At 64.1% G+C, this 56,732-nt stretch carries 53 protein-coding genes and 1 pseudogene (1 of these 54 running past the window's edge); 31 read left to right on the top strand and 23 right to left on the bottom strand.

Translation table 11 applies throughout. The features are described from left to right. The 4 genes in view from hpaH to GL300_RS19305 are tightly spaced (each overlapping or abutting the next) and all read right to left on the bottom strand, a layout consistent with a single transcriptional unit that may run on beyond the window. Positions 1-603 carry the 5' portion of a 2-oxo-hept-4-ene-1,7-dioate hydratase gene (gene hpaH, locus GL300_RS19320; RefSeq protein WP_155041332.1) on the bottom strand. The gene continues 204 nt to the left of window position 1, outside the view, so only the first 603 of its 807 coding nucleotides appear in the window; it begins with the start codon at positions 601-603; its stop codon lies beyond the left edge, outside the window. Continuing rightward, entirely contained in the window at positions 600-1,454 is an 855-nt protein-coding gene (locus tag GL300_RS19315; RefSeq protein WP_155041331.1) for a fumarylacetoacetate hydrolase family protein, read from the bottom strand. Before GL300_RS19315 ends, hpaH begins: the two co-directional genes overlap by 4 nt. Then, entirely contained in the window at positions 1,451-2,923 is a 1,473-nt protein-coding gene (locus tag GL300_RS19310) for an NAD-dependent succinate-semialdehyde dehydrogenase (RefSeq protein ID WP_211595220.1), read from the bottom strand. Before GL300_RS19310 ends, GL300_RS19315 begins: the two co-directional genes overlap by 4 nt. Next, complete coding sequence (locus tag GL300_RS19305; RefSeq protein WP_155041330.1) at positions 2,916-4,151, bottom strand: DUF3500 domain-containing protein; 1,236 nt, start codon at positions 4,149-4,151, stop codon at positions 2,916-2,918. Before GL300_RS19305 ends, GL300_RS19310 begins: the two co-directional genes overlap by 8 nt. A gap of 221 nt (positions 4,152-4,372) precedes the next feature. On the opposite strand from GL300_RS19305, the gene GL300_RS19300 reads away from it, so the two are divergent. From GL300_RS19300 to GL300_RS19290, 3 genes are all read left to right on the top strand, one after another. Then, complete coding sequence (locus tag GL300_RS19300) at positions 4,373-5,032, top strand: GntR family transcriptional regulator (RefSeq protein WP_155041329.1); 660 nt, start codon at positions 4,373-4,375, stop codon at positions 5,030-5,032. 22 nt (positions 5,033-5,054) lie between these two features. Next, positions 5,055-5,861 (top strand): IclR family transcriptional regulator, encoded by an 807-nt coding sequence (locus GL300_RS19295; RefSeq protein ID WP_155041328.1) that lies wholly within the window; start codon positions 5,055-5,057, stop codon positions 5,859-5,861. 103 nt (positions 5,862-5,964) lie between these two features. Then, the gene (locus GL300_RS19290; RefSeq protein WP_155041327.1) at positions 5,965-6,969 is read left to right on the top strand and encodes a VOC family protein; all 1,005 of its coding nucleotides are present in this window, start codon (positions 5,965-5,967) and stop codon (positions 6,967-6,969) included. 36 nt (positions 6,970-7,005) lie between these two features. On the opposite strand, the gene GL300_RS19285 is transcribed toward GL300_RS19290, so the two are convergent. Continuing rightward, the gene (locus GL300_RS19285; protein WP_170297729.1) at positions 7,006-7,395 is read right to left on the bottom strand and encodes a 5-carboxymethyl-2-hydroxymuconate isomerase; all 390 of its coding nucleotides are present in this window, start codon (positions 7,393-7,395) and stop codon (positions 7,006-7,008) included. Between the two features lie 191 nt (positions 7,396-7,586). Here GL300_RS19285 and GL300_RS19280 point away from each other — a divergent pair, with 191 nt between their 5' ends. From GL300_RS19280 to GL300_RS19205, 16 genes are all read left to right on the top strand, one after another. Next, complete coding sequence (locus GL300_RS19280) at positions 7,587-8,297, top strand: dienelactone hydrolase family protein (RefSeq protein WP_155041325.1); 711 nt, start codon at positions 7,587-7,589, stop codon at positions 8,295-8,297. Positions 8,298-8,305: 8 nt separating this feature from the next. Further along, positions 8,306-9,088 carry an SDR family oxidoreductase gene (locus GL300_RS19275; protein WP_155041324.1) on the top strand — a complete coding sequence of 261 codons (783 nt, stop codon included), beginning with the start codon at positions 8,306-8,308 and terminating at the stop codon, positions 9,086-9,088. Next, positions 9,088-9,483 (top strand): DUF4440 domain-containing protein, encoded by a 396-nt coding sequence (locus GL300_RS19270; protein WP_155041323.1) that lies wholly within the window; start codon positions 9,088-9,090, stop codon positions 9,481-9,483. Before GL300_RS19275 ends, GL300_RS19270 begins: the two co-directional genes overlap by 1 nt. Before the next feature lie 109 nt (positions 9,484-9,592). Next, on the top strand, positions 9,593-10,819 hold the full coding sequence (locus GL300_RS19265; RefSeq protein WP_155041322.1) for an MFS transporter: 1,227 nt from the start codon (positions 9,593-9,595) through the stop codon (positions 10,817-10,819). Positions 10,820-10,850: 31 nt separating this feature from the next. Continuing rightward, the gene (locus GL300_RS19260; RefSeq protein WP_155041321.1) at positions 10,851-12,149 is read left to right on the top strand and encodes an FAD-dependent monooxygenase; all 1,299 of its coding nucleotides are present in this window, start codon (positions 10,851-10,853) and stop codon (positions 12,147-12,149) included. Between the two features lie 28 nt (positions 12,150-12,177). Beyond that, positions 12,178-13,278: an amidohydrolase family protein gene (locus GL300_RS19255; RefSeq protein WP_211595217.1), complete on the top strand. Its 1,101-nt coding sequence runs from the start codon at positions 12,178-12,180 to the stop codon at positions 13,276-13,278. A 57-nt stretch (positions 13,279-13,335) separates the two neighbouring features. After that, positions 13,336-14,214 carry a fumarylacetoacetate hydrolase family protein gene (locus GL300_RS19250; protein ID WP_155041320.1) on the top strand — a complete coding sequence of 293 codons (879 nt, stop codon included), beginning with the start codon at positions 13,336-13,338 and terminating at the stop codon, positions 14,212-14,214. 118 nt (positions 14,215-14,332) lie between these two features. Next, positions 14,333-15,367 carry a TRAP transporter substrate-binding protein DctP gene (gene dctP / locus GL300_RS19245; protein WP_170297728.1) on the top strand — a complete coding sequence of 345 codons (1,035 nt, stop codon included), beginning with the start codon at positions 14,333-14,335 and terminating at the stop codon, positions 15,365-15,367. Between the two features lie 80 nt (positions 15,368-15,447). Further along, the gene (locus GL300_RS19240) at positions 15,448-15,957 is read left to right on the top strand and encodes a TRAP transporter small permease (RefSeq protein ID WP_170297727.1); all 510 of its coding nucleotides are present in this window, start codon (positions 15,448-15,450) and stop codon (positions 15,955-15,957) included. Continuing rightward, positions 15,957-17,252, top strand: a complete 1,296-nt coding sequence (locus GL300_RS19235; RefSeq protein WP_155041317.1) for a TRAP transporter large permease — start codon at positions 15,957-15,959, stop codon at positions 17,250-17,252. Before GL300_RS19240 ends, GL300_RS19235 begins: the two co-directional genes overlap by 1 nt. A 52-nt stretch (positions 17,253-17,304) precedes the next feature. Continuing rightward, entirely contained in the window at positions 17,305-18,600 is a 1,296-nt protein-coding gene (locus GL300_RS26425; RefSeq protein WP_155041316.1) for an SIP domain-containing protein, read from the top strand. A 337-nt stretch (positions 18,601-18,937) separates the two neighbouring features. Then, complete coding sequence (locus GL300_RS19225; protein WP_211595216.1) at positions 18,938-19,765, top strand: sugar phosphate isomerase/epimerase family protein; 828 nt, start codon at positions 18,938-18,940, stop codon at positions 19,763-19,765. 67 nt (positions 19,766-19,832) lie between these two features. Continuing rightward, on the top strand, positions 19,833-21,050 hold the full coding sequence (locus tag GL300_RS19220) for an ROK family protein (protein WP_211595214.1): 1,218 nt from the start codon (positions 19,833-19,835) through the stop codon (positions 21,048-21,050). Beyond that, complete coding sequence (locus GL300_RS19215; RefSeq protein WP_155041314.1) at positions 21,050-22,021, top strand: tagatose kinase; 972 nt, start codon at positions 21,050-21,052, stop codon at positions 22,019-22,021. The genes GL300_RS19220 and GL300_RS19215 overlap by 1 nt, the downstream gene beginning before the upstream one ends. Continuing rightward, positions 22,021-23,295 (top strand): class II D-tagatose-bisphosphate aldolase, non-catalytic subunit, encoded by a 1,275-nt coding sequence (locus GL300_RS19210; RefSeq protein ID WP_155041313.1) that lies wholly within the window; start codon positions 22,021-22,023, stop codon positions 23,293-23,295. The genes GL300_RS19215 and GL300_RS19210 overlap by 1 nt, the downstream gene beginning before the upstream one ends. A gap of 161 nt (positions 23,296-23,456) precedes the next feature. Next, positions 23,457-24,668: a CAP domain-containing protein gene (locus tag GL300_RS19205; RefSeq protein ID WP_155041312.1), complete on the top strand. Its 1,212-nt coding sequence runs from the start codon at positions 23,457-23,459 to the stop codon at positions 24,666-24,668. An 8-nt stretch (positions 24,669-24,676) separates the two neighbouring features. Here the strand turns inward: GL300_RS19205 and GL300_RS19200 are convergent, their stop codons facing one another. From GL300_RS19200 to GL300_RS19190, 3 genes are all read right to left on the bottom strand, one after another. Next, positions 24,677-26,314, bottom strand: a complete 1,638-nt coding sequence (locus tag GL300_RS19200) for an FAD-dependent oxidoreductase (protein WP_155041311.1) — start codon at positions 26,312-26,314, stop codon at positions 24,677-24,679. Between the two features lie 12 nt (positions 26,315-26,326). After that, complete coding sequence (locus GL300_RS19195) at positions 26,327-26,593, bottom strand: UBP-type zinc finger domain-containing protein (protein WP_155041310.1); 267 nt, start codon at positions 26,591-26,593, stop codon at positions 26,327-26,329. Positions 26,594-26,684: 91 nt separating this feature from the next. Further along, positions 26,685-27,725 (bottom strand): LacI family DNA-binding transcriptional regulator, encoded by a 1,041-nt coding sequence (locus GL300_RS19190; RefSeq protein WP_155041309.1) that lies wholly within the window; start codon positions 27,723-27,725, stop codon positions 26,685-26,687. Positions 27,726-27,884: 159 nt separating this feature from the next. On the opposite strand from GL300_RS19190, the gene GL300_RS19185 reads away from it, so the two are divergent. From GL300_RS19185 to GL300_RS19155, 7 genes are read left to right on the top strand one after another with little or no spacing between them, the layout of a single operon-like run. Next, complete coding sequence (locus GL300_RS19185) at positions 27,885-29,201, top strand: ABC transporter substrate-binding protein (protein ID WP_155041308.1); 1,317 nt, start codon at positions 27,885-27,887, stop codon at positions 29,199-29,201. 55 nt (positions 29,202-29,256) lie between these two features. Then, positions 29,257-30,204, top strand: coding sequence for a carbohydrate ABC transporter permease (locus GL300_RS19180; protein WP_155041307.1), 948 nt, complete (start codon positions 29,257-29,259; stop codon positions 30,202-30,204). After that, entirely contained in the window at positions 30,201-31,136 is a 936-nt protein-coding gene (locus GL300_RS19175; protein ID WP_155041306.1) for a carbohydrate ABC transporter permease, read from the top strand. Before GL300_RS19180 ends, GL300_RS19175 begins: the two co-directional genes overlap by 4 nt. Next, positions 31,133-31,321, top strand: a complete 189-nt coding sequence (locus GL300_RS19170; protein WP_155041305.1) for a hypothetical protein — start codon at positions 31,133-31,135, stop codon at positions 31,319-31,321. The genes GL300_RS19175 and GL300_RS19170 overlap by 4 nt, the downstream gene beginning before the upstream one ends. A gap of 3 nt (positions 31,322-31,324) precedes the next feature. Then, complete coding sequence (locus tag GL300_RS19165) at positions 31,325-32,422, top strand: ABC transporter ATP-binding protein (RefSeq protein ID WP_155041304.1); 1,098 nt, start codon at positions 31,325-31,327, stop codon at positions 32,420-32,422. Then, positions 32,415-33,416 (top strand): ABC transporter ATP-binding protein, encoded by a 1,002-nt coding sequence (locus GL300_RS19160; RefSeq protein ID WP_155041303.1) that lies wholly within the window; start codon positions 32,415-32,417, stop codon positions 33,414-33,416. Before GL300_RS19165 ends, GL300_RS19160 begins: the two co-directional genes overlap by 8 nt. Positions 33,417-33,419: 3 nt before the next feature. Further along, positions 33,420-35,045, top strand: coding sequence for a dihydroxyacetone kinase subunit DhaK (locus GL300_RS19155; protein WP_155041302.1), 1,626 nt, complete (start codon positions 33,420-33,422; stop codon positions 35,043-35,045). An 84-nt stretch (positions 35,046-35,129) separates the two neighbouring features. On the opposite strand, the gene GL300_RS19150 is transcribed toward GL300_RS19155, so the two are convergent. Then, positions 35,130-35,957, bottom strand: a complete 828-nt coding sequence (locus GL300_RS19150) for an aldo/keto reductase (RefSeq protein ID WP_155041301.1) — start codon at positions 35,955-35,957, stop codon at positions 35,130-35,132. Positions 35,958-36,094: 137 nt separating this feature from the next. Between GL300_RS19150 and GL300_RS19145 the strand changes: the two genes are divergently transcribed. Beyond that, positions 36,095-37,033, top strand: a complete 939-nt coding sequence (locus GL300_RS19145; RefSeq protein ID WP_155041300.1) for a LysR family transcriptional regulator — start codon at positions 36,095-36,097, stop codon at positions 37,031-37,033. Position 37,034: 1 nt separating this feature from the next. Here GL300_RS19145 and GL300_RS19140 read toward each other — a convergent pair whose 3' ends face one another. The 6 genes from GL300_RS19140 to GL300_RS19115 are packed head-to-tail and all read right to left on the bottom strand — an operon-like array spanning position 37,035 to position 43,857. Continuing rightward, positions 37,035-38,795, bottom strand: a complete 1,761-nt coding sequence (locus GL300_RS19140) for a chloride channel protein (protein WP_155041299.1) — start codon at positions 38,793-38,795, stop codon at positions 37,035-37,037. 21 nt (positions 38,796-38,816) lie between these two features. Continuing rightward, a complete protein-coding gene (locus GL300_RS19135) occupies positions 38,817-40,499 on the bottom strand; it encodes a sulfatase-like hydrolase/transferase (RefSeq protein WP_155041298.1) in 1,683 nt (560 codons plus the stop codon). Next, positions 40,496-41,263, bottom strand: coding sequence for an ABC transporter permease (locus tag GL300_RS19130; RefSeq protein WP_155041297.1), 768 nt, complete (start codon positions 41,261-41,263; stop codon positions 40,496-40,498). Before GL300_RS19130 ends, GL300_RS19135 begins: the two co-directional genes overlap by 4 nt. Next, a complete protein-coding gene (locus tag GL300_RS19125) occupies positions 41,260-42,033 on the bottom strand; it encodes an ABC transporter permease (RefSeq protein ID WP_155041296.1) in 774 nt (257 codons plus the stop codon). Before GL300_RS19125 ends, GL300_RS19130 begins: the two co-directional genes overlap by 4 nt. Before the next feature lie 3 nt (positions 42,034-42,036). Beyond that, positions 42,037-42,831 (bottom strand): ABC transporter ATP-binding protein, encoded by a 795-nt coding sequence (locus GL300_RS19120; RefSeq protein WP_155041295.1) that lies wholly within the window; start codon positions 42,829-42,831, stop codon positions 42,037-42,039. Positions 42,832-42,879: 48 nt separating this feature from the next. Further along, a complete protein-coding gene (locus GL300_RS19115; protein WP_155041294.1) occupies positions 42,880-43,857 on the bottom strand; it encodes an ABC transporter substrate-binding protein in 978 nt (325 codons plus the stop codon). 147 nt (positions 43,858-44,004) lie between these two features. Between GL300_RS19115 and GL300_RS19110 the strand changes: the two genes are divergently transcribed. Beyond that, entirely contained in the window at positions 44,005-44,448 is a 444-nt protein-coding gene (locus tag GL300_RS19110) for a MarR family winged helix-turn-helix transcriptional regulator (RefSeq protein ID WP_170297726.1), read from the top strand. 59 nt (positions 44,449-44,507) lie between these two features. On the opposite strand, the gene GL300_RS19105 is transcribed toward GL300_RS19110, so the two are convergent. Genes GL300_RS19105 through GL300_RS19090 form a run of 4 tightly spaced genes read right to left on the bottom strand, consistent with a single transcriptional unit; the run spans position 44,508 to position 48,319 of the window. Further along, positions 44,508-46,016, bottom strand: a complete 1,509-nt coding sequence (locus GL300_RS19105; protein ID WP_155041292.1) for an aldehyde dehydrogenase family protein — start codon at positions 46,014-46,016, stop codon at positions 44,508-44,510. After that, on the bottom strand, positions 46,013-46,915 hold the full coding sequence (locus tag GL300_RS19100; protein WP_155041291.1) for an intradiol ring-cleavage dioxygenase: 903 nt from the start codon (positions 46,913-46,915) through the stop codon (positions 46,013-46,015). Before GL300_RS19100 ends, GL300_RS19105 begins: the two co-directional genes overlap by 4 nt. Positions 46,916-46,925: 10 nt before the next feature. After that, the gene (locus tag GL300_RS19095; protein WP_155041290.1) at positions 46,926-47,993 is read right to left on the bottom strand and encodes a maleylacetate reductase; all 1,068 of its coding nucleotides are present in this window, start codon (positions 47,991-47,993) and stop codon (positions 46,926-46,928) included. Further along, entirely contained in the window at positions 47,990-48,319 is a 330-nt protein-coding gene (locus GL300_RS19090; RefSeq protein ID WP_155041289.1) for a Dabb family protein, read from the bottom strand. Before GL300_RS19090 ends, GL300_RS19095 begins: the two co-directional genes overlap by 4 nt. A gap of 165 nt (positions 48,320-48,484) precedes the next feature. Between GL300_RS19090 and GL300_RS19085 the strand changes: the two genes are divergently transcribed. Next, positions 48,485-49,405, top strand: coding sequence for a LysR family transcriptional regulator (locus GL300_RS19085; RefSeq protein ID WP_155041288.1), 921 nt, complete (start codon positions 48,485-48,487; stop codon positions 49,403-49,405). 38 nt (positions 49,406-49,443) lie between these two features. Here GL300_RS19085 and GL300_RS19080 read toward each other — a convergent pair whose 3' ends face one another. Then, positions 49,444-50,553 (bottom strand): class II histone deacetylase, encoded by a 1,110-nt coding sequence (locus tag GL300_RS19080; RefSeq protein WP_155041287.1) that lies wholly within the window; start codon positions 50,551-50,553, stop codon positions 49,444-49,446. 196 nt (positions 50,554-50,749) lie between these two features. Beyond that, on the bottom strand, positions 50,750-51,790 hold the full coding sequence (locus GL300_RS19075; protein ID WP_155041286.1) for an AraC family transcriptional regulator: 1,041 nt from the start codon (positions 51,788-51,790) through the stop codon (positions 50,750-50,752). 120 nt (positions 51,791-51,910) lie between these two features. Here GL300_RS19075 and GL300_RS19070 point away from each other — a divergent pair, with 120 nt between their 5' ends. After that, positions 51,911-53,359 (top strand): APC family permease, encoded by a 1,449-nt coding sequence (locus GL300_RS19070; RefSeq protein ID WP_155041285.1) that lies wholly within the window; start codon positions 51,911-51,913, stop codon positions 53,357-53,359. Positions 53,360-53,409: 50 nt separating this feature from the next. Next, positions 53,410-54,780: an aminotransferase class III-fold pyridoxal phosphate-dependent enzyme gene (locus GL300_RS19065; protein ID WP_155041284.1), complete on the top strand. Its 1,371-nt coding sequence runs from the start codon at positions 53,410-53,412 to the stop codon at positions 54,778-54,780. Between the two features lie 351 nt (positions 54,781-55,131). Here GL300_RS19065 and GL300_RS19060 read toward each other — a convergent pair whose 3' ends face one another. Then, entirely contained in the window at positions 55,132-56,502 is a 1,371-nt protein-coding gene (locus GL300_RS19060; RefSeq protein WP_155041283.1) for an ISNCY family transposase, read from the bottom strand. Positions 56,503-56,629: 127 nt separating this feature from the next. Then, a pseudogene (locus GL300_RS27480) lies at positions 56,630-56,732 on the bottom strand (IS30 family transposase); the annotation flags it as partial.

Genomic DNA, 56,732 nt, shown 5'->3' with positions numbered 1-56,732 from the left:
TTCCTCAACCACGCCACAGCGCCTGACGATCACGCCGACCCGGCGCAGGTCGAATGCGTCGGGGGCATGGCGCTGCACCCCCAGCACGATCCCGGCATTGGCGGCATTGTCGGCCACGGTGTCCTGAATCTTGCGCGTGGCCTTGGTCGCGGGATCGGCGCGCAGGATGCGGGTATCAAGGATCTCAAGCGAGGGCGTGACGAAATCGGTCGCGGCCAGAACCTGATCGCGGGTGACGGACTTTCCGGCAAGCGGAGCCTTCATCACAAAGGCGATCTCGGCCTCGATCCGTGGCTGGATGAAGCGGCCCTGCGGGACCACCGCGCCATCGGCAAACAGCATGTCCGACAGCAGGATCCCGGAATCGGGCGTGGTGATGTCCAGCGCCTGCTGCATTGCGCGACTGGTCAGGCCGATCTTCCAGCCGATCACGCCAAGGCCCGCCGCGCGCTTCCTGCGCACCAGTTCGGCCTGCACGGCATAGGCGTCGTCCAGCGTCATCTGCGGATGTTTCAGCGACAGCAGCCCGATCTGGCGGCATTCGGTTTCGGCACGGAACAGGTCCTCGGCGGCAGCGCGGATATCATGATCCGAGAGGGTCATTCGTCGGCCACCTCGTTCGTGAGCATCCCGATGCCCTCGGCGCTGATCTCGACCAGGTCGCCGGGCTTCAGCCAGATCGGCGGATCAAAGCGCGCGCCCGCGCCGGTCGGGGTGCCCGTGACGATGATGTCGCCCGGAACCAGCGTGGTGAAGGTCGAGATATAGGCGATCTGGCGCGCGACCGGGAACAGCATCCGCCCCGTGCGGTCGGACTGGCGCAGCTCTCCGTTCACCCGCGTCTCGATGGCGATATCAAGGATCTGCGCGGGGTCGGTGAAGGGCACGAGCCATGGCCCCATCGCGCCCGAGCGGTCCCAGTTCTTGCCCTGCGTCACGTTGAATTTCGCGTGGCGCACCCAGTCGCGGATCGTGCCCTCGTTGCACAGAGTCAGACCCGCGATATGGGACAGTGCCTCGCTTTCCGCGATGCGACGACCGGGCTTGCCGATGACCACGGCAATCTCGCCTTCATAATCCAGCTGCTCGCTTTCCGGGGGCCGGATCAGCGCCGCACCGTGGCCCGAGAAGCCACGCGCGAAACGCGGGAACAGGGACATGTTGGCGGGTGCGTCCTTGCCGTCCTTGTATTCGGCATTGCGCTCGGGGAAGTTCACACCGACGCAAATGATCTTTTCCGGGTTCGGGATGGGGATTTGCAGCGCGAAGCTGCCCGCTGCATGGCTGGCCGCGCGGCCCTGTGCTGCGCCCAGAACCTGCGGAATGGCCTGAGCCGCGATCACGTCGCGAAGGGTCGGGAATTCGGGAAACTCCGGGGACAGGGCAAGGACGCCATCGCCCGCCGTCACGCCCCATAGCGCCTTTTCCCCGGCAATGAAGGACACAAGGTTCATTGGATGCCTCCAAGGCAGATATATTTCAGCTCCATGAAGTCATCGAGCCCGTGGCGGCTGCCCTCGCGGCCCAGACCCGAGGCCTTGATGCCGCCGAACGGTGCCTCGGCGGTGCTGATCAGCCCGGTATTGACCCCGACCATGCCAGCCTCCAGCGCCTCGGCCACGCGCAGGGTCCGGGCGAGGTCGCGGCTATAGACATAGGAGGCGAGGCCGAATTCCGTCTCATTGGCGGCGGCGATCACCTCGGCCTCGGTTTCAAAGCGATAAATCGGCGCGACCGGGCCGAAGGTCTCCGCGCGGGTGATGGCCATATCAGCCGTCAGGCCGGTCAGCACGGTCGGCTGCCAGAAATGCCCGCCCAGCTCATGGGCCGCGCCGCCGGTCAGCACCTGCGCGCCCTTGGCCTTGGCGTCCTCGATATGCTCCTGCACCTTGGCCACGGCCTTGGCGTCGATCAGCGGGCCGAAGGTCACGCCGACATCAAACCCGTCGCCGGTCTTCAGACGCGCCACGCGGGCGGCAAGGCGGCGGGCGAATGCGTCATGGATGCCCGACTGGACATAGATGCGATTGGCACAGACGCAAGTTTGGCCATTGTTGCGGAACTTGGCGACCAGCGCGCCCTCGACCGCCTCATCCAGATCGGCATCGTCAAAGACGATGAAGGGCGCGTTGCCGCCCAGCTCAAGCCCCAGTTTCTTGATCGTCGGGGCGCATTGCGCGTAAAGCGCAGCGCCGACCTCGGTCGAACCGGTGAAGGTCAGCTTGCGCACCACGGGGCTTGCGGTAAGCACGGCCCCGATCACCGTCGAGCGCCCGGTCAGCACCGAGAACAGCCCCGCAGGCAGTCCCGCGCGTTCCGCCAGAACCGCCAGCGCGATGGCCGAGAAGGGCGTCTCGCTGGCCGGTTTCAGCACCATGGCGCAGCCTGCGGCGAAGGCCGGACCGGCCTTGCGGGTGATCATGGCATTGGGGAAATTCCAGGGCGTGATCGCCGCCACCACGCCGATGGGTTGTTTCGTCACAAGGATGCGTTTGTCGGGGGCGTGGCCGGGGACGATCTCGCCATAGGCGCGGCGGGCTTCCTCGGCGAACCATTCGATGAAGCTGGCACCATAGGCGATCTCGCCCTTGGCCTCGGGGAAGGGCTTGCCCTGTTCGGCGGTCAGGATGCGGGCAAGGTCGTCCTGACGGGTCATCATCAGGTCGAACCAGCGACGCAGGATCTGGCTGCGTTCCTTGGCGGTGCGGGCGGCCCATGCCTTTTGCGCGACTTCGGCGGCGCGGATCGCCTCGGTGACCTCGGCGGGGCCAAGGTCGGGGACATGGCCCAGAATGGCTCCGGTCGAGGGGTTGGTGACGGGGATGCCCGCGCCATTCGCCTCAATCCAGCGGGGGCCGACAAGCGCAGCCTCGCGCAGCAATCCGGGGTCGTCCAGCATGGCGGAAAGGGTGGTATCAAGCATGTCGGGCATCCTGATGCTGCGCGATCAGCGCCTTGCCGTAATCATTGCCGTTCGGGATGCGGCTGATGACGTGGATATGGAACTTGGCGGGCTGTTCGTTGCCCAGCCACATGCCGGAATGGTGGTCGAATTCCAGCATCAGGACCGGCGAATGGATGTGGTAATAGAAGGGGTCGTCATCGCCATGCCCGCCGATCCAGCTGAAAGTGGTGCGGTCCAGATGCTGCTTGATCTGGCGCATCCGGGCGTGGCGGGGGCCGTCGGGCCAATGGGCATGGAAGGTCTCGCACAGGTCCAGCAGCGCCTGACGCTGCGCCTGGGTGAATTCGGAAACCGGCACGCCTTCGATGGGGAGGATGCGGTTGTCCTGAAACGCCCCGCCCAGATGGCGCTGGTCGGCAAAGTTGAAGCGCCATGCCGGCATGGCCGGGTCTTCCATCTGCGCAAACAGCGTGGCGCGGTCCTGCAATTCGGGCGACAGCGACTGCATCAGGGCGAGGCCCTGCGCCTCTTCCTCTTTGAACATCGCAAAGGTTTCGCCGCTTTCCAGCGTGATTTCATTGGGTTCGGTGCCCATGAACAGCGGCGCGATCACCATCTGGCGACCAAGGATCAGCACGTTGAAGCCGACATGATGGCCATAGATGTGCCAGCCCCAAGGCTCGGTGGCCGAGGGCGTGCCGAAGATGTGGAAGTGATAGGACCATTCGTTCATGATCTGGCGCAGGTCATAGATCTCGCCCAGAAACAGGTTGGCCTTCATCAGCCGCCGGATCTTCTGGAAGCCCCGCGCCGAGGTGCAGGCCGCCAGCAGATCAAGGAAGCAGTCGCGCGAGGCGGGCGTCAGGTTTTCCAGCCGCACGCCTTCGGTGTTGAAGACCAGTTCGGGATTGTACCAGCCGCGCCATTGCCGGGCATCAATGGGCTTGCAGGATGCGGCCCGTTCGCCGGGCGTCAGCGTCGCCAGCAGGCTTTCGGCGGCGGATACCGCCAGTGCTGCGTCAAAGCCCTGATCCTCCAGCGGGAACAGCCCCGCTTCCGGCGTGCCGTCATGGGTGATGCCGACATAAGGCTCATCCTGCAGCCGGTCCCATTCCGCCTTCAGCGCGATGGCGCGCGGTGTTTCAAGGATGGGGCGGGAATAGGTCACCGGGTCCAGCCCGCGCGACTTGCCGACCCGGTCATTGCTTTCCGCCAGCACGAAGGCGCGAAAATCCGCAACAGTCATCGAATTCCTCCTGCCCGATAAGGCCGGGCTTTGGGCCATCAGCCCCAAGCCGCCGCCGCCGGACAAGCGGTGCGAAAAAAATCTTCCACATCGCGGAAAATCGCGTTTTTCAGGAAAATCTATTTTGACAGAAATATCTATTTAGGCTCTGCTGACCCCGAAGAATCTGTGTTGCGATTGCGCGGGGGAAACAGCGCCATCGCATCGGGGGGCAAGGGTTCATGGCAATCAGCAAGACTGCCGAAGTTTACGACGATCTGAAGGAAGAGTTGCTGAACGGTGCCTTCCGTCCGGGGGCGAAGCTGGCGATCGATGGGCTGGCCACGCGCTATACCGTTTCGGCCAGCGCCATCCGCGAGGCCTTGGCGCGGCTGACCTCGGACCGGCTGGTCGTCGCCATGCCGCAGCGCGGTTTCCACGTCGCCGCCATCTCGCGCGAGGATCTGTTGGATCTGACCGAGGTGCGGGTCGAAATCGAGGCGCGTTGCCTGCGCCGTTCGATCGCGCTTGGCGATGTCGACTGGGAGGCGCAGTTGCTTGCGACATGGCACAGGCTGTCGCGGGCCGGGACCTCGCCCGAGGGGCGCGGCCATCCCGACTGGGCGCATATCCATGCGCGCTTTCATGACGATCTGGTTGCCGCCTGCGACAGCAAGTGGTGGCTTTATCTGCGCGGCGAGCTTTACGTTCAGGCCGAGCGTTACCGCCGGATGCTGCTGCCGCAGGTCGAGGGCATCCGCAACATCGAGGCCGAACACCGCGAAATCCTTGATCTGGTGCTGGACCGCCAGACCGAACCCGCGGTCGAGGCGCTGACACGACATATGCAGAAGACCACCCGGAGGTTGCTGGAATCCGGGCTGGTCCGTGGTCACGATTGAATTTTCTGGGAGGAAGAAGAACATGGGCATGGAAACGTCGATCGAGGGGTCGCGCCGCGAAGCAACCGGCACCCAATGCATCCAGCGTTCGTTCGCCATTGTCAGGCTGCTGGCCGGGGGCGATTGCGACGGCGAGAAGCTGGTGGATATCGCCGGATCGCTGAAACTGTCGCATCCGACGGCGCATCGCATCCTCAAGGCGCTTGAGCAGGAAGGCATCGTCGAGCGTGCCTCGGGGACGCAGCGCTATCGCCTTGCTGCGGAAACCGCATGGCTGGGCGTCGCGCCCTTCAACCGCTGTCCGATCACCCGTCTTGCCGTTCCCACGCTTGAGGATTTGGCGCAGAAGACCGGGGATTCGATCTTTCTATCGGTGCCGTCGCATAATGACTCGGTCTATGCGGACCGGCGGTTTGGCAATTTCCCGTTGCAGGCGCAGCGCATCAAGGTCGGCGCGCGCAGGCCCTTGGGCGTCAGCATCGGCGGGCGTGTCATGCTGGGCTTCATGGGCGAGGAGCGTCTGGCCAACACGATGCGCCAGAATGCCGAGCGTTTCGCCGATTGGCACTGCTCTGATGCGACCGTTCTGGCCGGTGTCGAAGCCGCCCGCGCGCAAGGCTATCTCAGCGAGGACAGCCTGATCGATCCCGGCCGCCATGTGCTGGCCGTTCCGGTGCGCGACGTGGTTGGCCGTGCCGTCGGCGCGATCAGCATCATCGCCCCGACGGCACGGCTCAAGGGTGAGCGCGCCTCGCGCCTGCTGCCCTTGCTGCGTGCGGGTGCACGCGATGTCGCGCAGGCGCTGGGTCGCCAGCGCATGAGCGCGTAAGGCGTTCCGGCATGTGAACAGATCCCCCCGCCACGCTTGAGGCAGAAGCGGGCAGGGAGAAAATCCCTCTCATCTGGCCCAGCTTGCTGATGAGGAGAGAACCATGCACCTGCCCGATCCGGTCCTGAACCCGCCCTTCAACGTCACGCGCGCCAGCCATACCGTGCTGACCGTCCGCGACCTTGCCGCCAGCAAGGCGTTTTACACCGATCTGGTCGGGCTGGTGGTCAGCGACGAGGATGCAAACACCCTGTGGCTGCGCGGCCGCGAGGAAAACTGCCATCACAGTCTGGTGCTGGTCAAAGGCGAGGTTCCGGACTGTCCGCGCATCGGTTTCCGCGTGCTGACCGATGACGACATCCTGAAGGCCAAGGACCATTTCGACAGTATCGGCGTCGCCGCAAAGCTGGTCGACGTAGCCTATCAGGGCAAGACGCTGCAGGTCAGCGACGCGATTGGGATGCCGGTCGAGTTCACCTCGTCCATGCCGCTGCGTGAACGGATGTTCATGGCCTATGACCGCTACCACGGCGCAGCGGCGCAGCGGTTGGACCATTGGCAGATCCAGGCGCAGGACGTGTGGAAGGCGTTCCGCTTTTGGCAGCCTTTGGGTTTTCGCACCTCGGAATATACCTATTCCGAAAGCACCTCGGAACAGGTGAACCTGTGGGGCGTCTGGATGCAGCGCAAGGGCAACCCGCATGATCTCGTCTTTACCAACGGCCCCGGCCCGCGGCTGCACCATTTCGCCTATCTGCTGCGCGATGCCCATGATCTGGTCCATGCCTGCGACGTGGCGGGCAGCCTTGGCCTTGGTCGCAGGCTGGAACGCGGGCCGGGGCGGCATGGTATCTCGGGCGCGATGTTCTGCTATTTCCGCGATCCCGACGGCCACCGGATCGAGCTGTTCAACACCCATTACCAGCATATCGATCTTGAGCCCCCGGTCGCGTGGAGCCTGTCCGATCCCCGCCGCGCCGATCAATGGGGCCTGCCCGCGCAGGCGAAATGGTTCAACGAGGCGACCAGCTTTGCCGGAACCGATCCGGTGCAGCCCTTGCTTTCGATTGAGCCGCCGACGCTGGAACGCTTCCTCGAAAATGCCTGAACTATCGGGGCCAGATGCAATTCTGACCCCGATTTACTATGCCTTGGCCATATGGGCGTGGATCGAATTGGTCTTCCACGCGCCTTCGGGGTCGGCCTGGTCGACATAGAAGGTGATGCCCAGCCCGCGCCGCGCGCTTTCCTCACGGAAATGCGCGACGGTGATGTCCCATGCCGTGGTGAAAAAGGCCTTGCGGAACTCGGCCGGACGGCCCGCGCCGATCCGGCAGGTCACGTTGACATAGGCATGGTCGGGGTTTCCATCGGCTATGACGTAATGGCTGACCGGGATGGCGCGGACGCGCACGCCTCCGGTCGGAAAGACATCCGGCGCGGTTCGGAAATGCGCGGCTATCTTCTGAAGCAACTCGTCGATGCGCCCGGTCGGTTCAAGATTGGCGGAATATTCCACGATGCAATGCGGCATGAAGGCCCCTTTTCGCTGCTGAAACGGCAGGGATCGGACCTTGCCGCGCGGGTCCGTGCAACGAAAACCGCCCCGGATTTTCACCATGTGGAGTGCCGCATGACGCATTTCGCAATGTGAACAGAACCGACCCCCGCGATTGCCCGCAGACCGCTGCCGCCTATCAAGATCGGCAAAACAAGGGGGCTGCGATGATCGCCGAGGATATCAGTTACAGTCAGGACGGGCTGACCATGTCGGGCCGTTTTGTCGCCCCCGACGGTGCGCCCGGCCTGCCGGGCATCCTGCTGGTGCATGGCGCGCATGGGCTGAACGGCTTTATCCTTGGCATTGCCGAAAGGCTGGTGGGGCAGGGCTTTGCGACTCTCGCGCTGGATCTGTGGGGCGGGCGCGAGCAGATCGCCGACCCGGCCCGGATTGGTGAAAAGCTGGGGGCATGTGTGCGCAACCCTGCCGGCTGGATGGCCCGCGTTGAGGCTGCTCACGCCCAGCTTGCCGCCCGGCCCGAGGTCGACCGCACCCGCATTGGCGCGCTTGGCTACTGTTTCGGCGGCACAAGCGTGCTGGAATATGCCCGCATCGGCGGCGCGGTTGCGGGTGTCGTCAGCTTTCACGGCGGGCTGGATCTCGTCTCGGATGACTGGGGGGCGCAGTCGCGCGGCCCGGTACTGATCTGTTCGGGACATGCCGATCCGATGGCCAAGGCCGAGGATATCTCTCGCCTGACCGCCGCCATGTCTGCCGCAGGCGTGGCATGGGAACTGGACCTTTACGGCGGGGTCAAGCACGCCTTCACCGAACCCGACGCGCCGGGGCGTCCGCCCTTTGCGGCCTATGACGCCCGCGCAGATCGCCGCTCATGGGCCGCGATGAGCGCATTTTTCAACGACATCTTTTCCTGAGGAAGATCATGGATCTGGGAATTTCCGGCCGTCTGGCCTTTGTCTGCGCCTCGTCGCAGGGCTTGGGCCTTGCCTGCGCCACTGCCCTGGCACGAGAGGGGGCGCGGGTTGTCCTGAACGGCCGCGATGCGGAAAAGCTCGCCCGCGTGGCCGATGCCTTGCGCACCGACCTGCCCGGCGCGGATGTCGATTTCATCGCCGCCGACCTGACCAGACCCGAGGATCGCGCCGCGATTCTGCAGCGCTTCCCCAAGGTGGACATCCTTGTCACCAACAATGCAGGCCCGCCCCCCGGCGCGCTGGCCGATTGGGATGAGGCCGCACTGCTATCCGCGATGGGGGCCAATATGATCCCGGCGGTGCAGCTGATCCGGGCATGGGTGCCGGGGATGCAGACGCGCCGTTTTGGACGGGTGGTCAATATCACCTCGGCCATGGTGAAGGCGCCGCATTACATGATGGGGCTTTCGACCTCGGCCCGCGCGGGGCTGACCGCGATCTGCAAGGCGATCTCGCGCGAGGTGGTGGCGGACAACGTCACCATCAACAATATCCTGCCCGAGCGGATCGACACACCGCGGCAGGAATTCATGGCGCAGCGGCTGATGGCGCGCGAGGGGATCACCCGAGATGAGGCCCGCGCCCGTGCCAGCAGCACCATTGCCGCGAAACGCTTCGGCCTGCCCGCCGAATTCGGGGATGCCTGCGCGTTCCTCTGCTCGGCGCAGGCCGGGTTCATCTCGGGGCAGAACCTGCAACTGGATGGCGGCAGCTATGAGGGGCTGGTCTGATGGCGCTGATCGATCACGGCAGCGCGCTGGGGCAGGAGATCCTTGCCTTTGAGGCCGCGCGACAGGCGGCGCTGATCGCCGCCGATCCGGCAGCTTTGGCGCGCATCCTGCATGATGATCTGACCCATGTGCACAGCTCGGGGCAGGTCCATGGCAAGGGTGAATTCATCGCGCATGTCGGGCGGATGGGCGGTTTTGTCGCCATCACGCGCGGCGCGCTGGAACTGCGCAACCTGGGAGGCGGCGTGCTGATCACCGGCCCAAGCCTGAACCGCGTGCGCCGCATCGATACGGGCGAGCTGGTCGATCTGGACGGCTTCAGCGCCATCGCCGCGGTCCAGACCACTGCGGGCTGGCAGGTGCTGCTGTCGCAGATGACCCTGCTTCGGAAGTGAACCTGAGAGGCGGCCCATTCAGGACCGCTTCCGCAATATGAACATTCGCGGAGGTTCCGTTGGCCTGCATCGCCCTCATGGATCAGGCTGACGGCAAGGGAGGAAAATCATGTCGACCATCATCAAGGCACCGCTGGCGCGGGTTCTAATCATCTACGGTCTTGGCGTTGCCGCCGCCATGTGCGTCAGCGAGGCCGTGACCGAACTGGGCAAGATCGCCGCCGAGTTTCATCCGCCCTCGCGCTCGACCATCGGCTGGGTCATGTCGATGCCCTCGCTGATCGTGGCGCTTGGGGCGCTGATCTCGGGTTATTTCGTCGACCGGATCGGTGATCGCCGCGTGCTGTTCACCGGCGTTCTGGTCATGATCGCGGGCGATCTGCTGACTACGGCAGCGCCATCGCTGGGCTGGCTGCTGGCGGCGCGGGCGGTCACCGGGCTGGGCTATGTCCTTGCCGCGGTGGCGGCGGTGACGACGCTGATCCGCATGACCTCGGGGCAGCAGCGCAGCATGGCGCTGGCGCTGTGGTCGACCTTTGTCCCGATGAGCTTCCTGCTGCCCTTCCTTTCGGCCGGACTGGCCGACCGCTTCGGCACCTGGCGCGCGGCCTTTGGTTTTCACGTCGCGCTGCTGATCGTTCTGCTGGTGCTGGCGGTGCTGGCCATCCCGGCGCGTGATCCGGGCATCCGCTCGGACCGGGCGCGCGGGGCAGGGCGGGTGCTGCGGTCACCCATGGTCTACCTGCTGGGGATTTCCTTTGCCGGGGATTCCTTCCTGCAGACCGGGGTTCTGGCGACGCTGGGCCATTATCTGGGTGCGAAATACGGCATCGAGGAAGTCGCGGTGGCGCATTGGAGCGCGGTCTCGATGATCTCGAACGCGCTGGCTTGCTTGTCGGTCGGGCTGATGCTGCGCCGGGGCGTTTCCAGCCGCGCCATCACCACGCTGGGCATGGCAATCACCGGGATTGCGGGCGTGGCGCTTTACGGAACCGCGCCGGGCTTCATGGCCTCGATCGTGACCGTCTGGGTGCTGATGTTCGGCAGCGGGCTGCTGGTCGGGATGTGGACGCTGGTCCCCTTTACCGCGCCGTCGTCCGACAGCATCGGCGCGACCTCGGGGCTGGTGACGCAGATCACGCTGCTGGGCGTGCTGCTGGGGCCGCCCGCCTTCTTTGCCGCGCAGGCCGCCGTCACGGCTGCCCCGCAACTTCTGGTCTTCCTGTCGGCACTGGCGCTTTGCGCGCTGCGCTACCCGGTTTGCCGCCTTGCGGATCGGGCACCCGCCCGACACGCCACCGAAACCATCGGGTCGCTGGCTGAAAGCAGCCACTGACACGACCCCCTGATTATCCAAGGAGAAATCCATGCTCGACATCGCCATCATCGGTGCCGGCCCGGGCGGGCTTGCGACCGCGCTGCGCCTGCACCAGCAGGGCTTCAACCCGAAAATCTACGAGGCCGCCCCCGAACTGAAGCCCTTGGGCGTCGGTATCGACATCAAGGTCTATGGCACCAAGGAAGTGACCGAGATGGGCCTGCTGGAGGAGTTCCAGAAGATCTCGGTCGAGGCGCTGGACTCGGTCTTCTATACCGGCCACGGGCAAGAGATCTTCGCCGAAAACTGCGGCAAGCATATCGGCTACGACCACGAGCAACGCTTCGTTCATCGTGGCACCTTCCAGATGATGCTGCGCGATGCGGTGCTGGAACGGCTTGGCCCCGACGCGATCACCCTTGGCGCACGTCTGAAGGGTTTCGAGCAGGACGATAGCGGCGTCACCATGCAGTTCGAGGGAGGGCCGGGAACCGTCCGCGCCGATGTGATGATCGGGGTCGATGGCATCCATTCGGCGGTGCGCAAGCAGTTGGTGCCCGACAGCACCCGCACGCATTACTCGGGCGTCGCCATGTGGCGCGGCGTGACCGTGATGCCGCCCTTTGCCGGTGGCGGGCGCATCTTGCATATCGGCGACCCCATCCGTCAGGGCAGCCTGATCGTCTATCCGATCGCCAATGACGAAGACGGGCAGGGCAACCAGCTGGTCAACTGGGTCTGCGAGCAGCAGGGCAAGCCCAAGGGACTTGAGGACTGGAATGTCCGCGTCCAGCCCGATGAAATCGCCCATGTCTTTGACGAGGTGAAGCTGGACTTCCTGAACGTGGGCGAAATGATCCGCAACGCGCGCGAGGTCTATATATATCCGCTGATCGACAACGACCCGCTGGCGCGATGGTCCTTTGGCCGGGTCACGCTGCTGGGCGATGCGGCCCATGCCATGTATCCGCGCGGCGGCAATGGCGTCTGTCAGGCGCTGGTCGATGCCCGCGCCATCGCCGAGAAGCTGGCCGAAATCCCCGATCCCGTGGCCGCCCTGCAAGCCTATGAGACCGCGCGCCGCGAGATGGTGAACCGCCTTGTCATCGCCAATCGCGGCGAAGGGCCGGAAGTCATCCGCCGTCTGGTCGAGGAAAAGTCGAACGGCCAACCCTTCGACCATATCGACAATGTCATTCCCCGCGCCGAGGTCGAGGCGCTGTTCATGGAATACCACCGCATGGCCGGGATGAAGCGCCCCGACGATGCCCAGAAGGACGGCGCGTTCAAGCCCGTCTTCACCGAAGACACCATGCGCAAGACCGCCGCCGCCGCGGACATTCGCTGACCCTATAACCGATCCACAGGAAAGTATGATGATGGACGATATCACCAAGCCGCGCGCCGATCGCGCGAACCCCGCCGCAACCAAGCCGCGCGTCATCGACGCCAATATGCATTGGCTGCCCGACACGCTGTTCACCGATGAAAAGCTGCGCGAGGCGATGATGAACTGCATCCCGCGCCAGCACGGCGTCCATGTCCGCATGGAGCCGGTCCCGAACAAGGACATCCGCCAGATCATCATCGAGGAACCGAAAGGCGTGGTGAACATCAACTACGCCGAGGGCCAGTACAATATCGAAAGCCAGCTGGCCGACATGGACAAGGCCGGCATCGACCAGGCCGTGTTCCGCATCCCGGTCTGGCAGGAATGGCTGGATCTGGACTGCTCGAAGCGCCTGAATGACGGGTTGGCCGATTACGTCTCGCGCTCGAACGGGCGCTTCACCGCGCTGGCGGTCTGCCCGCCTTGGGGCAAGAAGGACATGATCGCCGAGGTGCAACGCTGCATCGACGATCTGGGCTTCAAGGGCGTCCAGATGGCCTGCAAATACGGCGACATCTATCTGGATGACGAGGCCTTCTACCCCTATTTCGAGTTCATCAACGACCGCAAAATCCCGGTCGTCGTCCACCACACGCCGCTGCCGGTGGATTACGGCTCGATCCTGTCGTTCAACAACCAGCGCCGCCAATATGGCCGCTGCATCGCCCAAGGCACCGCCGTGGGCCGTGAGCTGTTCTCGGGCCTTTTCGACCGTTTCCCGAACCTGCGGCTTTCGCATTCTATGCTGGGCGGCGGTTTCTTTGCCTTTGCCGACATGCTGGTGCCAAAACCGCGCCACAGCTACGGCGACGCGGTGGACCGTTTTGACACCGGCAATTCCAACCTGCGCGAGAAGCTGACGAACAACCTGTTCTTCGACATCTCGGGTCCGCCGCAATGGGGCAAGAAACAACTGGAATGTGCGGTCGAAGTGTTGGGCGAGGACAACATCCTTTACGGAGCTTCCTATCCCATCCGCAAGGACTGGTTCTTTGACGGCGTGCCGACGGTCGAGGCGCTGGATATCTCGGATGAGGCCAAGACCAAGATCTTTGCCCGCAATGCCGAGAAGTTCTTCGGCCTGTGATCCTGCCGGGCCGGGCCGCAGCGGCCCGGTCCTTTTCCCTGACGCAAGGTTAAAGACATGAAACTCGCCCGCTTCACCCAAGCCGGTCAGACCCGTATCGGCAAGGTCGAGGGTAACCGCATCATCGACCTGTCCCCGGTGCTGGGCGCGGATGCCCCCATGCGCGAGGTGCTGGCCGACCTGCCGCGCCTGCGCGCCAGCCTTGAGGCCGCGACCGGCCCGGCTTTCGCGCTGGACGCGGTGCGACTGGAGGTGTCGGTGCCGGACCCGCAGAAATTTCTGGCCATTGGCATGAACTACCAGAAACACGCTGATGAGGCCCGCGCCGCCGGCATCACCATCCCGACCAGCCAGATGTGGTTCAACAAGCAGGTCTCGTGCCTGAATGCGCCCTTCGATCCGGTGGTGAAACCCGAGGCCTCGGACAAGGTCGATTATGAAATCGAGCTGGGCGTGGTCATAGGTCGACGCTGCCGCCATGTCGCCCGCGAGGATGCGCGGTCGGTCATCGCGGGCTATGTCATAGTGAATGATGTCTCGGCGCGCGACTGGCTGCCGCGCTCGCCCACCTTCACCTTGGGCAAGTCCTTTGACACGCATGGTCCGGTCGGGCCCTGGATCACCACCGATGATGAGATCCGCGACCCGTTGGATCTGGGCATGAGGCTGTGGGTCAATGGCGAGCTGCGTCAGGACGGGCGCACCAGCGACATGATCTACGACATTTACGACCAGATCGAGTATCTCAGCACGGTGATGACGCTGGAGCCGGGCGACATTCTGGCCACCGGCACGCCCTCGGGGATCGGCGCACCGACCGGTCGTTTCCTGAAACCCGGAGACCGCATGCGTCTGGAAATCGAGGCGCTTGGCATGATCGAATCCGAGATCATCGCGGAAACGGTCCCGGCGCGGGTCGCAGAACCCGCCCAGTGACGCGGCTTTCCGCAATGTGAACACCCGGTCGCAGCGGGCTTTGTGCCTGCCGTGACGCAGGGAATGATCATCAAAAATCCGGCGAGGAGCGAGCGCCGGAAATCCAAGGGAGGAAATGATGAACCGACTGAAAGCGGCTTTGGCCGCCTCTGCCGTCATGCTTGCGCCGGTCTTTGCCGCGCCCGCGCTGGCGGAAACCGAGCTGATCTTCAACAGCTACCTGCCGCCGCATGATGAGCTTTACCAGATCGCCATCCGCGATTTCGCCGCCGCCATCGAGAAGGAATCCGCAGGCGGGATCAAGGTCACCATCCCCGACACCTCGCTGGCCCCCTCGGACCGGCAATATGAGATGGTGCGCGACGGCATTGCCGATATGGCCATCGTCTCGACCGGGGGCGTGCCGCAGCTGGTGACGTTGAACAAGATCGGCGATCTGCCGTTCAACTCGCCCTCGGCCCGTGCGGCATCGATCGCTTTGTGGGAGACCTACAACACCTATTTCCTGCCCTTTGACGAATTCAAGGGCGTCAAGGTCCTGTCCACCAATGTCCTGCCCGGTCGCCAGATCCTGTCGGTGGGCAAGTTGCAGGCGAAAACGGTGGCCGACCTCAAGGGCGCGAAACTGTGGTCGCCCCCCGGTGCCTTGTCCGAGGCGGTAAAGAAACTGGGCGCGGTCCCGGTCAATTCGGAATTCACCGACCTGCAGGAATACGTGACCAAGGGCACGGTCGATGCGATGGTCATGGCCCCGAATTCGGCCAAGGGTGCGCGGGTTCTGGAATATGTCACCGGCATGACCCAGATTCCCGGCGGCCTCGGCTCGCTGTCCTTCGCGGTCTTCATCTCGCAGGAGCGTTGGGACGCGCTTTCGCCCGAGGAACAGCAGGCGATCCAGCGCGCCGCCGATGGCTTGCCCGCCCGGACAGGTGCCGCCGCGGATGAGGTTCTGGCCAAGCTTGCCCCCGAGATGGCCAAGGTCCCGACCGAAAATCTGGAGGGCGCGCAGCTTGACGAGTTCACGACCCTGCTGCAGGCGCGGATCGACGAATGGAAAGAGCGCGCCGCCAAGAAGGGGCTTTCCGATCCCGATGAGGTCCTGACCTTCTACCGCGATGTCCTCGCGCGCGAGGCCAAGGCCAGCGGCAGCTGATCCCCCCGAAACCGCGTCTCTCTCGGGCCCGCATGTCACGCCTTGGCGTGCGGGTTCGCGCATTCGCAAGGAGCCCCCTCATGTTGCAGACCTTCAATCGCTGGCTTGGCTGGATCTGCGCCGCGATTTCCGGCCTATCGCTGATCCTGATGACGCTTGTGGCCTTCATCGACAGCATCGGCCGCCAGATCGGCAAGCCGCTGCCCGGCGCGGGCGAATATGTCACCTTCGCGCTGATGATCTTCTTTTTCGCCGCCATGCCGCTGGTCATGCGCGACGATGCCCATATCCGCGTGGGCCTGTTTTCGGACCTTTACAAGCCACGCCTGACCCGGATCGAGCGCCGCTTTACCGGCCTGTTCGAGGTCTTCGCCATGGCCGGTTTAGGTTGGATGATGTTCGATCAGGCGGGTCGGCTGGACCGTTTCGGCACGCTTTCGGTCTATTTCGAAATCCCGATGGCCCCTTGGACCTATGCCAGCGCGGGTTTCTGCGCCGTCGCGGTCTGGTTCGCCGTCCTTGGCCTGCGCCATGTCCTGACCGATCGCGGCCCCCATCCCCATGCCCTGCCTGACGAGGAAAATCCCTGATGCTGACCCTATTCGTTTTCAGCGCGCTGCTGGGGCTGATCGCCTTTACCCGCGTGCCACTGGGCTTCGCCATGATGCTGGTCGGCACCGGCGGCATCGCCGCGATCCATCCCAAGGGCATCGGCGCGGCTTTGGCCATCGCCGAGCAGCAGGTGGTCAAGAACGCCACCAATTACCAGTTCTCGGCCCTGCCGCTGTTCATCCTGATGGGCGTGTTCATCGTCAAGGCCAGCCTTGCCGAGGAATTGTTCGAGGCCGCGCGCCGCTGGTTCGGGCGTTTCCGGGGCGGGCTGGGCATGGCGACCATCGTCGCCTGCGGCGGGTTTTCGGCCATGTGCGCCTCGTCCTCGGCGGCGGCGGCGACCATGGCCAAGATCGCCATCCCGGAAATGGACCGCGCGGGTTATGATCCGGGCTTTTCGGCAGGCTCCATTGCGGCTGGCGGCACCATGGGCGTGCTGATCCCGCCTTCGGGGGCGCTGATCATCTATGCCCTGCTAACCCTGCAGAATGTCAGCGAACTTTTCGTCGCAGGCATCCTGCCGGGGCTGGCACAGGTGGTGATCTATGTCGGCGTCATGGCGGTGATCGCGATGCTGCGCCCGGAATGGGCCCCGCGCGACCGCCAGTTCAGCAAGCGCGAGAAATGGTCCGCACTTGGCAAGATCTGGGGGGTGGCCGTGCTGTTTTCGCTGATCATGGCGGGGCTGGTGAAGGGTTGGTTCACCGCGACCGAGGCCGGTGGCATCGGCGCGGGCGGGGCCTTTGTGCTGCTCGTCCTGCGCCGCAAGCTGACATGGGCGGTGCTGGTCGACAGCCTGCTCGAGGCCGCGCGCATCTCGACCATGATCTTCATCGTGGCGGCGGGGGCGCTGGTCCTGAACCAGTTCATCAACCTGTCCGGTGTCTCGGGGCAGGCGATCCGCTATATCCAGTCGCTTGACCTTAGCCCGGCGATGATCGTGGCCTGTCTGCTGGTCTTCTATCTGGTGCTGGGCTGCCTGATGGACGGCTTTGCCATGATCTTCCTGACCGTGCCCATCGTCGCCCCGATCATCGAGGGTCTGGGCTATGACCTTGTCTGGTGGGGGATCGTCACCGTGATCGTGGTCGAGATCAGCCTGATCACCCCTCCGGTCGGGCTGAATGTCTTCATCCTGAAAGCCATGCTGCCCAAGCTGCCGGTCATGCGGATCTTTCGCGGGATCGTCCCCTATGTCGCGGCGGATTTCCTGCGGCTGGCGCTGATCCTGATCTTCCCGGCCATGGCGCTGTGGCTGCCCGGAATGTTGTGACCGTTTTACGATATATCTTGAAACACGATATATCGCAAACTACATTCGCTGCATGAGACATCATCACCCCCATAACAAACACAAGGGCCACGGCGGACATCGCCGTGGTCGCGGTCCTTTGGATTACGGCGATCTGCGCCTGCTTTTGCTGGCGCTGATCGCGGATGGCCCCAGCCATGGCTATGAGCTGATCCGCCAGATCGAGGCACGCAGCGCGGGTCGCTATGTTCCCAGCCCCGGCGTGATCTATCCGACACTGGCCTGGCTTGAGGACATGGGCTTTGTCGCGGCCATGGCTGAATCCGGGCGCAAGTCCTTTGCTATCACCGATCCGGGCCGGGCTTTCCTGACCGCCAATCGCGCCACGACCGACACGCTTCTGGCCCGCGACTGGAGCAGGGACGACGACCGCGACCCCATCCGCGCCGGCATGCAGGCGATCAAGCAGGCCCTGACCGAGGTGCTGAAACCGGGCGATCCCGGCGAAGAACGCGTTGCCTCGATCGCCGCATTGCTGCAAAGCACGGCACAGACCATTCGCAGCCAGTCCGTCCCGGGCCAAGCCAATACCCAAAGCAGCCGCCACGGCGGCAGGACGACCCAGATGGAACCTATCATTACCCGCCACCGCTTCGACATCCGCCGCCGCACCCTGACCGTGCAGGAAAAGCTGTGGATCACGCCGAACATGATCCGCTTCGTGCTGTTCAGCGAGGAACTGGCCGATTTCGAAAGCCTCGGCCCCGACGATCACGTCAAACTGTTCTTCGACATCGGCGGCGAAGGCCCGGCGATGCGCGACTACACCCCGCGCGCCTTTGACCGTCAGGCCCGGACGCTGACCCTTGACTTCGCCGTGCATGAGGCCGGTCCGGCGACGCAATGGGCCGTTGACGCAAAGCTGGGCGATACGCTGAACATCGGCGGCCCGCGCGGCTCGGCGGTGGTGGCGCCGATCTTTGACTGGTGGCTGCTGATCGGCGACGAAACCGCGCTGCCCGCCATGGGCCGCTGGGTCGAGGAAATGCCCGAGGGTACGCAGGTCACGACGCTGGGTCTGGTCACCGAGGCGGCCGAGGAGCAGCTCTGGTCCACCCGCGCCACGCATGAGGCGGCATGGTCGCACCGTGCCGATCCCGCCGATCCCGCCCCCGTGCTGGAGGCCGCGGCGCAGCTGGACCTGCCCGAAGGCAAGGGCTTCATCTGGATCGCCGCCGAAGCCGGCGTCGCCCGCGCCCTGCGCGACCATTTCCAGAAGGAACGCGGCCATCCCCGCGAGTGGCTCAAGGCCGCCGGCTACTGGCTGAAGGGTCAGGCCGACGCGCAGGAAAAACTGCTCGAAGACTGACATAAAGCTGACCCCCGAACCGATCCATTCGAGGGCGGTTCGGGGCGCAAAACCGGGCGCAACTCCCGTTGCGCCCGGACTAAGCGGTTGCTGCTGGTATCTGTCCGATCATGCCATTCCCTGTAATATGCGTGATCTACATACAAATATGTCAGCTATCGTATCTGCGACATTGCGTGGCGGATATACGTGCCAAATTCCCTGTATAATTAATAGTTGCGCCTCCATCCAAAAATCCTGACCATGGCCCCAGACGCACAGCGAGTCGGAGGAGTTCGCTATGGGACGGTTGGGTATCCACTCATTTGTATGGACTGGCGGCCAAACCCAGGAGGGGTTGGAAACGGCGCTTCGCAAGACCGCAGAACATGGCTACCGAACCATCGAATTCGCCTATCTGCGGCCGGAAAAATTCGATCTGGACCGTCTGGCGCGGCTGGCGCAGTCGCTGGATGTTCAGATCGGCGTGACCATGGGCCTACCGCTGGACAAGGATGTTTCCAGCGAGGATGACGCGTCGGTTGCCGCAGGAGCGGCGCTGCTGGCCGATGCGGTGCGGGCGGTGCGGGACGTGGGCGGCAACAAGCTGGGCGGGATCCTTTATTCGGCCCATACGAAATACAACCGGCTGCCGACGCGGCGTGGTTGGGACAACAGCGTCGCGACCATCGCCCGGACCGCCGATATCGCCCGCGAAGCGGGCGTCGATCTGGTGCTTGAAGTCGTCAACCGGTTCGAGACAAATCTTCTGAACACCACGGCGCAGGGCCTGAAATTCATTGAAGAAACCGGCTCGGATCACGTGCGGCTGCATCTGGATACCTTTCACATGAACATCGAAGAGGCCAATCCGGCCGCGGCCATCCGGCTTGCCGGTGACAAGATCGGCTATTTCCATATCGGGGAAAGCAATCGCGGCTATCTGGGCGACGGGGTCATCGATTTCGACAAGACCTTCGATGCGCTGCTGGACATCGATTATCAGCGCGACATCGTCTTTGAAAGCTTCTCGACCGCCGTTGTCGATGAGGCGCTGTCGCTGACCTGCGCGATCTGGCGCGACACCTGGACCGAGAACGATCCCTTGGCAGCCCATGCCAAGCGCTTCATCGAGCAGAAGATGGACGAGGCCCGCCGCCGCCGCGCCACCAATGCGCGTCCCTGAATGGCATTGGTCGCCAGCGTCGCGGGCGCTATTCTGCGGTATTGACTGAAATTCTGGGAATGACCCCGTGCACGAAATCGTTTCGACTGGCAGTTCGCCGCGCCGCATCAGGATCAGCAATGCCGTGGCGGCATTGACGATCCTGCACAGTTCCGGCTGTATGAGCCGCGCCGATCTGGCCCGGCGGCTGGGACTGAACCGGTCGTCGTCGGGGCAGATCGTGGGCGAGCTGACCCAAGGCGGTCTCGTCCGCGAGGTCGAGGACCGCACCGTCCCGCCACCGACCGGACGAATGCGGGCAGGGCGGCCGGGCATCCTGCTGGAATTGGTCCCGGACGCCGCCTTCTTCGTCGGGATCGAGATCGGGGTCGAACATATCTCGGCCGTGGTGATGGATCTGAGCGGTCGCGTGGTTCTGACCCGCAAGCGCGCCTTTGATGCGCCCTCCGCCCCGGTCGAACAGGCGGTGGCCGAAGCCGTCGATCTGGTCTTCGCGGCCATGGACCCGGTCATGGTCGCACGCTGTCAGGGCATCGGGGTTTCGGCCCCGATGCATATCCGCCCCGATGGCCGGGTCCGGCTGGCCCCGCTGATCGGCTGGCGCGATGTGGCGCTGGTCGAAATGATCCGGGCAGCGCTGCCGGTGCCTCTGCCGATCATCATCGAGAACGACGCCAACGCCTTTGCCATCGGTGACAGCTACAAGCGCGGCCCCTCGGGCGTGATCCTGTTTCTGGTCATGGAGACGGGCATCGGCGGCGGTATCCTGATCGACGGCAAGCTGTTTCGTGGCGGGCATGGGTTGGCGGGAGAGATTGGCCACATGGTCCTGATGCAGGCCGGTGACAAAACGCTGGAACAGTTGATCGGACGCGAAACGCTGGTCGGTCGCTACCGGGCCGCGACCGGGCGCAGAGACGTCGACCTGCAGAATTTCCTGACCGGCGTGCGCGACCGCGAACCCGAGGCCGTGACCATCGCCGAGGACTGGTCGCGACATCTGGCGCTGGCGCTGGTGCAAGCCTGTCGGCTGATTGACCCCGAGCGGATCGTGCTGGGTGGTTCGATCTCGGCGCTTTATCCGCTGGTCTCGGCGCGGGTGGCTGCGCATATGCGGGCGATGCAATCGGTCGATTTTCCCGCTCCGCAGATCGCGGTGGACGAGGACGCCGAATTCGGCTCGGCCTTTGGCGCGGCCTGCCTGCTTCATCAACGCTTCCTGTCGCCCGAAAGCGACGTGCTGGGCGGCACCGAGCCCGCCGATCATGACAAGGAGATTGCCTGATGCCGCTTTCCGCCGCAACGCTGGGCCCGACCGTCACGGTCGGCGAGATTCTGGTCGAGATCATGGCCACGACCGTCGGCCCCGGCTTTCTGGCCGCGCAGCCGCTGACCGGCCCCTATCCCAGCGGCGCGCCGGCGATCTTCATCGATCAATGCGGACGGATGGGTTGCCCTTCAGCGATGATCGGGGCGGTCGGCAGCGATGATTTCGGGCGGGTCAATCTGAACCGGTTGCAGCGGGACGGGGTCGATATTTCGGCGGTGGCGATCGACCCGGCCTTTCCGACAGGCAGCGCCTTTGTCCGTTACCGCGACGATGGCACGCGTGATTTCGTGTTCAATATCGCCACATCGGCTGCTGCGCGTTTTGGCTGGACCGACAGGGTCCAGCACCTGATCGCCAGCGCGGGCCATCTGCATGTGATGGGCTCGGCGCTGACCATGCCAAGCGCCTGCGAGGTGATCGATCAGGCCGTTGGCATCGTCAAGGCGCGGGGCGGCTCGCTTTCGGTGGACCCGAACCTGCGCAAGGAATTGCAGCTTGCCCCTCAGATCGAGGCCCGCTTTGCCCGGCTTGTCGCGCAGGCGGATTTGCTGCTGCCCTCGGGCGATGAGCTTGAGCGCGCGGCGGGTATCGACGGCGAAGCGGCGGCGGTCGCGCGGCTGCTTGGCATGGGGGTGGAGGAAATCGTGCTGAAACGCGGTGCGCAAGGCGCCACCTGCTTTGGCCGCGACGGCAGCCGGGTCGATGCCGCGCCGTTCCGCGTCAGCGAAATCGACCCGACGGGGGCGGGCGACTGCTTTGGCGGGGCCTATGTGGCCAGTCGCCGGTTGGGGCTGCCGGTCGAACAGGCGCTGACCTATGCCTGCGCCGCCGGTGCGCGCAACGTCACCTTCCGCGGCCCGATGGAAGGGGCGGGAACGCGCGCCGAGCTGGACGGCTTCAATGCAAGCACGCCGAGGGGTTTCTGATGCCTTTGGATCTGCTGACCTTGGCCACCATGCGGCGGCAGGGTCATGTGCGGGGCATCACCTCGGTCTGTTCGGCCCATCCGGTGGTGCTGCGCGCGGCGCTGCGCTTTGCCCGCGACCATGGCAGCGCGGCGCTGATCGAGGCCACCTGCAATCAGGTCAATCATCGGGGCGGCTATACCGGCATGCAGCCCGCAGATTTCGCCGCGCTGGTCCATGACATCGCTGCATCCGAGGGCTGTCCACCCGAACTGATCCTTCTGGGCGGCGACCATCTGGGCCCGAACCCGTGGCGCGACCGCGCGGCCGGGGATGCGCTGGCCGAGGCGGAACGGATGGTCGAGGCCTATGTCGCCGCCGGGTTCCGCAAGATCCATCTGGATGCCTCGATGGGCTGCCGGGATGAGCCCGCAGCGCTTGACGATGAAACCACCGCCCGTCGCGCCGTGCGTCTGGCCGCCAAGGCCGAGGCCACCGCGAAACGGCTGAACCTGCCGCCGCCACTTTACGTCATCGGCACCGAGGTTCCCCCGCCCGGAGGCGCGGACCATGCCATTGACGGGCTTCTGCCGACCTCGGCCAAGGCGGCAGGGCAGACGATCGCCATTCATCGTCGGGTCTTTTCCGAGGCCGGGCAGAGCGACGCCTTTGCCCGCGCGATCGCTCTGGTGGTGCAGCCCGGCGTCGAATTCGGCAACCGCAATGTCATCGCCTATGATCCGGGCCTAAGCCGCGACCTGACCGCCCTGCTGACGGATGAGCCGCAATTCGTCTATGAGGCCCATTCCACCGACTATCAGGGGCCGACAGCGCTGGCTGCGCTGGTCGAAAACGGCTTTCCGATCCTCAAGGTCGGCCCTGAACTGACCTTTGTCCTGCGCGAGGCGCTTTACGCGCTGGACCTGATTGCCTCGGACCTGTTGCCGGATTACGGCGACCGGCCGCTGCGCAACACGATGGAGGCGCTGATGCTGGCCGAACCCGGCCATTGGGCGCAGCATTACGACGGCAATGCCGATGAGCAGCGGCTGATGCGGCACTATTCGCTGTCTGACCGCATCCGCTACTATTGGACCCATCCCAAGGCGGCTGCCGCCGTCGACCGGCTGATGACGGCACTGTCTGGTCAATCCGTACCCGCGCTGCTTTTTCACCAACATTTGCCAGCTGCCCGCCATTTCGCGGGCAACCCGCTTGACCCGCAAGAGGTCCTGATCTGGCGCATTGGGCAAATTCTTGGAGCCTATCACACCGCAGGCAAGCCCGAGCCTTAAGCAAGATCGCGCCCGCATTGCCCGACCGGGGCGGCGATTTTCCGCGCCGCGGCGCTGTCTGTTAAACTTGTCAGCATGCCCTGCCTTGGCGAGTGCGGCGAAAGCTGACAGGTTTCTGCCCTGCCCGACGCCATCCGGGCAAGATCGAGCAGGACGGACCCATGACTTTTGCAACATCCGATGAGCGTTACTTTGTCAGCCTCGTCAATCAGGCCCGGCGCGCCGAAGGGCTGCCAGCGCTAAGTATCGAAAAACGGCTGAACGATTCATCCGATCGGCACAGCACATGGATGCTGGATACCGACACTTTCTCGCATACCGGGGCGGGCGGATCATCCTCGCGCGAGCGGATGCAGGCGGCTGGATTCGATCTGTCGGGCGACTGGATGACGGCGGAAAACATCGCCTATGTCAGCATTCAGGGTGAATCCGACCTGCGCGACGAGATCCGGGAATTGCACCGGATGCTGATGGACAGCCCCGGCCACTACGCCAACATCATGGGCGACGCCGCCTATATCGGCATCGGGCTGAAGGTGGGTTACCTGCACAAGGACGGGCGCGACTACAAGGTGCTGATGGCGACGCAGAACTTCGCCGATACCGACGGTTCCGTCAGGGTCGATACGGGCACGTTCGTGAAGCTTGCCGACCCGGTGGCGCAGCTTTCCCTGCCGACCAAGTCCCAATGGGCGGCGCATGCCGACGGCCAGATCTATGCCACCCCCGGCCCCAGCGAAGCGACCGCCCGCAACGATGATTTCCGGCTGACGGCGCGGAACGATACCGCCTTTGGCGCGGGCGGCGATGACTGGATGAACGGGGCGGGCGGCAATGACACGCTGCGGGGCGGCGTGGGCAATGACCGGCTGATCGGAGGGAACGGGCTGGACCTGTTGCAGGGTGGCAGCGGCAATGACAGCCTGCAAGGCGGGGACGGGAATGACCGGCTGTTCGGTGAAGACGGCAATGACCAGCTGCGCGGAGAGTTGGGTGACGATTCCCTGAACGGTGGCACAGGTCAGGACCGGCTGCTGGGCCTGACGGGACGCGATACCCTGATCGGTGGCGCGGGGAATGACACGCTGGCAGGCGGGACTGGCAATGATGTGCTGAACGGAGGGACAGGGGCCGACAGCTTTGTCTTTCATGCCGGGGATGGCGCGGACACGATCAACGGCTATCAGCGCGGCACCGACCGGCTGCTGATCGACGATGAATTGCTGGACGCAAACCCGGCCAGTTTCATCCGCGATCACATGCGCCAGACCGCGAATGGCGTCATCATCGATTTCGGTGCGGATGGGCGGATCGTCCTGCCCGGCTCAAACCTGACGGTAGCGGGCGTCGCCGATGACATCTTTGCCATCTAGGAGGGGCCTCAGCCCGATGCGGCCAGCTTTCCGCATTCGGCCAGATAGCGCCAGACCTCGGAGATGACGACCGAGCCTTCGCCAACGGCCGAGGCGACGCGCTTGACCGAACCGGCCCGGATATCGCCCACGGCAAAGATGCCGGGCTGCGAGGTCTCGAACAGGGCGCTGCGACCGGCGGCCGCGCCGGTCAGGATGTAGCCTGCCTCGTCCAGCCGGACCAGACCCGACAGCCAGCCGCAATTCGGCGCGGCTCCGGCCATAATGAACACCCCGCAGCAATCAATGCGGTCGGACGCGCCATCTGTTTTGGCGATCTCGACGCCTTGCACGCAATCACCGCCCTGCAGCGACGCGATGCTGGTGTTGTAATGGATGGTGATGGCGGGGTCGGCGGCAAGCCGACTGGACAGGTAATCCGACATGGATGTCGCCAGCGTCCCGCCCCGGACCAGCAGATGCACATGGCTGGCGCTGCGTGACAGGAACATTGCCGCCTGTCCCGCGGAATTGCCGCCGCCGACCACGATGGCGGTGGCATTGCGGCAGCGCCGGGCCTCAAGCTCGGTCGCGGCGTGGTAGACGCCCTTGCCAAGGAAGTCCTCAAGGCCGGGGATCGCAAGCTGGCGGTATTGCACGCCAGTGGCCACGACCAGCGCGCGGGCGCAGATCTGGGTGGTGCAATCCAACGTGACGCAGAACAGCCCGTCCTCGGCCTGCGACAACTGGATCACCCGGCGCGGCATGGCAAAGCTGGTGCCGAATTTCATCGCCTGCACCTCGCCGCGCCAGACCAGATCGGCGCCCGAGATGCCGGTGGGAAAGCCCATGTAATTCTCGATCCGGCTGGAGGTTCCGGCCTGACCGCCGACCGCCATGTCCTCGATGACCAAGGCGCGCAGCCCCTCGGCCCCGGCATAGACGCCCGCCGCGACCCCGGCCGGGCCGCCGCCGACGATGATCACGTCGAAGACCTCGCCGGGTTCGGCGCGCAGGTCCAGACCCAGCCGCTGCGCGACCTTCAGCGGCGTCGGCGCGGCGATCACGCCGCCCTGCCCAAAGATCACCGCCGGTTCGCCCGGCGCGATGCCGCATTCAACGGCGATGGCGCGGGCCTCGGAGCAGTCCAGATCATAGGCGCGCACGGGAATGCGGTTGCGACCGGCGAATTCCTCGATGCGGCGGACATCGCTGTCCTGATCCGTGCCGATCAGGGTCAGCCCGGTGGCGCGCTGTTCCAGCTGCAGGCGGCGGCGCGCGGCATAGACGGTGATGACGATATCCGAAAGCTCGGGCACCTCGGACATCAGCCGCAGCATCGCCTCGCGCGGGACGGCGATGGCACGGGTGTCGCGGACCGCCCGCATCGGCAGGGCATAGACGCCACCGGCCAGAAAGGCGATTTCCCCGGTGAATTGCGTGGGCCCAAGGGTCGAGGCCAAGCCGCGCTGGCGGGAATAGGGGTGCAGGATCTCGATCTCGCCTTCCTCGACATAGAGGAACTGGTCCATCGGCTGCCCGATTTCGGCGATCACCTGGCCTTCGGCAAAGCTGGCCTCGCGGCCGATCCGCCGCAACGCCTCGACATGGGCCGCGTGAAGCGGGGTGCGTTGCATCTGTCGCAGGTCATGGCCGATCGCTTCCATGGCGGGGTCCCCCTACAGGAATTCATCATCCGCGAAACAATAGCTCCAGCGCTCGCGCGGCTCCATCGAGCCGACGATCGGGTGGCGGGTCGTCTGCCAGTGGCCACGGGCATGGCGGTTGGGCGAACTGTCGCAGCAGCCGATATGGCCGCAGGTCAGGCAGATGCGCAGATGCACCCAACGCGACCCCATCGCCACGCATTCCGGGCAGACGGTCCCGGGCTTTTCCGTCTCGGGCGGGATATCGAGCTTGATCTGGTCGGTATGTGAGCACGCCAATTTGGGCCTCCATCACGCGATACAGCGAAAGCCTGCGCCACATGACGATAAAATCAAGCCCTGCCTGCAGCGAGGTGGAAATTACGACGCCTTACCAGCGTGGACGCGGGCACAGATTGTCCTGCAGCAGGATCTCGATGCGGATTTCCTCTTGCGAGGCGATCGGCGGGCGGCCATCGCAGCGGGCGCGCATGACGCGGATGGCGCTGCGGACCAGATGGCCGGGGTTCTGGGCGATCACCGCGTCCAGCTGGCCATTCAGCAGCAGCGCCTCGGTGAACTCGGTGCGTTCATGGGCGACGATGACCTGACCGGCTGGATCGCGGGTGTCGGCGATGGCTTCCAGCGGCAGGCGTGCTTCCGAGGCAAGGACATAGGCGCCCAGTATATCGGGATGATTGGCATAGGCATTGTGCAGGATCGCCCGCGTCCGTTGCCTGTCGCCATGCGTCTCCAGCGAGGGCAGGGCGGTCAGGCCCGGGAAGTCCCGCGTGATGACCTGATCGAAGCCCTGCCGTCGCTCGACGCTGTCGCGGGCATTCATCGTATCCGCGATGACCAGGATCTGGCCGGGCCGCGCGGCACAGAAACGCCCGATCAGTCGCCCCGCCGTCGCCCCGGCAGCGCGGTTGTCGATGCCCACGGCATCGGCCCCGATGTCTGAGGTCTGCCCCGAGAGGAATCGCACGACCTGCACGCCGCGATCCTGCAACCGCGCCATCGCATCGCGGACCTGTGGCGATTCCGGTGCAAGGATCGCCACGCCGTCCAGATCCTCGGGCGACAGCTCGGCCAGCATCCGGGCAATCTGATGCGGGTCGCCACCGATGCCACGACGTTTCTGAATCTGGATGCCTTCGGGGGCAAAGGCGGATGCGGCCTCGGCAATCTGGGTTTCCAGCGTCGACAGAAAGGCATCGCCCGCCACCGGCAGCAGGAAGGCAAAGCGATAGACGCGGCCCCGTGCCAGATTGGCGGCGGAAAGATTGCGCACAAAGCCGATCCTTGCGATCGCCTCGTGAACGGCCGTCACCGTTTCGGCCCTGACCCCGGCGCGCTCGTTCAGCACGCGATCCACTGTGGCCAGGCTGACACCGGCGGCGCGGGCCAGATCCTTGGTCGTCGGGCGCATCACTTCCGCGCATCTCCTCATCCATCCGTTCTTCTGCCCGCTTACAACGAATCTGAGGTGCGTGCATCATAATTTTGTTGCGATGATGTGCGCACCTCAATTATGAATATTTCACCAGAGAGTCGCGGCAGGGAGGCCGCGCATTGGGGAGGAACATCGATGACACGACAGCTGATTCTATCGGCTGCAGCCGCCGCGCTGGTTTCCGGTGCGGGTGCGGTGCATGCCGACGACCTGACCCTGTGCTGGGCCGCCTGGGACCCCGCCAATGCTCTGGTCGAGCTTTCCAAGGATTTCGAGGCCCAGTCCGGCCACAAGATGAGCTTCGAGTTCGTCCCATGGACCAGCTTTGCCGACCGCATGCTGAACGAACTGAACTCGGGCGGGCAGCTTTGCGACCTGATGATCGGCGACAGCCAGTGGATCGGCGGCGCGGCCGAGAACGGCCAATACAAGAAGCTGAACGATTTCTTCGCCGCCGAAGGGATCAGCATGGATGACTTCATCCCGGCGACGGTGGCGGGCTATTCGGAATGGCCGAAAGGCACGCCGAATTACTGGGCGCTGCCCGCATTCGGCGATGTCGTGGGCTGGACCTATCGCAAGGACTGGTTCGCCCGCCCCGAGCTGCAGGCCGAATTCAAGACGAAATATGGTCATGATCTGGCCCCGCCCAAGACGCTGGATGAGCTGAAGCAGATCGCCGAATTCTTCCAGAACCGCGAGATCGACGGCAAGACCGTCTATGGCGCCGCGATCTATACCGAGCGCGGTTCCGAAGGCATCACCATGGGCGTGACCAACATCCTGTACAATTACGGTTTCGAATACCAGAACCCGGCCAAGCCCTATGACCTGCAGGGCTTTGTCAACTCACCGGATGCGGCGAAGGGGCTGCAATTCTACAAGTCGCTTTACGATTGCTGCGTGCCGCCGGGATCGTCGGACTGGTACATGTCAGAGGATATCGACGCCTATAAATCGGGCCAAGTGGCGCTGCAGATGAACTTTGCTTTCATCTGGCCCGGCGTGAATGCCGATCCGAATGTCGGCGGCGACAAGTCGGGATACTTCCCCAACCCCGCCGGTCCCAAGGGCCATTTTGCGCAATTGGGCGGGCAGGGCATCTCGGTCGTATCGAACACCAACAGCCCCGATGCGGCGCTGCAATATATCAAGTGGTTCGCCCAGCCCGAAGTGCAGAAGAAATGGTGGGAGATGGGCGGCTATTCGGCGCTGAAATCCGTGGTCGAGGACCCCGGCTTTGCCACCAGCCAGCCCTATGCACAGACCTTCCTCGACAGCATGGCGATCGTGAAGGATTTTTGGGCCGAGCCCGCCTATGCCTCGCTGCTGCTGGCGATGCAGCAGCGCGTCCATAACTACGTCGTCGCCGGAAACGGCACCTCGCAAGAGGCACTGGACGGTCTGGTCGCCGACTGGACCGAGATCTTCGAGGATGAAGGGAAGTTCTGATCCCGACGCGCGCTCCCGCTGCGGGGGCGCGCCCATCCTGACGAAAGGACCCGGCATGCAAAGGACATCCATCGAGCGTGTGGCCGCGGCCACGCCTGCGCCGGTTGCACGGCGGTTGACCGGCCTGTCGGACCGCGTCATCGCATGGATCTTCGTCGCGCCGACGATCTTCCTGCTGCTGGCGGTGAACATCTTTCCGCTGATCTGGACCATCCGCCTTAGCTTTACCAATATGCGGGTGAACCGCCCCAATGAGCCCGTCGAGTTCGTGGGCCTGCGCAACTACCAACGCATCCTGACCGATCCCGACATCTGGCAGACCATGCAGGCGACGGCGCATTTCCTGTTCTGGACGCTGGCCCTGCAAATCGTGATCGGCTTCGCGCTGGCGTGGCTTATCAACCGCAAGTTTCGCGGCAATGACCTGTGGACCACGATCATCGTTTTGCCGATGATGCTGTCGCCCGCCGTGGTGGGCAACTTCTGGACCTTCCTTTACCAGCCGCAGATCGGGCTGTTCAATTATGCCGTGGGCTTCCTGACCGGCGCCGATCCGTCCAGCTTTTCGATGATCGCGGATGTGCGGCTGGCCCCTTGGGCGATCATCATCGTCGATACGTGGATGTGGACGCCCTTCGTCATGCTGATCTGCTTGGCCGGGCTGCGATCCATTCCGGCGTCCATCTATGAGGCGGCGGAATGCGACCGGGCCAGCAAATGGCGGCAATTCTGGACCATCACCATCCCGATGGTGCTGCCCTTCCTAATGCTGGCGGTGCTGTTCCGGGGCATCGAGAATTTCAAGATGTTCGATCTGGTCGTGCAACTGACCGGAGGCGGGCCGGGCAATACCACCGAGCTGACCTCGATCAACCTCAAGCGCGAGGCGTTTGAAAAGTGGCGTACGGGCTATTCCTCGGCCTATGCGATCATCCTGTTCGTGACGGTCTTTGGCCTTGCCTCGATCTATGTGAAGGCGCTGAACAAGGTGAAAAGCCGATGAGCTATTCGATCACCGAACCGTCGCGCGCGCAGAAATGGATGGCTGGCATTCTGGTCGTCGCTTACGCAGTGATCACGCTGCTGCCGCTGATCTGGATCATCGCGACCGGGTTCAAGTCGCCCTCGGATTCCATCGCCTATCCGCCGAAGCTGTTTTTCACCCCTACGCTTGAGGGCTACGTCAACCTCTTCACCACCCGCACAAGGCAGACCGCCGAGTTCCTCGCCGCGAACCCGCCCCAGACATGGTATCAGGAGATCGTCGCCAAATACGGCATGGTCATCGCCGGGCCGTCGCGCTTTGGCGAGCGGTTCCTGAATTCGGTCATCATCGGCTTTGGCTCGACCTTCCTGTCGGTGTTTCTGGGCACGCTTGCCGCCTATGCCTTCTCGCGCTTCAAGGTGCCGCTCAAGGACGACCTTCTGTTCTTCATCCTGTCGACCCGGATGATGCCGCCGATCGCGGTGGCGATCCCAATCTTCCTGATGTTCCGGCAGTTGGGCCTGTCGGACACGCATCTGGGGATGATCCTGCTTTACACGGCGGTGAACCTGTCGCTGGCGGTCTGGCTGCTGAAGGGCTTCATCGACGAGATCCCCCGCGAATATGAGGAAGCCGCGCTGATCGACGGCTACACCCGCTTTCAGGCCTTCCGAAAGGTGGTCCTGCCGCAGGCGGCGACCGGCATCGCCTCGACCGCGATCTTTTGCCTGATCTTCGCCTGGAACGAATATGCCTTCGCCGTGCTGCTGACCAGCGGCAATGCCCAGACAGCACCGCCCTTCATCCCGACGATCATCGGCGTCGGTGGGCAGGACTGGCCTGCGGTCGCGGCGGGGGCGACGCTGTTCCTGCTGCCGGTCATGGTCTTCACCATCCTTCTGCGCAAGCACCTGCTGCGCGGGATCACATTCGGGGCGGTGCGCAAATGAAATCCTTCCTGTCCGGCATGGTCCGGTTCCGCCGCGGGTCATGGGAAATGCTGGCCTCCATCCTGATCGCGCTCGGGGTGGTGATGCTGATGCAGCCCTGGTTCATGTGGGCCTTTACCTGGTCCTTCCTTGTCACGCTGACCGGCACGGTGATGTTCATCGTCACCAGCCATTTCCCGGAATAGCGCATGGCCCAGATCCGCATCGAAAACATCCGCAAGGATTTCGGCAGCTTCACCGCCGTGCAGTCCTCGACCTTTACCATCGAGGATGGCGAATTCTTCATGCTGCTGGGGCCGTCCGGCTGCGGCAAGACCACGACCTTGCGGATGATGGCAGGGTTGGAACTGCCGACCTCGGGCAGCATCCATATCGACGGCGAGGAGGTCGCGCAGAAGCCCGCCAGCCAGCGCGACATCGCCTTTGTTTTCCAGATGTTCGCGCTGTATCCTCATATGAATGTGGGGCGGAACATCTCCTATCCGCTGCTGTCGCAAGGCATGCCCAAGGCCGAGGCCAAGGCGCGTGTCCTTGAAGTGGCCAAGATCCTTGGCATCGAGAATATCCTTGATCGTCCGGTTGGAGGCCTGTCCGGGGGCGACCGTCAGCGCGTGGCGCTTGGCCGCGCCATTGTCCGCCGCCCCAAGGCATTCTTCATGGACGAACCGCTTGGCGCGCTGGACGCCGAATTCCGCGAACATATGGCCGAGGAGTTGCGCGCGCTGCATGACCGGATCGGTGCCACCACCGTCTATGTCACCCATGACCAGCTAGAAGCCATGCAGATGGGCGACAAGATCGTGGTGATGAACCATGGCGTGGTCGAGCAGTTCGGCGTCCCGCAGGATATCTATGACTGGCCCGCGACGATGTTTGTCGCGGATTTCATCGGCTCGCCGCCCATGGGGTTCCTGCGTTTTCAGGGCTTGGTCGGCAATGGCGCGGATCGCGTCCGGCTGGGGGATTGCGACATTCCCGTGCCCGTCCAGCGCGAAGGGGCCGAGGGGGCCTTGGTTCTGGGCATCCGCCCCGAGCATGTGCATCTGGACGATGCCGCGCCCTATCGCGCCGAAGTGCTGGCGGCAGAATATCTGGGCACGACCCAGATCGTCACGCTGCGCACGGCGCATGGCCTCATCAAGGCGCGGCTGCCGTCCAGCACCCCAGTCCGCGCCGGAGAACAGATCGGGCTGCGGTTCGACCCGCGCAAGATCACGCTGTTTCGCGCCGACAAGGGCCGCGCCCTGCGCTCGGCTGCGAATGAAAGGGTTCTGGGCCATGGCTGAGATCACGCTCTCCGGTATCACCAAACGCTTCGGGCCGATTACGGCGCTGGATGACGTGTCGCTGACTGTCCCGGACGGGGCCTTTGTCGTGCTGCTGGGGCCGACCGGGGCGGGCAAGACCACGCTGTTGCGGCTGGTCTCGGGGCTGGACCAGCCGGATGCGGGGCGGGTCCAGATCGGCGGGCAGGATGTCAGCACGGCCACGCCTGCGCAGCGCAATGTCGCGATGGTGTTCCAGCAATATTCGCTTTACCCGCATCTGACGGTGCGCCAGAACCTTGAATTCCCGCTGAAATCCCCATTGCTACGTCTTCCGCCCGAGCAGATCGCCCGCAAGGTGGGTGAGGTGGCCGAGGTCCTTCAGATCACGCATAAGCTGGACAACAAGGCCACGGCACTGTCCGGGGGTGAGATGCAGCGGGTTTCCATCGGCCGGGCGCTGGTGCGCAATCCCGCCGCCTATCTGATGGATGAGCCCTTGTCATCGCTGGACGCGAAGCTGCGGGCCGATCTGCGGATCGAACTCAAGCGCATCCAGCACGATATGGGCGCGACCTTCCTTTACGTGACCCATGACCAGATCGAGGCCATGACCATGGCCACCCATGTCGGCGTGCTGGATCATGGGCGGCTGGTACAATTCGGCCCTCCGCGCCAGATCTATGAGGACCCGGTCAGCATTCATGCCGCCAGCCGACTTGGTCAGCCGCGCATCAATATCCTGCCCGCGACGCTGTTTGGCCCGGCACCTGCCGGGGCCGCTCATATCGGGCTGCGCCCCGAACAGATCCGGCAGGGCGAGGGCGAGGACAGTTTCGTGCGTCGGGTCGAGCATCTGGGCGACCAGACCCGGCTGCATCTGAGCTTCCACAACCATGACCTGATCACCGTGACCGATGCCCATACCGGGCTGAAATCCGGCGATATCGTCCGCATCCGCCCCGAGAAGCCGCTTTATTTCGACGCTTCCGGCGCCCGCATTCATCAGGAGTAAGCCATGACCCAGTTCATCAACCGCAGGGAAGACATCGTGGCCGAGGCGATTGACGGCCTTGTCGCGGGCTCGGGCGGGAAGCTGACGCGGCTGGACGGCTATCCCCATATCCGCGTCGTGCTGCGCGCCGAGCGCGATCCGGGCAAGGTCGCGCTGGTCTCGGGCGGCGGCGCGGGGCATGAGCCGTCCCATGCCGGTTTCGTGGGGCGCGGCATGTTGACGGCGGCGGTTTGCGGCGATGTTTTTGCCTCGCCCTCGGTCGATGCGGTTCTGGCAGGGATATTGGCGGTGACCGGCCCGGCGGGCTGCCTGCTGATCGTCAAGAACTATACCGGCGACCGGCTGAATTTCGGCCTTGCGGCGGAACGGGCGCGGGCCTTTGGGCTGAAAGTCTCGATGGTGGTGGTGGGCGATGACGTGGCCCTGCCCGACACGCCGCAGGCGCGTGGCGTCGCGGGGACGCTGTTCGTCCACAAGATCGCGGGCGCGCTGGCCGAAAACGGGGCCGATCTGGCCACTGTGACCGAAGCCGCCGAACGGGTGATCCGCGCGACGCGTTCCATCGGCATGTCTCTGGACACCTGCACCGTCCCCGGTGCCCCCAAGGAGGACCGCATTCCCCCCGGTCAGGCCGAACTGGGCCTGGGCATCCATGGCGAAGCCGGTGTCGAGCAGGTCGGCTATACCGACGCCCGCGGCGCAATGGCGATGGTCGCGGAAAAGCTTGCGGCCGCGATGGGGCCGGGACCGCATGTGGCGCTGCTGAACAATCTGGGCGGTGCATCGGTGCTGGAAATGCAGGTGCTGGCGCATGAGCTGGGGCAGTCCTCGATCGGGGCGGGGATCAGCCATCTGATCGGACCGGGTGCGCTGATGACCTCGCTGGATATGAGGGGGTTTTCGGTCTCGGTTCTGGCGGCGACGGGGGCCGATCTGGCGGCGCTTGAGGCCCCCGCCGCGCCGAGCGCATGGCCGGGCGTCCGGGCTTTTGGCGCGGTCGCGCCGCTGGATCTGCCCGACGGGCTGAAGCCGATCAAGCCCTTGCCCTCGGCCCATCCCCAGACCCGCGCCTTTCTGACCCGCTGCTGCGAGATCCTGATTGCCGCCGAGGCTGACCTGAACCTGCTGGATGCCAAGGCAGGCGACGGCGATACCGGATCGACGCTGGCCGGGGCGGCGCGGGCGCTAATCGGGGCCATGGATGCGCTGCCGCTGGCCGATCACACCCAACTGTTCCGCGCCATCGGGCTGGAGCTCAGCCAGACCATGGGCGGCTCGTCGGGGGTTCTGCTGGCGATCTTCTTTGCGGCAGCGGGGGATGCTGCGTCCAGCGGCGCATCAACGCCCGAGGCGCTCAAGGCCGGTCTGGCCCGGATGCAGCAGATCGGCGGGGCGGGTCTGGGCGATCGCACCATGATCGACGCATTGCATCCGGCGCTGGAGGTGCTGGCCGAGGGTGGCCTGCCCGCCGCTGCCCGCGCCGCCCGCATGGGTGCAGACCGAACCGCCAGCATGACCCGTGCCAAGGCCGGTCGTGCCGCCTATCTGAACGAAGGCCAGCTGCGCGGCCAGATCGACCCCGGTGCCGAAGCCGTCGCGCGCCTGTTCGAACATCTGGTGCAGGACTGAACTGTCCCCCGCAAAGGCAGCGGCGCGAGGTTGCGATGCCTCGCGCCGCCATCGATCACGGCCAGCCTGTCAGGCCTTTCGCCCTTAGAGGTCCCAATCGGGGGCAAGTCCGGCGGGACTAACCAGCCGTCCGTCGGGACGGGCAAGGGCGCGGATTGCCGCCATGTCCTCTGCCTCAAGTGCGAAGTCGAAGATTGCGAAGTTTTCTGCGACGCGGGCGATATTCGCGGTCTTTGACAGGGCGATGACGCCATCCTGCTGCACCAGCCAGCGCAGCCCGATCTGGGCCGGAGTCTTGCCATATTTCGCCGCAATGGCCCCGATGACCGGATCGCCGATGACCTTGCCATCGGCCATGCCGTAATAGGCGGTCACGGCCAGACCTGCCTCGCGCCCGGCGGCAAGAAGATGGGACTGGTCCAGATAGGGGTGCAGTTCGACCTGATTGGTGACGATGGGCGAGGCGCTGAGCCGGATCGTTTCCTGCATCTGCTGAATGTTCTGGTTGCTGACCCCGATATGCCGGGTCTTGCCCGCGTCCTTGACGGCGTTGAGCAGCTCGACCTGCTGCGCCACAGGAACCTTGTCGCCCGGCCAATGCAGCAGCAACAGATCGACCTGATCGACCCGCAGTTTATCCAGACTTTCATCAACGGACGCGGCGAAGCGGTCGACCGTGTAATTGTCGACCCAGACCTTGGTGGTCAGGAACAGCTCGTCACGCTTTGCGCCCGCTTGTTCCAGCGCACGGCCAAGCGCCGCTTCGTTGCCATAGATCTGCGCGGTGTCGAAATGGCGAAAGCCGGTGGTCAGAGCCTCGGGCACGATCCGCTCGACCTCGTCGTCGGACATGCGGAACACTCCGAAGCCAAGGGCCGGTATCTGTGCGCCATTGGCAGTGACGTTGAACATGGGTCTCTCCTGAGTTGGGCCGCATCTGCGGAATGGGGCGTGGTGTCGCCCTTGCCCCCAGATGACGCATCAAAGTGAACTTGAAAATCGCCCCCTTCTCCACATAATTTTGGATGCAAATTCACAGATGGGGCATCATGGACAATCGCGCCGGCGAAATGCAGGTCTTTGTCAGGGTCGTCGAGGCTGGCAGTTTCTCGGAAGCAGCCCGACAATTGCTGATGACGCCGTCGACGGTCAGCAAGCTGATCGCGCGCATGGAGGATCGGCTGGGCGCGCGCCTGATCGAGCGTTCTACCCGCCGCCTGTCACTGACAGATGAGGGGCGGCTGTTCTATGAGCGCAGCGGAGCATTGCTGTCCGAACTGGACGATATCGAACGCGAGATCAGCCTTGGCGCGGCAAGCGCGGGCGGAACGGTGCGGGTGAATGCCTCGGTCGCCTTCGGTGTCCTTGCCATCGAACCCTTGCTGCCGGAGTTCTGGCGGACATATCCCAATGTCGTCGTCGATCTGTCGCTGTCGGACGACATCGTGGACCTGTATCTGGACCGCACCGACGTGGCCTTTCGCGTCGGCAGCCTTGCCGACAGCAGCCTGCTGGCCCGCAAGATCGGCGTCGCCCATCGCAAGATCGTGGCATCGCCGGCCTATCTGGACGCACACGGAACCCCGGTCACGATCGAGGATCTGGACGGCCACAATTGTCTGGGCTTCAACTTCAGGCGGGCCGCGCCGGTCTGGCCGCTGCGTGAAGGAGGGCGCATCGTCGATCGCATGGTCGGCGGCAACCTGTTGGCCAATAATGGCGAAACCGTGCGCCGCTTTGCCTTGGCGGGAATGGGGCTGGCGCGGCTTGGCGACTATCACGTGCGCGCCGATCTGGTCGCGGGACGCCTGGTCGAGGTGCTGGCGGATGCCGGTCATGGCGACGAAGAAGACGTCCATGCGCTGTATCTGGGCGGGCAAAGGATGCCGCAGCGGATCAGGCTATTTCTGGATTTCATGGTCCCGCGCCTGCAGGCGTTCATGAAGGGCAGCGAGGATGGAAGGATCGGTGAGCCGCGACCGAGGTGACCTAAAAGCCCAGATCGCTGCCCCGATAGTGATAAATTCCCGCCAGATAGCGTCTGAGGCAGTGGCTTTCCGAGACATAGCCAAGCGCCCGTCGGTCCTGCGAAACGACGGGCAGAACGGTCAGGCGCGAGGCTGCGAAGGTCTGGAGGACATGTCGGACATCATCTGCGGGTCCGATTTCGGGTCCCGGCGGGTCGGTCAGATCGCCCAGGATCAGCATCTCTGACAGATCGTTCAGATCGGGGTCATGCGCGCGCGCGGTTTCCAGCATCCCGGCATAGGTGCCGTCATGATGTGACACGCCGATCCATTCGGTGCTGCCAAGCGGCAATGCCTGACGCAGGCTGGCAAGCGGCATCTGTATCGGAAATGTCGGGATGTCGCGATGCATCAGTCTGGCCGCCGTCAGGCCCGAGATCCAGCCGATGTCATGTGCGCCGCGCAGGGTCAGCCCGCGCAGGTGAAAGCGCCAGGTCGAGAAGGAATAGCCAAAGGTCAGCCGCACCAGCATCGCCGACAAAGCCGCCACCGCGATCAGCACGGGCGCAGCCGCAAAGCTGCCGGTCGTCTCGATCACCAGAAAGCTGATGGTCAGCGGTGCGCCGACGATGCCTGCGCCCGTCGCGGCCATGCCCGCCAGCAGGAACAGCGCCCGAGGACCGTCATGCGCGGGCAGAAGCACACCCGCAAGCTGCGCAAAACACGCCCCCAGCAGCGCCCCCAGCAACAAGGCCGAGTTGAACAGCCCGCCGCGAAATCCGGCTCCGATCGAGACCGCCGAGGCCAGCATCTTGGCCAGCAGCAATGCCAGCAGCACCGTCAGACTTAACCGGAATTCGAAATGCCATTGGATCGGGCCCAGCCCCGCGCCAAGGATTTGCGGCGAATACAAGCCCAGCAGCCCGATCATCACCCCGCCAACGACCGGCAAAAGCCACTGGGGAATGCGGCTGCGCCTGAGCAATCTCTCGGTCAACCCGACCGAGGTCATGGCCAGAACCGCAAGTGCCGCGCCCAGCAGCGCCAGAAGGATCAGAAGCAGGAAGTCCAGTGGCGCAGGCTCGGGATGGGGCGGGATCACGAAGACCGGGCCGTGATGCCCGGCCACCATCAGCACCAGCCATGCACAGATCGAGGCGGTGACGACCGGCGCAAGACGACGGGCGGAAAGTCCGCCATGCACAAGCTCGAACCCATAGAAAATCCCGGCAAGCGGAGCGTTGAATGCGGCGGTGATGGCGGCCGCAGCGCCTGCCGTCACCATGGTCCGGCGATTGTCGCGAACCATTCCCAACCTTCCTCCGACGGCGCTGAAGATCGCCGCGCCGATCTGACTGTAGCCCGCCTCCATCCCGACCGAGGCCCCGGCCCCGTTCGAGACAAAGGTCAGCGCGGTCAGCCGTGTCGAACCGCGCAGCGACATGCGCCCGCCATAAAGCGCGTTCGCCTCGATCGGGTCGGCGACCCGTCCACCCAGCGCGGGCAGCAGCCGCAGGATCATCGCAAGGGCCCCGCCGCCCAGCAGCGGCACCAGAACGACGCGCCACTGCGCGATCCGAAGCTGCGCGCCCAGCGTCACGCCGGGGTAAAGATCAAAGGCAAGCCGCTGCATGAAGGCCACGCAGTCATGCAGCACCAGCACCAGCATGGCCACCGCGCAGCCCGCGATGGCACAGCACAGGATCAGTCCGATTTCGGAACGGCGCAGGGTCCGAAGCGCACGAACCCGCACCCTGCGGATGAGGGTTTTCCGGCGAGGCATCTTGAGGGCGCGTCCTTGCGTCTAGGCGTCCAGCGCCGTCGCCTCGGCTGGCGCGCTGAAGCGGGCCAGCAACCGCCGCTGGGCTTCCAGCTCGGCCTCATCCCAATAGCCGATGATGACGCCGGTGCGCAGCGTCGGATCACCGCCCGCGTGCAGCAGCGCATCATCCGCCGTGAACCAGTCATCCGGGACCGTGATCCGATTGCGGGCCGAGGCATACCAGCGCATCAGCGCCGCCCGCAGCCGGGCGATGGTCGCGGCCTGATCCGGCGCCTCCCCCAGATCGACCAATTCGCCGGGGTCGTTTTCCATGTCGAACAGCATCGGTCGGAAACCGGGAACCTCGATCATCTTGAAGCGGCCATCGGTGATCATCACCATGCGGCTGTCCTGAACGCTGCGGCCAAGTTTGACCCGCACGCTGTCGGGCGCAAAATCGTATTCCGAAACGGCGTGGCGGCGTGGCCATGCCTGTGCTTCGCCCCGGAGCAGCGGCAGCAGCGACAGGCCCTCAAGCACATGCGGTCGTGGCGCGCCGCCGAAATAGTCCAGAAAGGTCGGCGCAAGGTCGATCATCTCGACCAGCCGGTCGCAGGTCGTGCCGCGCGTGCTGTCGGCAGAAGGCGAGGGGTCGCAAACGATCATCGGCACCTTCGCCGAGACATCGTGGAACAGGTATTTTTCGCCCAGCCAGTGATCGCCCAGATAGTCTCCATGATCCGAGGTAAAGACGATCATCGTCCGATCGCTCAGGCCCTTGCGGTCAAGAAAACCGAACAGCTCCCCAAGCTGATCGTCGATCTGCTTGATCAGCCCCATATAGGCCGGGATCACGCGGCGGCGCACTTCGTCGCGCGAAAAGTTCCGCGAATAGCGTTCCTGGGTAAAGGCGGCATAGACCGGATGCGGGTTCGCCAGCTCGGCCTCGGATCGAATGGCGTCCTGAACGTCATCCGGGCCGAACATGTCGTGATAGGGCGCCGGGACGATATAGGGCCAATGTGGCTTGATATAGGACAGATGCGCGCACCATGGCCGCCCGTCGGCCTCGGCCTCGGTGATGAACTCCATCGCGCGGCGCGTCATGTAGGGCGTCTCGGACATGCTCTCGTCGATGCGGGCGGGCTTGTCGGCATGGACCAGCAACCAGCCGCTGTGATCCTCGCCATTCGGGCCTTCGGCGGAATTGGCCCAATGCTCCCACGGGTTGTCGGCCTGATGGTCGCCGTCGCGCAGATAGCGGTCATAGGGCACGTCACCGTCATAAGGCCCCGAGGGGTGCAGCCCGTCGTCACGCTCCCACGGTTCAAACCCGCATTGCGAGCTATGGACGCCGATAAGGGAATCCGGGTCGATGCCCAGACGCTCCATGCCTTCGGTATCGGCGACCATATGGGTCTTGCCGATCAGCACGCAGCGCACGCCGTTCTCGCGCAGATGATCGCCCAGCGTGGGCTCTCCGACGCGCAGCGGCACGCCATTCTGGGTCGAACCGTGCGAGCGCACATAGCGCCCGGTATAGGCCGACATGCGCGAGGGGCCGCAGATCGTCGACTGCACATAGGCATTGGTGAACCTGACCCCGCGCGCCGCCAGCCGGTCGATATTGGGCGTGCGCAGCGTCGGATGACCGGCGCAGCCCAGATAGTCGAAACGCAGCTGGTCACACATGATCCACAAGACATTCATGGGTTTCGCGCTCATTTCGCGTCCTCCTGCGCGCGGTAGTGCCAGAACAGCCAGCGTTTCTCGAAAGCCAGGATCAGGGTGTTCACGACCAGCCCGGTCAGCGAGATGAAGAAGATCCCGGCAAGCCCGCCCGCGATCTGGAAATTCTCTTGCTGGCGTTGCAGGAAGACGCCGATCCCGTCCGTGGCCAGCAGGATTTCCGAGGTGACCGAGACCAGCAGCGCCGCGGCGACAGCCATGCGTACGCCGGTCGCGATCATCGGCAGCGCCGCGGGCAGATCGACACGCAGCATGGTTTCGAACCTGCTTAACCGCAGGGACCGTGCCACCAGATTGGCCATCTCATTCTGGGTCTTTGAGGCCTCATAAGTGTTCATCAGCAGGGGAATGGCGGCGGCAAAGGCGATCATGGTGATCTTGGCCGCGTCGCCCGTTCCGGCAAACAGCATGACCAGCGGCACGATAGCCGGCGGCGGCAGTGTCGCCAGCATGTCCATCACCGGCTCGAACAATTGCCCGATGATCCGCAGGCGGCCCAGCATGATGCCCAGCGGCACGGTAATCGCGGCCGCGACCGCAAAGCCGATCACGACGCGGGTCAGTGTGGCGCCAAGCTGGACCATGATGGTGCTGAAATTGTGCCAGATCGCCTGCGCGACCTTGGCAGGCCCCGGAAACAAGGGCGACGAGGTCGAGGCAGCGGCCAGCGCCCAGATTGCGACCACGATCAGCGGCATCAGGATCGGCGCGTAATCGGCCGGTTTGCGAAGCGGTATCATTTGGAAGCTCCGGTTTGACGGACATGCCAGCCGGTCAGGACGCGTCGCGCCAGATTGACCAGCAAGGCCAGCAGCACGCCGTTGAACATGGTGACGAACATCAGGGCGTAGGTCTCGGGGATACGGATCGAGAAGCTTTTGCGGACCAGCAGAAAGCCGATGCCGTCGCGACCGGCCAGCATCTCGGCCACGACTACGGCGATCAGACTGACCGCGGCGGCATAGCGGATGCCCGCGAAGATCTGCGGCATGGCCGCCGGCAGCTTGATGCGAAACATGATCGCTGCGGGCGACAGGCCCAACATCCGTCCAGTCAGGATCTGTTCGCGCGGGACGGCGCGCAGGGCTGCGGCACCGTTCAGATACGGCCCCCAGATTGAGACCAGAAGGATGATGAAGATGTAAAGCTTGATCCCCAGCCCCAGCGCAAAGATCGCCATCGGCACCACCGCGGCGGGCGGAACCGGTTGCAGCAGGCTGGAAATCGTCCGAAATCCGCGGTCGAAGAACGGCGAGGCATCCGACAGCAGGGCCAGAGCAATCCCCGCGACCGAGGCAAGGACAAGCCCGGTCAGCGCCCGGCCCAGCGTCAGGATCTCGTTGCGGGGCAGCTCGCCAGTGGCGATCATCTGGCGCGCGCCGTCGATGATGGCAGGAATGCCGGGAAAGAACTTGGCGGGAACCGCTCCGCTCAATGCGACGGCCTGCCACAGCGCCAGAACAAAGATCAGGGAAACGGCCCCTCGGGACCAAAGCAATGCGCGCGTCATGGTTCAACCCGCCATCTGGCTGCGATAGCTGCGGATGCGTTCCATGACCTCGTGCCGAGCGTGCAGGAAACCCGGCTGCTCGCGCGTGGCCAGCTGATCGCGGCGCTTGCCAAGGTCGACGGGGATTTCGGTCGCGACGCTGGTCGGACGGCGCGACAGGACAATCACCTTATCCGCCATATAGACCGCTTCATCGACATCATGAGTGACCAGCAGGCAGGTCTGGTCGAAGCGCTGCGCCAGCTCCAGGATCAGGTCCTGCATGTCGGCGCGGGTCTGGGCATCGACCGCCGCCAGCGGCTCGTCCAGCAACAGCAGGTCGCTTTCCGAGGCAAGTCCCCGCGCGATCGCCACGCGCTGCTGCATGCCGCCGGACAGTTGCCACGGATATTTCTGGGCGAATTCCTTCAGCCCGACTGCCGCCAGCAGCTCATCCGCACGATCGCGTCGCTCCTGCCGGGTCTTCTGCGCCGTGTCGCGCATCGCAAAGATCACGTTTTCCCGCGCCGTCTTCCACGGAAACAACGAGCGGCTGTAGTCCTGAAACACAACCGCCAGTCCTTGCGGCGGCTGGGTCACGGGCTGGCCGCGAAAACGGACCTCGCCGGTGTCGGGCTGGCTTAGCCCGGCCAGCGCCATCAGCAGCGTGGTCTTGCCACAGCCCGAGGGGCCGACCACGGAAACGAAATCGCCCTTGCGAACCCGGAAATCGATCCCGTCAAGAATGGGCATCCGCTGCAAACCGTGACCATATGCCTTGCGCAGATCAACGGCTTCAAGAATCGTCGTGTCGTTCATCGTTCCATCCGTTTAAGGCTGACAGGACCGTGGCCCCGCCCTTGCGCATCATTTCGCGGTGGTGCCGGCCAGATCCTCGGCCGTGATCGGAGAGGACAGCATTTCCGCCCGCGACATCGCGTCGAGCAGCTTCTGCACCTCGGTCAGATCCATCCCGACATCGTCGCGAACGACGGCCAGTGTCACGTCGGCGGCTGCTTGCGGGGTCAGGCCGACATATTTTTCGGCAGCGGCAATCAGCGCATCGGGATCGGCCTGAAGGCGCTGGCGGGCGGCTACGGTAACTTCGCCGAAAGTGCGGATCGTCTCGGCATGTTCGGCGGCGTATTTGTCGGTCGTGTAGATCACGTCCGACAGGCCGGGCGTCGACAGATCGGCCAGCATCCCGGCAGCGATGCGCTTGGCCCCGATCTCGGGGTTATGCATGACCGAGGCCTGGAAGGGGTTGATCAGGCAGGCCGCATCGACGGCGCCCTGCTGCATTGCGGCTTCGACCTGTGGAAAGGGCAGGACGACCGGCTGGACCTCGGACCATTTGATGCCCGCGGCGCTCAGGTGATCGCGCCAGGCCAGTTCGCACAACCCGCCATTGGCGTTCAGCGCGATACGGTGGCCCCTGACGCCCTGAATATCGGTGATGCCCGAGGCCTGCGTCGAAATGAAACCGGTCAGCATCATGTCTGGCGCCTTTTCATGGCCCAGCGTCATGACCAGCTTGATCGGCACGCCGTTCAGGCGCGCATTGATCGGTGGGATCGATCCGGAATAGCCCAGATCCGCCTCGCCCGAGGCAAGGGCTGCAACCACGGCCGGGCCGCTTTGCCCCTCGATGGCCTCAAGGTCGATACCTGCCCGCTCATAGTCGCCGGCATCGCGTGCCACCAGCACGGGCAGGATCAGATCCGCCATAAGGTAGGTCAGCCGCAGCTTGACCGGTTCGGCATGGGCTGGCCCAGCGACAGACAGCGTTCCTGCACAGCTGAACGCGGCCAAGGCCGCGATGGCACGAGCAAAGGAAGAGCGCATGATCACTCCTTGTTGGATGAAGATTGGGAGAAGAGCAGGCCTTCTGAGGGCCTTATACTTGACATTGTCAAACTAATAAGTTGACGATGTCAAGTAAGTTTGTTGATCTCTTTTCACCTTTGCTAAGGGGCTGATATGTGGGCAGACATGGGCCACGATATTCGCGATCTCTTTTCCTACCGGCTGGCATTGCTTGCGCGCGCCAATGACCGCGACGCCCAGAATCATCTGATGTCGAATTACGGGGTGACGCTGATCGAATGGCGCACCTTGGGCGTCATCCGGGCCCTGTGTCCCTGCACCCTGCGCCAACTGGCGACGCAGGGCTTTCTGGACGAAGGCCAGATGAGCCGCACCGTGAAACTTTTGTGTGAGCGCGGGCTGGTCGAGCGACGGCCCGACGACAGCGACGGGCGCGCGATCAAGCTGTCGCTGAGCGCGGCGGGCGAGGCGCTTTACGTCCGGGTGATCGGTCATGTCGAAACCGCGAATGAGGAAACCATCGCCGTCCTCTCGCAGGAAGAGCGGCTGATGCTGATGGAGTTCATGCAGCGGATGCTGGACCATCTGCGGACTGGCGACGGCGCCTGATCCGTCCACGCTTTGCGAGCAATGCTGCGCGGGCGGCGGGCCGCCTCGCGCGCGGCCTGTCAGCGATAGGCGACACAGACCGATTTGGTTTCCAGATAATTATCGAGTGCCCCGCAACCGTGTTCGCGGCCAAGGCCGGATTGCTTGTACCCGCCAAAGGGCATGTTCTGGTCGGGGATGTTGTGGCTGTTGACCCAGACCGTGCCCGCCTTAATCCGGGGGACATAGCGCATCATCCTGTTCAGATCCTGCGTCCAGATCGAGGCACCAAGCCCGTATCGCGTGTCATTGGCCAGCCGGATCGCCTCATCCGGATCGTCAAAGGGGGTCATGGTCACGACCGGGCCAAAGATTTCATCCTGCATCAGCGCCATGTCCTGACGCACATCGGTGAACAATTCGGGCGCGACAAAATAGCCGGTCTCGGGCGCGCTGGCCCCGATCACCGCCGTCGCGCCTTCCTCCAGCCCGCGCGCGATGCAGGAACGCACATGCGCCTGATGTCGGGCAGACACCATCGGGTTGATCTGATGCGCGGGGTCCAGCCCGGCCCCGACCGATAGGCTACGGGTGACATTGGCGATCACCTCCAGCGCCTTGTCATAGATCCCCTTCTGGGCATAGATCCGCGCCCCCGAGCAGCAAGTCTGCCCCGAATTGAAGAAACTGCCAATGCCGACTGCCGCGCCCAGAAGGTCCAGATCCATGTCGTCGAACATGACCATCGGAGCCTTGCCGCCCAGTTCCAGCGTGACCCGCTTCATGTCCTTCATCGCCTGAATGCCGATCAGCTTGCCGGTCTCGGTCGAGCCGGTGAAGGTGACCTTGGCGACACCGGGATGGGCGACCAGCGCCGCGCCTGCCGCCGCGCCATCTCCGGTCACGACATTCACGACGCCCTCGGGCAGACCGGCCTCAAGGCAAAGCTGCGCCAGCCGGATCGAGGTCAACGGCGTCTCCTCGGCCGGTTTCAGGACCACCGTACAGCCAGCGGCCAGCGCGGGTGCGATCTTCCACACCGCCATGTTCAGCGGAAAATTCCATGGCGTGATCGCGGCGACCACGCCGACCGCTTCCTTGCGGGTAAAGGCCTGATAGCGGGTGCCGGGCGGGATTGCGATCGAGACATCCAGCGTCGCCCCCTCGATCTTGGTCGCCCAGCCAGCCATGTAGCGGATGTATTCGGCCGAAGACTGCACTTCGATCAGGCGCGACAGCGTGATCGATTTGCCCTGATTCAGGGTTTCCAGCTGCGCGAGTTCCTCGCCGTTTTCCTCGATCAGATCGGCCAGTTTCAGCATCAGGTTCTGGCGCTGGACGGGCAGAAGTTGTGACCAGGGACCGTCGAACGCCGCCTGCGCGGCCCTGACGGCGCGGTCCACATCCTCGGCCTCGCCCGCCGGAACCTGCGCGATGACCTGTCCGGTGGCGGGGTTGTAGACCGGAAAGCTCCGCCCCGAGGCCGCAGCGGTCGCCTTGGCCCCGATCTGCATCAGCGGTGCTGCAAGGAATGCCGTGACCGCGGGTGCGATTTCGGTGACGGCGCTGTCAGGGCGCGCGATCTTCATGCTTGTTCCTCCTGAGTTTTTCTTGTTGTCGCATTCGCGGCGCGGTGCACGCCGGCGGGATCAGAGGCAGGGCGCATCACGAAATCGAATTCGGCCTGCCATTTCTCGGTCGTGCTGGTGACGGGTCTGAAATCGACGATCAGCGATTGCTTGACGCCAAAGACCGCGTCCGAGGTCAGATAGGGGTCACCCTTGACGAAGATATGCGTGATGATCCGATCGTAACCGGGGGCGGTGATCAGGAAATGCATATGTGCCGGACGCCAGGGATGGCGTCCCAGCGCGGTCAGCATCTGCCCGACCGGCCCGTCATCCGGGATCGGATAGGAAACCGGCCGTATCCCGCGAAAGGCATAGCGCCCGTCCGGCCCGGTACGAAACACCCCGCGATTGTTGAAAGGCGGCTGAATGCCGGGCTGCTGCACGTCGTAAAAACCGTCCTCGTTATCGGACCAGACATCGACCAACGCATTGGCGACGGGCCGGCCCGCCAGATCCAGCACCCGCCCCGAGAACAGGCAAAGCTCTCCCTTGCCGTCCAGACTGATATTCGCCCCCATCGGGCGCTCTGGTGCGTCGTCGACATGGAAGGGGCCGAAAACGGTGGTTTCGGTGGCACCTTCGGGCAAGCGGTGGTTGATCGCATCGACCAGCATGGACAGCCCAAGCGCATCCGACAGCAGGATGAATTCCTGTCGGGCGTCGCTGCAAAGCTGACCGGTGCGGGTCAGGAAGTCGATGGCATATTCCCATTCGGCCTCGGTCAGTTCGACGTCCTTGGCGAAATCGTGCAGGTGCCGGACCAGCGAGGTCATGACCCGGCGCAGGCGCGGATCGGCGTTCACGCCAATCCGGGCGGTCACGGTCTCGGCAGAGGTTTCCTCGGTCAGGTAGGTCATGTCGGTTTCCTCAGACGACGGGCGGTTGCCCCTGATGCGCGCGGGTGATCAGCGCGGTCAGCGCGTCACGCTCCAGCGGGCGGGGGTTCCAATAGGGGTTGGCCAAAGCCAGATCGACGGCGCGCCCGATGCCATCGGCGGGCATCCCCAGCTGCGCGAGCGATGCCGGTGCACGCACCTCGCGGCCCAGATCGAACAGTGCGCGGGCAGGGTCCTGGCCCAGAACCGTTGTCAGGCGGGCCATGACCTCGGGAATGGCCGGTGCGTTATAGGCCAGCGCATGAGGCAGGATCAGCGTGTGGCATTCGGCATGGGGCAGATCGAAGGTGCCGCCCAGCGTGTGGCAAAGCTTGTGATGCAGCGCCATGCCGACCGAGCCCAGACAAATACCGCACAGCCAAGCGCCATATAGCGCATCGGCCCGTGCCTCGCGTTGGCCGGGGTCCTGCGCGATCACGGGCAGGGCGCGTGCCAGCGACCCGATCGCCTCAAGCGCCAAGGCGGTGATGATCGGGTTCGTTTCGCGCGCATAGAGCGCCTCGACGGCATGGGCGATGGCATTGATGCCGCTGGTGCCGGACAATTCCGACGGCAATCCCAGCGTGTGGTCGACATCATAGATCACCACTTCGGGCAGCACCTTGGCGGTGGTCTGGGTGCGCTTCTGACCGTCCGAGGTCTCCCCCAGAATCGGCGTCATTTCCGAGCCCGCATAGGTGGTCGGGATGACGATCTGCGGCAGGTCGGTGCGCAATGCGATCGCCTTGCCCAGCCCGGTGGTGGAGCCACCGCCGATTGCGACAACCACATCGGCCATGACCCGGCGGGCCATCGCGGCGGCATGTTCGCTGACCTCGACCGGCGTATGCATCACCGCGCCGGGAAACAGCCCGACGGCGGCGGGACCCAGCAGCTCAGCGACGGCCTGAGCCTGCGATTCCTGCTGCGGCGTGGACAGGATCAATGCCCGCTGCGCGCCAAGCCGCTGCATTTCCTGCGGCAAGCGCGCGGTGGTGCCGCTGCCAAAGATCACCCGCGCCGGATGGCCGGTATAGACGAAATCGCGGCTGGTCATCATTCGGCCTCCGGCACGGTTACGACGGGGTAATCGACCTGATGTCGGGCGACGCGCATCCCTTCCAGCCGGTCGCGGGCACGCAGATGCGCGGGATGTTCGGCATAGGCCGCCAATGCGGCGCTGCTGTCGAATTCGCTGACCAGCACCATGTCGCATGCATAGGAGACGCGGCTGACATCCACGCCGATCTCCAGCCCAGACATGCCGGGAATTTGGCCGCGCAGCGCTTCGAATTCGTGGCGAACGGCAGCGATGGCCGCCTGTCGCTGGGCTTCGCAATCGCCGTGGACATTCCACATCACGATATGACGGATCGGTTGCTGCATTCGGGACTCCGGCTGAAGGGCAGGGCGCATTCGATGCCGCCACCCTGTCATCGCCGTTCCGCGGGATAAATCGCCGGTTCTGGGAATTATATTTGCGTAATCTGCAACAATATGCGCAGCCTCGTGGCGCTGCCGGACCGACGGCTGCAAGGGCAAGGAACATAGATGGACCGCTTCACCGAATTGCAGGTTTTCGCGGCGATTGCCGAAACGACCAACCTGACCCGCGCCTCGGAAATGCTGGGCATGTCGGTTTCCGGCGTCAGCCGCGCCTTGTCCTCGCTGGAAAACCGGCTGGGTGCCCGCCTGATCCAGCGCACGACCCGGCAATTGTCGCTGACCTTGGAGGGCGAGCGTTTTGCCCGTGACGCGCGCGAGATCCTTCATGACCTGCGCGCCGCCGAGGAAAGCGCCAGTCGCGGCAGCGCCGAGCCTCGGGGGGTCCTCAGGATCGGCGCATCGCTGTCCTTTGCCCTGCTGCATCTCATGCCGGTGATCCGGCAGTTCAAGGCCGATTATCCGCTGATCCGCATCGATCTGCAGGCCTCGAACCGCTATTACGACATCATCGAGAACGGTCTGGATCTGGCGATCCGCACGCGCCGGTCCGAGGTCGACAGCTCCGTCACCATCCGCAAGCTGGCCGAGGTGCCGCGCCAATTGGCGGCCTCGCCGGATTATCTGGCCCGCCACGGCGTTCCCGCCAGCCCCGAAGACCTGCTGCGTCATCACCTGCTGCTTTACACGCTGGCGGATGATTGGGACGAACTGCAGCTTAGCCGTCACGATCAGGTGCGACGCCTTGCCGTCAGCGGAGATTTTGTCAGCAATGACGGGCAGTTGCTGGTTCAGGCAGCACTGGACGGATTGGGCATCCTGTTGCAACCCGCGTATATTCTGCAGGACGCGCTGTCTGCCGGGCGGCTGCAACAGGTGCTGCCGGACTGGCGCGCGCCGGGGCTGACGATGAGCATCGCCTATCCTTCGCGCCGCTTTCTGCCGCTGCGCACGCGGCTGTTCATCGACGCCCTTGTCCAGCATTTCCGCGAAAACGAGTTCGAGCAACGCTGGCAGGCCCACACCTGACCAAGGCAGCGGGGCGTAGCCGACTGGTCCCGCCCGCCTCATGCGAACAGCGCGGTCAATTCGTTCACCCGCGCGTCGTGACATTTCTGGGTGCCGGACCGCGGCTGTTGCAAGGTGATGAAGGGCAATAGCGGGTCATCCACGGCGGTGCGGTGCCCCGTCAGTTCCTCGATCACGGCAAGTCCGCAGAAAGGGACATAGGCCTCGGAATAGCCGCCCTCATGGACCAGCAGCAGCTTGCCGCCGCAAAGGCGATCTGCGGCCTCGATCATCATGCGCGTCATTTCGCGAAAACTGTCGCTATGCAGCTGCATCCGCGCCAAGGGGTCCAGCGCATTGGCGTCGAAACCGCAGGCGACGATAATGACCTCGGGGTGGAACGCGTCCAAAGCCCGCAACACGATCTGGCTCATTGCGCGCATATAGGTCGCGTGGCCTGACCCGGCGGGCAGAGGAATGTTGATATTGCGGCCTGTGCCCATGCCGATGCCGCGATCATGTTCGCCGCTATAGCCGGGGGGATAGCAGCCCTCTTGATGCAACGAGATGGTCAGCACATCCGGCCGGTCCTCATAGACCGCCTGCGTCCCGTTGCCGTGGTGGACATCCCAGTCGATCACCGCGACCCGGCCCAGCTTATGCCGCCGTTTGACCGTTTCGATCGCCAGCGGGATATTGGCCATGAAGCAGAAGCCCATCGCCTGATCGGGCAGGCAGTGATGCCCCGGCGGGCGCGACAGCGCATAGGCATTGTCGACCTGACCCAAGACGACCGCCTCCAGCGCGGCGGTTGCCAGCCCTGCGGACAGGCTTGCGATTTCATAGGTGCCGGGACCGACCGGAGCGCCCGCTCCCATCGATCCTTGTCCGGCATCGCTCAGCGCTTTCAGCTTTTCCAGATAGGCGGCCGGGTGGACCAGTCGCAATTCCTCATGCGTCAGGGCAGGGGCCGTACGGATATCGAGATGCCGTTCCAGACCGGAAACCGCGATCAGGTTGCGCAGGCGGCGCTTGCTTTCGGGCGATTCAGCCAGGCTGGAGCCGTTCGGAACCTGCACCCAGCCACCGGCAGGCAGGATCAGCGCATGTGGCCCCGAGTGATGCCAGAAGGTCAATTCGTCGGTGAAAAGGGCGGTCTTGCGCGTCATAAGCCATCTCCGTCTGGGCTAGTCCGGCTGGTGGCCGATCTGCATGGCACGGGGGCCGATGCACCAGATCCTCAAGCCACGCCCCCAACTGCCGCCACGCTCCATCGACAGCCGGGCAAAGCCCATTGCCTGTTGCGCCAGAGATTCGATATTTCACGCCAGAAGGGTGACCGGACCAGAAACGGTCCTTGCGGGATCAGTCGCTTTCGACCGAATGGACCGCGCTGGGTTGCTGCCCCGTCCAATTCCGAAAGGCGCGCCAGAACACGGTGCTGTCGGCATAGCCAAGCGCATTCGCGACATTCGAAACCCGCGCGCTTTTCTGCCGCAACAAGGTCTGGGCAAGGTTCTCGCGGTGTTCGCGCAGCAGATGGCGCAGGCTGGTTCCCTCTTCGCTGAGCCGCCGTTGCAGGCTGCGCGGTGACATGCGCAACTCGGCCGCCATGGTGGCCAGCGTGATCGGGCGCTGACCCAGCCACAGGCCGATGATCCGGCGCAACTGATCGGACATGCTCTCGGGGGCGCGGCTTTGGCTGATCAGGTCGCCAATATGGCGCTCAAGGATCTGGGCCAGCCCGCCATCCTCGGCGCGATATTGGCATGCAGCGTCGGATTGGGCAAAGATGATCCGGTTCGCCGATTGATTATACAGGACCGGCGCCCGGAAGGCGCGGTGCAGCAGCGCGCGGTCGGTCTGGCTGTCATGTTCGAAATGCAGCTCATGCGGGCGCCAATCCGCGCTGAAACTGGACCGGACCAACTGGCAGACCGCAGCCAGCGTATATTCCGCGTCCTGCCGGCGCGGCCAGATCGAGATATCGGCAAGGCGATAGGTCCAGACCAGATCCGGCCCGACCTCATAGACGCTGGATTGCGTGCCGTCCTGCAACGCCATTCCATGCCGGGACAGACGGTCGAACGCCACCCGCAAATTGGGCGAGATCGAAAACAGCACACCCATCGGGCCCAGATCCGCAGGTTTGATCCGCATCCCGATCTGCAGACCCAGATCCGGCGCCGAGATCAGTTCGGCAGCCTTTTCGAAGGTATCGACATAACGCGCCAGGCTGGTCTGGGCATAGGGATCGGAAATACTGGTTCTGGGCAGACCTTGCGAGGCGAAGAATGCATCGCATCCCTTTGTCGAAGCAGCAATAAACTCGGCCAAAGGTGCAAGGGCAGCCGCACGGATCGTCGCTTGGCCGTGATCTAATCCGCGCGAATGACTGTTGCTCATCGCCCCCGTCCGCATGACGCTGTGGCGCGAATTATCGCATATTTGGCACCTTCGGCAATGGGTGAGGACACGAAGTCATGCATCATCGCCGGATAAAAATCACAACAGGGACCTCACCTCATGTCGCACGTCGTGACGCCAAGCACGCCCGGGGGCGCGCATCTTGCCCGAAACTCGATCGGGCTGGTTCATATCATTTTCTTTGTGGTCGCAGCCGCCGCGCCGCTGACGGCGGTGGTCGGTGCCTCGACGGTGGCCTTTGCCTTTGGCAACGGACCCGGCGTGCCCGGAGCCTTCGTGCTGGCGGGGCTTCTTTACCTGATCTTCGCCGCAGGTTTCAGCGCCATGAGCCGCCATGTCGGCGGCGCAGGTGCCTTTTACACCTATATCGCGCAAGGCATTGGGCGACCGGCAGGCGTCGCCGGGGCGATGATCGCGCTGTTGACCTATACGGCGGTGCAATCTGCGGTCTATGCGCTGTTTGGCGTGTTCTCGGCGGCAGCATTTGCCGGGCTTGGTCTTGATCTGCCGTGGTATGTCTGGTCGCTGTCGGCGCTGGTCGCGATCCATCTGGCGGGCCGCCGCAACATCGCCTTTTCCGGGACGATCCTGGGCATCGCCATGATCCTTGAGGTTCTGGTGCTGCTTATGCTGAACGTCGCCATCTTGCTGCAAGGTGGCGGGCCCGAGGGCTTCAGCCTATCATCCTTCGCGCCCGCCGTGGTCTTCACCCCCGGTCTGGCGGTCGCGCTGGTCTTTGTGATCGGTTCGTTTATCGGGTTCGAGGCCACCGCCATCTTCGGCGAAGAAGCCCGCGACCCCGACCGTACCATCCCACGCGCGACCTATGCGGCGGTGCTGCTGATCACCGCCTTCTATGCCTTTTCGACCTGGGCCATCGTGCAATATTACGGCCCTTCGCAGATCCAGCGGGCGGCGGAAGCCGGGCTGGAGACGCTGTATTTCACCGCGGCCCAGCAGGTTCTGGGCGACTGGTCGGTCGCCTTGATGAACGGGTTGCTGCTACTGTCGCTGTTTGCCTGCGCGCTGTCCTTTCACAACACGCTGAACCGCTACTTCTTCGCTCTTGGCCGCGAAGGGCTTCTGTGGCGCAATCTGGGCAAGGTCCATCCGCGGCACGGTTCGCCGGTGGCGGCGGGCAAGCTGCAATCGCTGTCCTCCGCGGTCGTACTTGCGCCATTCATCCTGTTCGGCGCGGACCCCTATGCGGTGATCTTTTCATGGCTGTCGGGGCTGGCGGTGCTGGGCATCCTTGCGGTGCAGATCCTCGTGTCGCTGGCGATCATTCTCTATTTCCGGCGCCAGCACGGCCATGACCATTCGCGGCTGGTCACGCTGGTTTTGCCGGTCGTCGCGCTGATCGGATTGGGCGGCGCCTTCGTGCTGGTCACCGCGCATCTGGACCTGCTGACCGGGTCTGACAGCCCTCTGGTCCGTGCCTTCCCGCTGCTGGTGCTGCTTGTCGGGCTGGGCGGCGTGCTGCTGGCCCGCCGGATCCAGCGCCACCAACCCGAGCTTTACGCCAATCTTGGCCGTGTCTTCGGCTGAGAAACTTCCCTCCGGGTCCCGCCGGGCACCCGTCCTTTCGGAGAAAACCAATGCTTGACCGCAACCAGAACTTCCTGCGTGAAAACAATGCGCGCTATCAGTTCCATCCCATGATCCACCCGATGCTGTCGCAGGCCCATCCGCCGCAGATCATCGTTGCGGGCGACGGCTGCCGGGTCACCGATATCGATGGCAAAACCTATATCGACGGCGTCGGCGGACTGTGGAACGTGAATGTCGGTCACAACCGCCCGGAAGTGAAACAGGCGATCATCGCGCAGATGGACCAGATTTCGTATTACTCGTCCTTTGCGGGCACGGCCACGCCGCCCTCGATCGAGCTTTCGGCACTGGTTTGCGGAATGGCCGATGTCGAAGAGGCTGACAAGATCGTGTTCAGCGCCAATGGCTCGGACGCCGTGGAAACCGCGCTGAAATTGGCGCGGCAATATTGGCGGCTGGCGGGCGAGCCGGGGCGCTACAAGTTCATCTCGCTGAAGAATGGTTATCACGGCGTCCATTTCGGCGGCGTCTCGGTCAATGGTTCGCCCTATTACCGTGGGGCATATGAGCCCCTGCTGCCGGGATGCACCCAGATCGACACGCCCTGGACCTATCGCAACCCCTATAGCCAGGACCCCGAGGAGCTGGCTCAGATCATCGCGGACCTGCTGGACCGCGAAATCCGGCATCAAGGCCCGCAAACGGTCGCGGCCTTCATCGCCGAGCCGGTGCAGGGGGCAGGTGGGGTCATCGTGCCGCCTGCAAGCTTCTGGCCCAAGCTGCGCGAGGTCTGCGACCGCTACGGCGTGCTGCTGATCGCAGATGAGGTGGTGACCGGCTTTGGTCGTTCGGGTTCGATGTTCGGCGCGCGGGGCTGGGGGGTCAAGCCCGATATCATGTGCCTCGCCAAGGGTATTTCGGCGGGCTATGTGCCCTTGGGCGCGACGGTCCTGAACCGCCGCGTGGTTTCGGCATGGTATCAGGGCATCACACCCGAAGGGTTCCTGATGCATGGCTATACCGCGACCGGGCATCCTCTGGCCTGTGCCGCTGCACTGGCCGCGCTGGACATCGTCATCCGCGAGGATCTGCCCGGCAATGCAGCGCGGCAGGGGACCCGCCTGATCGAGAAACTGAAGCCGCTGGCCGACAGTTCGTCGATCGTGGGTGAGGTGCGCGGCAAAGGCCTGATGATCGGGCTGGATCTGGTCGCAGACAAGGTCAGCCGCGCGTCGCTTGACCCCTCGAACGGGATCGCCGAACGCGTGGCGGCCTATGCGCGGGACGAAGGCGCGATCGTCCGACCCGCGGGCTCGACCATTATCCTGTCGCCGCCGTTGGTCATCAACGAGGCCGAATGCGACATCCTCGCCTCGGCTCTGACCGCGGCCTTTGCCCGGATCGAGCGGGAACTCTGATCGACGGATACTGCTCTGGCCAGAAAGGATGCCCGCGATTGCGTGGGCATCCCGTTATGCTATGTCGCCGAACTGGATGGCGTGACAGGCAAGCCTGGCAAGAGCCATTGTCAGACGTTGCTGGCCAGCATCCACAATTTGTAGCAACCATTCAGAATTGTCCCATTTCTGGCCATTCAGAAATGTCCTCGGACGCGGCATTTGCCAGCAGCCGGGCAGGGCGGAGACTTCCGCCATCGCAGCCCTGACCGGCTGCCGTGAGCCGACTATTGGTTCCCGGAGATGAGGTTATTCCGTCTCACGAGACAGCAACAACCCAAGCGAGAACAGGTGAGATTGTGACTTCGGGGATTATTCCGCGGGCGGTCGCGCCGCCGTTGCCTCGGCCACCCGACGTTCAGCCCGCTTGTCGAGGATGGTCTTCTTGCGCCCGCGCGGACGCCCGGTCAGTTCGTAGCGCGTCCGTTGCTTGCCGACACGGCGGATTCTGAGCGGGTCCTTCTCCTGCTGCGCCTTGATGATTGTCAGGATTTCGCCGAGCCGCTTGTTCTCGGTGATGGCCGCGTGGGTGACGCGCTGCTCCTTGTCGAACATGGTATAGGCCAGGGAGACACCATTCATCACCACCTCGACCGAACCGTCTGGATACTCGTAGAGATCGATGTATTTCCCGGCGGCGGCCAGGCTGAGATCATTGGGCGCGAGGATGATGCGTTTCTTCTCATAGGACAGCGACAACTGCTGCGAAACGAAACGTTCGTCACGACGGCACAGAATGCGGCGCAGCCGGTCCGGCTCGATATTGAAGGCCCGGTGCAGGTTGTCGGGGCGGTGCGGGACACGGGCGAAACGGGCGTTGAACGCCTCCATGAAGCCCGGCAAAAATTCGTTGCCCGCTGCCATGTCGCTGATCCCGGCCAGACGCAATTCCTTGACCAGGCGGTCCTGCAAGGTCCGGTTGGCGCGCTCGACGCGCCCCTTGGCCTGCGAGGAGTTGGCGCAGAGGATCTCGATATTCAACTCATTGAGCGCGCGACCAAATTGTGTCATGCCATGGCCGCTTCGGGCATCGGCGCGGGTGACGCGGAAGACGCTGTGCTTGTCGGAATAGAAGGCGACCGGCAGGCCATGTTCCTTCATGTAGCCTTTGAGCGCCTCAAAATAGCTGAAGGTGGTTTCCGAGGTCACGAAGCGCATCTGCATCAGATTGCCGGTGGCGTCGTCTATAAAGACCAGGAGCGTGCAGGGATCGCGGCGATCCTCAAACCAGCGATGCTCGGAGCCATCGATCTGGATCAACTCGCCCAAGGCCTCGCGCCGCAGCCGCGGCTGATGCAATTGTCGACGATATTTGCGGGACGCCCAGAGCCCGTCCGCAATCATCCATTTGCGCAGAGTCTCGCGTGAGATCGCGATGCCATGCAACTCGGCCAGTTTCTCAGCCGAAAAACTCGGGCCGAAATCGGCGTATTGCGCCCGGACCAGCGCCAAGATCTCGCTGCGGCGGGCCGGATCGATCATGTTGTTGGGATTGCGGCCGCGCGCCTTATGCGCCAGGCCCGACGCGCCACCGGCACGGAAGCGTGTCAGCAGGCGATGCAATTGCCGTCGGCTCAAATCCAGAAAGGCCGCAGCATCGGTCGCGCGCAATCGGCCGGTCTCGACTTCCTTCAGAACCGACATGCGTTTCAGATCGCGTTCGCTCATCATCACCCATCCCATGTCCGTTCTCCGACTTTGGCTTTGAGGCTTCAGCCGGGGAACTGTGACATTCCTGAATTGCCAATGTGAGACATTTTAGCTTTGTCGTGTGGTTTCAGGCTGCGCCGCGACCCTGACGTTCATGAGGTTAGGGCAGGGGGTCGATTTCGGACATCAGTTTTTCTCGGAAGACTTCGGCGGGGGTGCGATAGCCAAGGCGTGGCATTGAGCCGGTGACAAATGGCGATGAT

It is taken from the genome of Paracoccus litorisediminis, from assembly GCF_009711205.1.
GTDB lineage: Bacteria > Pseudomonadota > Alphaproteobacteria > Rhodobacterales > Rhodobacteraceae > Paracoccus > Paracoccus litorisediminis.
Note: the sequence above shows the minus strand (reverse complement) of the source record. Positions and strands in the feature narration are given on the sequence as shown.

Bases quoted from the DNA above. Each gene is read 5' to 3' on its own strand.
- GL300_RS19315 (WP_155041331.1), bottom strand. From the start codon at position 1,454: ATGAACCTTGTGTCCTTCATTGCCGGGGAAAAGGCGCTATGGGGCGTG.
- GL300_RS19310 (WP_211595220.1), bottom strand. From the start codon at position 2,923: ATGCTTGATACCACCCTTTCCGCCATGCTGGACGACCCCGGATTGCTG.
- GL300_RS19305 (WP_155041330.1), bottom strand. From the start codon at position 4,151: ATGACTGTTGCGGATTTTCGCGCCTTCGTGCTGGCGGAAAGCAATGAC.
- GL300_RS19300 (WP_155041329.1), top strand. From the start codon at position 4,373: ATGGCAATCAGCAAGACTGCCGAAGTTTACGACGATCTGAAGGAAGAG.
- GL300_RS19295 (WP_155041328.1), top strand. From the start codon at position 5,055: ATGGGCATGGAAACGTCGATCGAGGGGTCGCGCCGCGAAGCAACCGGC.
- GL300_RS19290 (WP_155041327.1), top strand. From the start codon at position 5,965: ATGCACCTGCCCGATCCGGTCCTGAACCCGCCCTTCAACGTCACGCGC.
- GL300_RS19285 (WP_170297729.1), bottom strand. From the start codon at position 7,395: ATGCCGCATTGCATCGTGGAATATTCCGCCAATCTTGAACCGACCGGG.
- GL300_RS19280 (WP_155041325.1), top strand. From the start codon at position 7,587: ATGATCGCCGAGGATATCAGTTACAGTCAGGACGGGCTGACCATGTCG.
- GL300_RS19275 (WP_155041324.1), top strand. From the start codon at position 8,306: ATGGATCTGGGAATTTCCGGCCGTCTGGCCTTTGTCTGCGCCTCGTCG.
- GL300_RS19270 (WP_155041323.1), top strand. From the start codon at position 9,088: ATGGCGCTGATCGATCACGGCAGCGCGCTGGGGCAGGAGATCCTTGCC.
- GL300_RS19265 (WP_155041322.1), top strand. From the start codon at position 9,593: ATGTCGACCATCATCAAGGCACCGCTGGCGCGGGTTCTAATCATCTAC.
- GL300_RS19260 (WP_155041321.1), top strand. From the start codon at position 10,851: ATGCTCGACATCGCCATCATCGGTGCCGGCCCGGGCGGGCTTGCGACC.
- GL300_RS19255 (WP_211595217.1), top strand. From the start codon at position 12,178: ATGATGGACGATATCACCAAGCCGCGCGCCGATCGCGCGAACCCCGCC.
- GL300_RS19250 (WP_155041320.1), top strand. From the start codon at position 13,336: ATGAAACTCGCCCGCTTCACCCAAGCCGGTCAGACCCGTATCGGCAAG.
- dctP (WP_170297728.1), top strand. From the start codon at position 14,333: ATGAACCGACTGAAAGCGGCTTTGGCCGCCTCTGCCGTCATGCTTGCG.
- GL300_RS19240 (WP_170297727.1), top strand. From the start codon at position 15,448: ATGTTGCAGACCTTCAATCGCTGGCTTGGCTGGATCTGCGCCGCGATT.
- GL300_RS19235 (WP_155041317.1), top strand. From the start codon at position 15,957: ATGCTGACCCTATTCGTTTTCAGCGCGCTGCTGGGGCTGATCGCCTTT.
- GL300_RS26425 (WP_155041316.1), top strand. From the start codon at position 17,305: ATGAGACATCATCACCCCCATAACAAACACAAGGGCCACGGCGGACAT.
- GL300_RS19215 (WP_155041314.1), top strand. From the start codon at position 21,050: ATGCCGCTTTCCGCCGCAACGCTGGGCCCGACCGTCACGGTCGGCGAG.
- GL300_RS19210 (WP_155041313.1), top strand. From the start codon at position 22,021: ATGCCTTTGGATCTGCTGACCTTGGCCACCATGCGGCGGCAGGGTCAT.
- GL300_RS19205 (WP_155041312.1), top strand. From the start codon at position 23,457: ATGACTTTTGCAACATCCGATGAGCGTTACTTTGTCAGCCTCGTCAAT.
- GL300_RS19200 (WP_155041311.1), bottom strand. From the start codon at position 26,314: ATGGAAGCGATCGGCCATGACCTGCGACAGATGCAACGCACCCCGCTT.
- GL300_RS19190 (WP_155041309.1), bottom strand. From the start codon at position 27,725: ATGCGCCCGACGACCAAGGATCTGGCCCGCGCCGCCGGTGTCAGCCTG.
- GL300_RS19185 (WP_155041308.1), top strand. From the start codon at position 27,885: ATGACACGACAGCTGATTCTATCGGCTGCAGCCGCCGCGCTGGTTTCC.
- GL300_RS19180 (WP_155041307.1), top strand. From the start codon at position 29,257: ATGCAAAGGACATCCATCGAGCGTGTGGCCGCGGCCACGCCTGCGCCG.
- GL300_RS19175 (WP_155041306.1), top strand. From the start codon at position 30,201: ATGAGCTATTCGATCACCGAACCGTCGCGCGCGCAGAAATGGATGGCT.
- GL300_RS19170 (WP_155041305.1), top strand. From the start codon at position 31,133: ATGAAATCCTTCCTGTCCGGCATGGTCCGGTTCCGCCGCGGGTCATGG.
- GL300_RS19165 (WP_155041304.1), top strand. From the start codon at position 31,325: ATGGCCCAGATCCGCATCGAAAACATCCGCAAGGATTTCGGCAGCTTC.
- GL300_RS19160 (WP_155041303.1), top strand. From the start codon at position 32,415: ATGGCTGAGATCACGCTCTCCGGTATCACCAAACGCTTCGGGCCGATT.
- GL300_RS19155 (WP_155041302.1), top strand. From the start codon at position 33,420: ATGACCCAGTTCATCAACCGCAGGGAAGACATCGTGGCCGAGGCGATT.
- GL300_RS19150 (WP_155041301.1), bottom strand. From the start codon at position 35,957: ATGTTCAACGTCACTGCCAATGGCGCACAGATACCGGCCCTTGGCTTC.
- GL300_RS19145 (WP_155041300.1), top strand. From the start codon at position 36,095: ATGGACAATCGCGCCGGCGAAATGCAGGTCTTTGTCAGGGTCGTCGAG.
- GL300_RS19140 (WP_155041299.1), bottom strand. From the start codon at position 38,795: ATGCCTCGCCGGAAAACCCTCATCCGCAGGGTGCGGGTTCGTGCGCTT.
- GL300_RS19135 (WP_155041298.1), bottom strand. From the start codon at position 40,499: ATGAGCGCGAAACCCATGAATGTCTTGTGGATCATGTGTGACCAGCTG.
- GL300_RS19130 (WP_155041297.1), bottom strand. From the start codon at position 41,263: ATGATACCGCTTCGCAAACCGGCCGATTACGCGCCGATCCTGATGCCG.
- GL300_RS19125 (WP_155041296.1), bottom strand. From the start codon at position 42,033: ATGACGCGCGCATTGCTTTGGTCCCGAGGGGCCGTTTCCCTGATCTTT.
- GL300_RS19120 (WP_155041295.1), bottom strand. From the start codon at position 42,831: ATGAACGACACGACGATTCTTGAAGCCGTTGATCTGCGCAAGGCATAT.
- GL300_RS19115 (WP_155041294.1), bottom strand. From the start codon at position 43,857: ATGCGCTCTTCCTTTGCTCGTGCCATCGCGGCCTTGGCCGCGTTCAGC.
- GL300_RS19110 (WP_170297726.1), top strand. From the start codon at position 44,005: ATGGGCCACGATATTCGCGATCTCTTTTCCTACCGGCTGGCATTGCTT.
- GL300_RS19105 (WP_155041292.1), bottom strand. From the start codon at position 46,016: ATGAAGATCGCGCGCCCTGACAGCGCCGTCACCGAAATCGCACCCGCG.
- GL300_RS19100 (WP_155041291.1), bottom strand. From the start codon at position 46,915: ATGACCTACCTGACCGAGGAAACCTCTGCCGAGACCGTGACCGCCCGG.
- GL300_RS19095 (WP_155041290.1), bottom strand. From the start codon at position 47,993: ATGATGACCAGCCGCGATTTCGTCTATACCGGCCATCCGGCGCGGGTG.
- GL300_RS19090 (WP_155041289.1), bottom strand. From the start codon at position 48,319: ATGCAGCAACCGATCCGTCATATCGTGATGTGGAATGTCCACGGCGAT.
- GL300_RS19085 (WP_155041288.1), top strand. From the start codon at position 48,485: ATGGACCGCTTCACCGAATTGCAGGTTTTCGCGGCGATTGCCGAAACG.
- GL300_RS19080 (WP_155041287.1), bottom strand. From the start codon at position 50,553: ATGACGCGCAAGACCGCCCTTTTCACCGACGAATTGACCTTCTGGCAT.
- GL300_RS19075 (WP_155041286.1), bottom strand. From the start codon at position 51,790: ATGAGCAACAGTCATTCGCGCGGATTAGATCACGGCCAAGCGACGATC.
- GL300_RS19070 (WP_155041285.1), top strand. From the start codon at position 51,911: ATGTCGCACGTCGTGACGCCAAGCACGCCCGGGGGCGCGCATCTTGCC.
- GL300_RS19065 (WP_155041284.1), top strand. From the start codon at position 53,410: ATGCTTGACCGCAACCAGAACTTCCTGCGTGAAAACAATGCGCGCTAT.
- GL300_RS19060 (WP_155041283.1), bottom strand. From the start codon at position 56,502: ATGGGATGGGTGATGATGAGCGAACGCGATCTGAAACGCATGTCGGTT.